The 57,671-nt window shown below is 40.7% G+C and carries 53 protein-coding genes and 3 pseudogenes (1 of these 56 running past the window's edge); 29 read left to right on the top strand and 27 right to left on the bottom strand.

Going from position 1 to position 57,671, the window contains the following annotated elements; translation table 11 throughout:
- Together LZD48_RS16525 and LZD48_RS16520 are read left to right on the top strand one after the other, a co-directional pair.
- Window positions 1-1,288: the 3' portion of an FAD-linked oxidase C-terminal domain-containing protein gene (locus LZD48_RS16525; RefSeq protein ID WP_235763833.1), read on the top strand. The gene continues 50 nt to the left of window position 1, outside the view; the window shows 1,288 of its 1,338 coding nt (coding positions 51-1,338); its start codon lies off the left edge, out of view; it ends in the stop codon at window positions 1,286-1,288.
- Window positions 1,289-1,556: 268 nt separating this feature from the next.
- Window positions 1,557-2,420 (top strand): L-lactate permease, encoded by an 864-nt coding sequence (locus LZD48_RS16520; protein WP_235763822.1) that lies wholly within the window; start codon window positions 1,557-1,559, stop codon window positions 2,418-2,420.
- A 233-nt stretch (window positions 2,421-2,653) separates the two neighbouring features.
- Here LZD48_RS16520 and LZD48_RS16515 read toward each other — a convergent pair whose 3' ends face one another.
- Window positions 2,654-2,830, bottom strand: a complete 177-nt coding sequence (locus tag LZD48_RS16515; protein WP_235763821.1) for a hypothetical protein — start codon at window positions 2,828-2,830, stop codon at window positions 2,654-2,656.
- A 283-nt stretch (window positions 2,831-3,113) separates the two neighbouring features.
- Between LZD48_RS16515 and nhaC the strand changes: the two genes are divergently transcribed.
- Both nhaC and LZD48_RS16505 read left to right on the top strand, forming a co-directional pair.
- The gene (gene nhaC, locus LZD48_RS16510; protein WP_235763820.1) at window positions 3,114-4,529 is read left to right on the top strand and encodes a Na+/H+ antiporter NhaC; all 1,416 of its coding nucleotides are present in this window, start codon (window positions 3,114-3,116) and stop codon (window positions 4,527-4,529) included.
- Window positions 4,526-5,392: an MBL fold metallo-hydrolase gene (locus tag LZD48_RS16505; protein ID WP_235763819.1), complete on the top strand. Its 867-nt coding sequence runs from the start codon at window positions 4,526-4,528 to the stop codon at window positions 5,390-5,392. Before nhaC ends, LZD48_RS16505 begins: the two co-directional genes overlap by 4 nt.
- A 425-nt stretch (window positions 5,393-5,817) precedes the next feature.
- Here LZD48_RS16505 and LZD48_RS16500 read toward each other — a convergent pair whose 3' ends face one another.
- The 6 genes from LZD48_RS16500 to LZD48_RS16475 form a co-directional block, all read right to left on the bottom strand.
- The gene (locus LZD48_RS16500) at window positions 5,818-6,765 is read right to left on the bottom strand and encodes a ferrochelatase (protein ID WP_235763818.1); all 948 of its coding nucleotides are present in this window, start codon (window positions 6,763-6,765) and stop codon (window positions 5,818-5,820) included.
- A gap of 4 nt (window positions 6,766-6,769) precedes the next feature.
- Window positions 6,770-7,777, bottom strand: a complete 1,008-nt coding sequence (locus LZD48_RS16495) for an ABC transporter substrate-binding protein (protein WP_235763817.1) — start codon at window positions 7,775-7,777, stop codon at window positions 6,770-6,772.
- 27 nt (window positions 7,778-7,804) lie between these two features.
- Window positions 7,805-8,566, bottom strand: a complete 762-nt coding sequence (locus tag LZD48_RS16490; protein ID WP_235763816.1) for an ABC transporter ATP-binding protein — start codon at window positions 8,564-8,566, stop codon at window positions 7,805-7,807.
- Window positions 8,563-9,624 carry a FecCD family ABC transporter permease gene (locus LZD48_RS16485; RefSeq protein ID WP_235763815.1) on the bottom strand — a complete coding sequence of 354 codons (1,062 nt, stop codon included), beginning with the start codon at window positions 9,622-9,624 and terminating at the stop codon, window positions 8,563-8,565. Before LZD48_RS16485 ends, LZD48_RS16490 begins: the two co-directional genes overlap by 4 nt.
- Before the next feature lie 197 nt (window positions 9,625-9,821).
- Window positions 9,822-10,379: a DoxX family protein gene (locus tag LZD48_RS16480; protein ID WP_235763814.1), complete on the bottom strand. Its 558-nt coding sequence runs from the start codon at window positions 10,377-10,379 to the stop codon at window positions 9,822-9,824.
- 131 nt (window positions 10,380-10,510) lie between these two features.
- Entirely contained in the window at window positions 10,511-11,212 is a 702-nt protein-coding gene (locus LZD48_RS16475) for a YetF domain-containing protein (protein ID WP_235763813.1), read from the bottom strand.
- 88 nt (window positions 11,213-11,300) lie between these two features.
- Between LZD48_RS16475 and LZD48_RS16470 the strand changes: the two genes are divergently transcribed.
- From LZD48_RS16470 to LZD48_RS16440, 6 genes are all read left to right on the top strand, one after another.
- The gene (locus LZD48_RS16470; protein WP_235763812.1) at window positions 11,301-11,636 is read left to right on the top strand and encodes a DUF4363 family protein; all 336 of its coding nucleotides are present in this window, start codon (window positions 11,301-11,303) and stop codon (window positions 11,634-11,636) included.
- A 604-nt stretch (window positions 11,637-12,240) separates the two neighbouring features.
- Window positions 12,241-13,275 carry an ABC transporter permease gene (locus LZD48_RS16460; protein WP_235763811.1) on the top strand — a complete coding sequence of 345 codons (1,035 nt, stop codon included), beginning with the start codon at window positions 12,241-12,243 and terminating at the stop codon, window positions 13,273-13,275.
- 1 nt (window position 13,276) lies between these two features.
- Window positions 13,277-13,948, top strand: coding sequence for an ABC transporter ATP-binding protein (locus LZD48_RS16455; protein WP_235763810.1), 672 nt, complete (start codon window positions 13,277-13,279; stop codon window positions 13,946-13,948).
- A gap of 105 nt (window positions 13,949-14,053) precedes the next feature.
- Window positions 14,054-14,734: a response regulator transcription factor gene (locus LZD48_RS16450; protein WP_235763809.1), complete on the top strand. Its 681-nt coding sequence runs from the start codon at window positions 14,054-14,056 to the stop codon at window positions 14,732-14,734.
- Window positions 14,731-16,113 carry a sensor histidine kinase gene (locus LZD48_RS16445; RefSeq protein ID WP_235763808.1) on the top strand — a complete coding sequence of 461 codons (1,383 nt, stop codon included), beginning with the start codon at window positions 14,731-14,733 and terminating at the stop codon, window positions 16,111-16,113. Before LZD48_RS16450 ends, LZD48_RS16445 begins: the two co-directional genes overlap by 4 nt.
- 96 nt (window positions 16,114-16,209) lie before the next feature.
- Window positions 16,210-16,602 carry a hypothetical protein gene (locus LZD48_RS16440; protein WP_235763807.1) on the top strand — a complete coding sequence of 131 codons (393 nt, stop codon included), beginning with the start codon at window positions 16,210-16,212 and terminating at the stop codon, window positions 16,600-16,602.
- A gap of 57 nt (window positions 16,603-16,659) precedes the next feature.
- On the opposite strand, the gene LZD48_RS16435 is transcribed toward LZD48_RS16440, so the two are convergent.
- From LZD48_RS16435 to LZD48_RS16410, 6 genes are all read right to left on the bottom strand, one after another.
- On the bottom strand, window positions 16,660-17,727 hold the full coding sequence (locus tag LZD48_RS16435; RefSeq protein ID WP_235763806.1) for an ABC transporter permease: 1,068 nt from the start codon (window positions 17,725-17,727) through the stop codon (window positions 16,660-16,662).
- Window positions 17,724-19,244 (bottom strand): sugar ABC transporter ATP-binding protein, encoded by a 1,521-nt coding sequence (locus LZD48_RS16430; RefSeq protein ID WP_235763805.1) that lies wholly within the window; start codon window positions 19,242-19,244, stop codon window positions 17,724-17,726. The genes LZD48_RS16435 and LZD48_RS16430 overlap by 4 nt, the downstream gene beginning before the upstream one ends.
- An 80-nt stretch (window positions 19,245-19,324) precedes the next feature.
- Window positions 19,325-20,317, bottom strand: coding sequence for an ABC transporter substrate-binding protein (locus LZD48_RS16425; protein ID WP_235763804.1), 993 nt, complete (start codon window positions 20,315-20,317; stop codon window positions 19,325-19,327).
- Window positions 20,318-20,508: 191 nt separating this feature from the next.
- Window positions 20,509-21,495 (bottom strand): Gfo/Idh/MocA family protein, encoded by a 987-nt coding sequence (locus LZD48_RS16420; protein ID WP_235763803.1) that lies wholly within the window; start codon window positions 21,493-21,495, stop codon window positions 20,509-20,511.
- 10 nt (window positions 21,496-21,505) lie between these two features.
- Complete coding sequence (locus LZD48_RS16415; RefSeq protein ID WP_235763802.1) at window positions 21,506-22,309, bottom strand: sugar phosphate isomerase/epimerase family protein; 804 nt, start codon at window positions 22,307-22,309, stop codon at window positions 21,506-21,508.
- Between the two features lie 163 nt (window positions 22,310-22,472).
- On the bottom strand, window positions 22,473-23,456 hold the full coding sequence (locus LZD48_RS16410) for a LacI family DNA-binding transcriptional regulator (protein ID WP_235763801.1): 984 nt from the start codon (window positions 23,454-23,456) through the stop codon (window positions 22,473-22,475).
- Window positions 23,457-23,641: 185 nt separating this feature from the next.
- Here LZD48_RS16410 and LZD48_RS16405 point away from each other — a divergent pair.
- Window positions 23,642-23,914: pseudogene (locus LZD48_RS16405) on the top strand (sugar phosphate isomerase/epimerase); the annotation flags it as partial.
- Window positions 23,915-23,928: 14 nt separating this feature from the next.
- On the opposite strand, the gene LZD48_RS16400 reads toward LZD48_RS16405, so the two are convergent.
- On the bottom strand, window positions 23,929-24,501 hold the full coding sequence (locus LZD48_RS16400) for a Maf family protein (RefSeq protein ID WP_235763800.1): 573 nt from the start codon (window positions 24,499-24,501) through the stop codon (window positions 23,929-23,931).
- Window positions 24,502-24,663: 162 nt separating this feature from the next.
- Here LZD48_RS16400 and LZD48_RS16395 point away from each other — a divergent pair, with 162 nt between their 5' ends.
- The 3 genes from LZD48_RS16395 to rnhA all read left to right on the top strand — a co-directional run bounded on the left by LZD48_RS16395 (window position 24,664) and on the right by rnhA (window position 28,390).
- Entirely contained in the window at window positions 24,664-25,809 is a 1,146-nt protein-coding gene (locus LZD48_RS16395) for an MFS transporter (protein ID WP_235763799.1), read from the top strand.
- A gap of 730 nt (window positions 25,810-26,539) precedes the next feature.
- Entirely contained in the window at window positions 26,540-27,697 is a 1,158-nt protein-coding gene (locus LZD48_RS16390; RefSeq protein ID WP_235763798.1) for an MFS transporter, read from the top strand.
- 39 nt (window positions 27,698-27,736) lie between these two features.
- Complete coding sequence (rnhA, locus tag LZD48_RS16385) at window positions 27,737-28,390, top strand: ribonuclease H (protein ID WP_235763797.1); 654 nt, start codon at window positions 27,737-27,739, stop codon at window positions 28,388-28,390.
- Window positions 28,391-28,451: 61 nt separating this feature from the next.
- Here the strand turns inward: rnhA and LZD48_RS16380 are convergent, their stop codons facing one another.
- On the bottom strand, window positions 28,452-29,492 hold the full coding sequence (locus tag LZD48_RS16380; protein WP_235763796.1) for an aldose epimerase family protein: 1,041 nt from the start codon (window positions 29,490-29,492) through the stop codon (window positions 28,452-28,454).
- A 141-nt stretch (window positions 29,493-29,633) separates the two neighbouring features.
- On the opposite strand from LZD48_RS16380, the gene LZD48_RS16375 reads away from it, so the two are divergent.
- Entirely contained in the window at window positions 29,634-30,329 is a 696-nt protein-coding gene (locus tag LZD48_RS16375; protein WP_305082627.1) for an L-ribulose-5-phosphate 4-epimerase, read from the top strand.
- Between the two features lie 155 nt (window positions 30,330-30,484).
- Window positions 30,485-31,597: a GntR family transcriptional regulator gene (locus LZD48_RS16370; RefSeq protein WP_235763795.1), complete on the top strand. Its 1,113-nt coding sequence runs from the start codon at window positions 30,485-30,487 to the stop codon at window positions 31,595-31,597.
- Between the two features lie 404 nt (window positions 31,598-32,001).
- Here the strand turns inward: LZD48_RS16370 and LZD48_RS16365 are convergent, their stop codons facing one another.
- Together LZD48_RS16365 and LZD48_RS16360 are read right to left on the bottom strand one after the other, a co-directional pair.
- Entirely contained in the window at window positions 32,002-33,597 is a 1,596-nt protein-coding gene (locus tag LZD48_RS16365) for a xylulokinase (RefSeq protein ID WP_235763794.1), read from the bottom strand.
- Window positions 33,598-33,639: 42 nt separating this feature from the next.
- Window positions 33,640-35,028, bottom strand: coding sequence for a sugar porter family MFS transporter (locus LZD48_RS16360; protein ID WP_235763793.1), 1,389 nt, complete (start codon window positions 35,026-35,028; stop codon window positions 33,640-33,642).
- Between the two features lie 508 nt (window positions 35,029-35,536).
- Here LZD48_RS16360 and araA point away from each other — a divergent pair.
- A complete protein-coding gene (gene araA, locus LZD48_RS16355; RefSeq protein WP_235763792.1) occupies window positions 35,537-36,961 on the top strand; it encodes an L-arabinose isomerase in 1,425 nt (474 codons plus the stop codon).
- A 220-nt stretch (window positions 36,962-37,181) separates the two neighbouring features.
- On the opposite strand, the gene LZD48_RS16350 is transcribed toward araA, so the two are convergent.
- A complete protein-coding gene (locus LZD48_RS16350) occupies window positions 37,182-38,435 on the bottom strand; it encodes an amidohydrolase family protein (RefSeq protein ID WP_235763791.1) in 1,254 nt (417 codons plus the stop codon).
- A gap of 61 nt (window positions 38,436-38,496) precedes the next feature.
- On the opposite strand from LZD48_RS16350, the pseudogene LZD48_RS16345 reads away from it, so the two are divergent.
- Both LZD48_RS16345 and LZD48_RS16340 read left to right on the top strand, forming a co-directional pair.
- Window positions 38,497-39,165, top strand: a pseudogene (locus tag LZD48_RS16345) (class I SAM-dependent methyltransferase); the annotation flags it as partial.
- Window positions 39,166-39,474: 309 nt separating this feature from the next.
- Window positions 39,475-40,530: a tartrate dehydrogenase gene (locus LZD48_RS16340; RefSeq protein ID WP_235763790.1), complete on the top strand. Its 1,056-nt coding sequence runs from the start codon at window positions 39,475-39,477 to the stop codon at window positions 40,528-40,530.
- Between the two features lie 75 nt (window positions 40,531-40,605).
- Here LZD48_RS16340 and ytvI read toward each other — a convergent pair whose 3' ends face one another.
- The 4 genes from ytvI to LZD48_RS16320 all read right to left on the bottom strand — a co-directional run bounded on the left by ytvI (window position 40,606) and on the right by LZD48_RS16320 (window position 44,302).
- Window positions 40,606-41,700: a sporulation integral membrane protein YtvI gene (gene ytvI / locus LZD48_RS16335; protein ID WP_235763789.1), complete on the bottom strand. Its 1,095-nt coding sequence runs from the start codon at window positions 41,698-41,700 to the stop codon at window positions 40,606-40,608.
- Between the two features lie 196 nt (window positions 41,701-41,896).
- Entirely contained in the window at window positions 41,897-42,253 is a 357-nt protein-coding gene (locus LZD48_RS16330) for a DUF779 domain-containing protein (protein ID WP_235763788.1), read from the bottom strand.
- Between the two features lie 79 nt (window positions 42,254-42,332).
- Window positions 42,333-43,853: an aldehyde dehydrogenase gene (gene adh, locus LZD48_RS16325; protein ID WP_235763787.1), complete on the bottom strand. Its 1,521-nt coding sequence runs from the start codon at window positions 43,851-43,853 to the stop codon at window positions 42,333-42,335.
- A 95-nt stretch (window positions 43,854-43,948) separates the two neighbouring features.
- Window positions 43,949-44,302 carry a DUF488 domain-containing protein gene (locus tag LZD48_RS16320; protein ID WP_235763786.1) on the bottom strand — a complete coding sequence of 118 codons (354 nt, stop codon included), beginning with the start codon at window positions 44,300-44,302 and terminating at the stop codon, window positions 43,949-43,951.
- Window positions 44,303-44,494: 192 nt separating this feature from the next.
- Here LZD48_RS16320 and LZD48_RS16315 point away from each other — a divergent pair, with 192 nt between their 5' ends.
- Window positions 44,495-45,340 (top strand): patatin-like phospholipase family protein, encoded by an 846-nt coding sequence (locus LZD48_RS16315; RefSeq protein ID WP_235763785.1) that lies wholly within the window; start codon window positions 44,495-44,497, stop codon window positions 45,338-45,340.
- Window positions 45,341-45,399: 59 nt separating this feature from the next.
- On the top strand, window positions 45,400-45,753 hold the full coding sequence (ymzB, locus tag LZD48_RS16310) for a protein YmzB (RefSeq protein WP_235763784.1): 354 nt from the start codon (window positions 45,400-45,402) through the stop codon (window positions 45,751-45,753).
- A gap of 192 nt (window positions 45,754-45,945) precedes the next feature.
- On the opposite strand, the gene LZD48_RS16305 is transcribed toward ymzB, so the two are convergent.
- Entirely contained in the window at window positions 45,946-46,152 is a 207-nt protein-coding gene (locus LZD48_RS16305) for a hypothetical protein (protein ID WP_235763783.1), read from the bottom strand.
- A 140-nt stretch (window positions 46,153-46,292) separates the two neighbouring features.
- Here LZD48_RS16305 and LZD48_RS16300 point away from each other — a divergent pair, with 140 nt between their 5' ends.
- The 6 genes from LZD48_RS16300 to LZD48_RS16275 all read left to right on the top strand — a co-directional run bounded on the left by LZD48_RS16300 (window position 46,293) and on the right by LZD48_RS16275 (window position 50,735).
- Window positions 46,293-46,448 carry a hypothetical protein gene (locus LZD48_RS16300; protein ID WP_235763782.1) on the top strand — a complete coding sequence of 52 codons (156 nt, stop codon included), beginning with the start codon at window positions 46,293-46,295 and terminating at the stop codon, window positions 46,446-46,448.
- A 436-nt stretch (window positions 46,449-46,884) separates the two neighbouring features.
- Window positions 46,885-47,493: an NADPH-dependent FMN reductase gene (locus LZD48_RS16295; RefSeq protein ID WP_235763781.1), complete on the top strand. Its 609-nt coding sequence runs from the start codon at window positions 46,885-46,887 to the stop codon at window positions 47,491-47,493.
- A 14-nt stretch (window positions 47,494-47,507) separates the two neighbouring features.
- Window positions 47,508-48,695, top strand: a complete 1,188-nt coding sequence (locus LZD48_RS16290) for an NAD(P)H-dependent oxidoreductase (RefSeq protein ID WP_235763780.1) — start codon at window positions 47,508-47,510, stop codon at window positions 48,693-48,695.
- A gap of 82 nt (window positions 48,696-48,777) precedes the next feature.
- Window positions 48,778-49,704, top strand: a complete 927-nt coding sequence (locus LZD48_RS16285) for an FAD:protein FMN transferase (RefSeq protein WP_235763779.1) — start codon at window positions 48,778-48,780, stop codon at window positions 49,702-49,704.
- 64 nt (window positions 49,705-49,768) lie between these two features.
- The gene (locus LZD48_RS16280; RefSeq protein ID WP_235763778.1) at window positions 49,769-49,921 is read left to right on the top strand and encodes a small acid-soluble spore protein P; all 153 of its coding nucleotides are present in this window, start codon (window positions 49,769-49,771) and stop codon (window positions 49,919-49,921) included.
- A 160-nt stretch (window positions 49,922-50,081) separates the two neighbouring features.
- Window positions 50,082-50,735 (top strand): reverse transcriptase-like protein, encoded by a 654-nt coding sequence (locus tag LZD48_RS16275; protein WP_235763777.1) that lies wholly within the window; start codon window positions 50,082-50,084, stop codon window positions 50,733-50,735.
- 65 nt (window positions 50,736-50,800) lie between these two features.
- Here the strand turns inward: LZD48_RS16275 and LZD48_RS16270 are convergent, their stop codons facing one another.
- Window positions 50,801-52,483 carry a DUF2207 domain-containing protein gene (locus tag LZD48_RS16270; protein WP_235763776.1) on the bottom strand — a complete coding sequence of 561 codons (1,683 nt, stop codon included), beginning with the start codon at window positions 52,481-52,483 and terminating at the stop codon, window positions 50,801-50,803.
- Window positions 52,484-52,729: 246 nt separating this feature from the next.
- On the opposite strand from LZD48_RS16270, the gene LZD48_RS16265 reads away from it, so the two are divergent.
- Complete coding sequence (locus LZD48_RS16265) at window positions 52,730-54,433, top strand: methyl-accepting chemotaxis protein (protein ID WP_235763775.1); 1,704 nt, start codon at window positions 52,730-52,732, stop codon at window positions 54,431-54,433.
- A gap of 292 nt (window positions 54,434-54,725) precedes the next feature.
- On the opposite strand, the gene LZD48_RS16260 is transcribed toward LZD48_RS16265, so the two are convergent.
- Window positions 54,726-55,214 (bottom strand): pyridoxamine 5'-phosphate oxidase family protein, encoded by a 489-nt coding sequence (locus LZD48_RS16260; RefSeq protein ID WP_235763831.1) that lies wholly within the window; start codon window positions 55,212-55,214, stop codon window positions 54,726-54,728.
- A 177-nt stretch (window positions 55,215-55,391) separates the two neighbouring features.
- Window positions 55,392-55,742: a hypothetical protein gene (locus LZD48_RS16255; protein WP_235763774.1), complete on the bottom strand. Its 351-nt coding sequence runs from the start codon at window positions 55,740-55,742 to the stop codon at window positions 55,392-55,394.
- A 405-nt stretch (window positions 55,743-56,147) separates the two neighbouring features.
- Here LZD48_RS16255 and LZD48_RS16250 point away from each other — a divergent pair, with 405 nt between their 5' ends.
- Entirely contained in the window at window positions 56,148-56,402 is a 255-nt protein-coding gene (locus tag LZD48_RS16250; protein WP_235763773.1) for a hypothetical protein, read from the top strand.
- A 201-nt stretch (window positions 56,403-56,603) separates the two neighbouring features.
- Here the strand turns inward: LZD48_RS16250 and LZD48_RS16245 are convergent.
- Window positions 56,604-57,047 (bottom strand): annotated as a pseudogene (locus LZD48_RS16245) (squalene--hopene cyclase); the annotation flags it as partial.
- Window positions 57,048-57,671: the final 624 nt, after the last annotated feature.

Below are 57,671 nucleotides of genomic sequence, written 5' to 3'. Positions count from 1 at the left end.
CTCCTATGAATGTGACGGTTATACGATGTACAAGGGGATGCCGCGAGCCGTTGTGTTTGTGAAGGATACAGAAGAAGTTTCTGACGTGGTGAGGTGTTTAACTAAAGAAGAGATTCCGTATATTGCAAGGGGAGCAGGAACGGGCTTGAGCGGAGGTGCGACACCGCTGGGCGGGGAAGTGCTCATCAGTTTGGTGAAAATGAAGCGAATGCTCCGTCTGGATCTAGAAAATAGAAAAGCAGTGGTGGAACCAGGTTATATCAATTTGAAGTTGACCCAGTCGATTTCCGATAAAGGTGCGCATTGTTTGAAATACGGGGTGACGACAAACCATATATTAGGGCTGGAGATTGTTCTTCCGAGCGGGGAAATTGTAGAGATCGGCGAAGGAGGAGTTCCTGACCAGCCAGGATATGACCTGTTAGGCTTACTCACTGGATCGGAGGGAACACTCGGGATTGTGACGAAGGTTACGGTGAAAGTTTTAAAAAATCCGGAGGGAAAGAAAACAGCGCTTGCCTACTTTGATGATATAGATGATGCAAGCCAAGCTGTCTCGGATATCATTGCTGCGGGTATTATCCCAGCGGCTTTGGAGATGATGGATGAGATTGCGATTGAAGGAGTGGAATCAGCAGCTTACCCGGTCGGACACCCAAGGGATATTGCTGGATTTCTTCTGATTGAAGTGGACGGGATTGCTGCGGGAATTGATGACCAGATTGAAGAAATACTTGCGGTTTGTAAGCAGAATAATGTCCGTGAAGTAAAAGTCGCTAAAGATGAAGCAGAGCGTAGCTTATGGTGGGCAAACCGCAAAATGGGCTTTGGTGCAATGGGTGCAATGTCCCCAGATTGCCTCGTGCAGGATGGTGTCATTCCGAGAACCCGCTTACCAGAAGTTTTAGCGAAAATCACAGAAATTAGCAGAAAATATGATCTCCGGATTGCAAATATCTTCCATGCAGGGGACGGAAATCTTCATCCGCTTATTTTGTTTGATGCAAGCGTGCCGGGAGAAAGTGAGCGTGCATCGAAAGCAGGTTCAGAATGTTTGAAGGTTTGTGCAGATGTTGGCGGCTCGATTACGGGTGAGCACGGGGTCGGGATTGAAAAATCAGCCGAGATGCGTTTTATTTTCACGGACGAGGAAATCGCAGCACAAACAAATATCCGCAACGTATTTAACCCGGAGGACTTGTTGAATCCAGGTAAACTGTTTCCACAGCCAGGCCGCTGTGTTGAAGTAACGAGGCGAGACCACGAAGAAATGCATCTTGTTCCATAAGTTAATAGAAACCAACTTTAAAGCAACGGGGAAGCAGTGAGGACTGTTGGACGAGGCGGATAGAGCGATAAAGTTTGTCAGATTAAAAGATAGCATGACTTTCAGGATACTTTTCACGAAGATTCGTTGGTATATTCCGATTTAGAGCATCTCGTCTAAAAGGAAAAAGATGATTTGACAACGCTTACAAAGAATGGATTATTATTACCTCTTATGCTCATATAAACAAGTATGCCGCGCCGTGCAGAACTTTGAAAGAGAGGGTTCAATGGCTGCGGTTGTAGCAGGTATGGTTATTCAAAGTACACCAGTATCATTCGGAGCTGTTGGAACACCAATGATTGTTGGGGTCGGTACAGGTGTTGAGCCGCTTACCCAAATAACGAATCTCTCCAGTTTCATCTTTGAAGTTGCTACAAAAGTCGCCACGCTTCATTTTATTGCAGGATTGTTGATCCCATTATTTTTAGTTGGAATCTTAACGAAATTCTTCGGGAAAAATAAATCATTTAGTGAAGGTCTGAAGGTATGGAAGTTTGCTTTATTTGCGGCATTTGCGATGACGATACCGTATATAATCGTTGCATATTTATTAGGGCCTGAATTTCCTGCACTGCTTGGTGGGTTAATTGGACTCGCAATTGTAATTCCGGCTGCCCAAAAAGGTTTCCTCATGCCAAAAGAAGAAGATGTCTGGGACTTTGAAGAAAAAGACCGCTGGGATCCGACCTGGACCGGACGGGTTGAACTGAAAAACAGTGAAATTTATGCAGGTAAAATCAGCATGTGGCGTGCATGGGCTCCATATGTATTAATTGCTGCATTTTTACTCATTTCAAGACTGACAGTAGTTGGAGATTGGCTTAAATCTGCTACAATCGTAGTCCCTAATATTTTTGGAACGGATATTAGTTCCAGTTGGGAAATTCTATTTTCTCCAGGTTTTATCTTTATCCTAGTTGCCGTCATCACTTACGTTATGCACGGGATGAAACCAAGCGATTTTGGCAGGGCATGGAAAGCGTCCGGTAAAACAATCATTGGTCTCGTTATTTGGACCATTGCTATCTATATTATTGCGACAAACAACAAGCGCTTGGATGCGATTGGAGGGAAAAAGAAGAGCGCATAAACAAGAGCTGATTGTTCATGCGCACGTTAGTTAGATTAGATAGACTTTTATAACGCTGCTTATTCCAATGTGCATGACCGGCTTTGGAATAAGCAGCTTTTAATATTTTACATAAAGCTGATGGATGACTTTTTATTATAAACCATGGAAATTTTCTAAGTGCTAGTTGAGGAATAATAGTTGCTGTCCCATTGTTATTTCAGTTTTTAGTGCGAGGTTCTGGATGGTTAACATTATGCTGGATGATTTGTATTTCCAGTTTCTTGTTGATTCAAATCGTATTGTTGTTTAAAAATGACATAATATTCATCTGATCCGAGGCCGCCTTCATTAATCATGTCGGCGATTTCTTGTGAGCGTGTTTCCATTGTCTTATCCACGATAATCTTCTGCTCTTTATGATGAGGCATTTTCAATCCTCCTTTCTTACTTCTATTTTAACAGAATTTTAAATTAATTCCCATTGCAAATCAAAAGATAATCCTCTATTCTGTCCGTGGTTATAATGGTTTGCAATGATAGATTGGTTGACTAATAACGGTAAATTGCTTATCATTTAGTAATATTAATACATCATTGGATAAACGCGTTAATTCACTAAAGTATTTCATGAGTGATTTTTTGGACTGTTATATTCCACATATGTAATGAACAGAAGTAAACTAGCTTATGATGAAACGAACGGAGGGCAACATGAAGAAAAATATAACCTTTACGAAATCACTCGTTCCATTAATTGGTTTGATTGCTGCTGCGGCAGGTTCTATCTTCATATGGGATGCTGGGATGAGTATTCCACTAATTATTGGGGTAATTTTAGCTGCGGCCATTGCCATCACTGCTGGATGGGAATGGAATGAGGTTCAGAAAATGATGGTCGATGGTGTGAGCAGAGCTTTACCCGCAGTGTTTATTTTATTAACAATTGGGATGATCATAGGTTCCTGGATAGCGAGCGGTACGATACCGACGATGATTTATTATGGAATGATGCTGATCAACCCGGCATGGTTTGTTCCGATCACGGCCCTTATAACAGGCATTGTTTCGATCACTTTAGGGACGTCCTTTACGGCAATAGCGACTGTTGGATTAGCTTTTATGGGGATTGGCGAGGTATTAGGTTTTTCACCAGCATTAATCGCTGGTGCAATCGTTTCAGGAGCATATTTCGGTGATAAGCTCTCTCCCTTATCAGACACGACAAACGTTGCTGCGGCTATGGTTGAAACAGATTTATTTAGCCATGTGAAGCATATGCTATGGGATACAATACCAGCATTCTTGCTATCTTTCGTATTATTTTGGTTGTTTGGAAGCTTTGAAGTAACGGCTATTGGCCTGGAAACCAGCTTGATTGACGTCTTTCTCTCGGGATTAAATGATGCTTTTGTGATTCATCCGTTATTACTCTTACTACCAGTTATTACGGTCTTCTTAATGATAAAACGTGTACCAGCTCTACCGACTTTAATGGGAGTAGGTTTCCTCGGAGCTATTATCGCAGGGCTTGTCCAAGGTAGCTCGGTGTCATCTATTGTGCAATTTATGACGAGCGGCTTCGTAAGCGAAACGGGCGTCGAAGCAGTTGATTCTCTATTAAACCGTGGTGGGCTTACATCCATGCTTGAGACGGTTGGCATACTAATTATCGCCACAGCTTTTGGTGGTATTCTGGAAGGAACCGGGTCATTTAAAGTGTTGACCAACAGGATGTTAGAGAAAGTAAGAACAACGGGAACATTAATTGCTTCTACTCTATTAACAACATTTATTGTTGCACTAGCAAGTGGTGCACAATTCTTAGCAGTTATTCTGCCGGCAAGAACTTTTGTCGATAAATATAAAGAAATGAATATTGATACAAAAAATTTATCAAGAACGGTAGAGTCGATGGGAACAGTTGGAATCAATCTTATCCCTTGGAGTGTGCCGGCTGTGTTTGCAACGGGGATTCTTGGAGTAAGTCCGTGGGAGTACATACCGTATGCATTCTTTATATACCTTGTTCCATTGATGAACTTGTTGTTTGGTTTTACAGGGTGGACGATTACAAGAAAAGATTACAATCACGAAAAGTTGCAGCATGAAAGGAAAATTAGTTTATGAGTGAAGTCATTTTAAGTGTGCTAGGTACTGCTCAAGATGGAGGGTTGCCGCATCCGAATTGTTTTTGTGAAAATTGTAGACGAGCTTTAGCAGATTCAAATTTTAAGAGAACAGCAACATCACTAGCAATATTTTTACCAGCGGAACATAAGTGGCATTTAATTGATGCAACACCTGATATGAGAGAACAAATAGCTCGGTTTCAATTGAGATATGGAATGGAGTCACAGCTGATGAGCAGTGTTTTCCTAACTCATGCCCATATTGGACATTATCCTGGTCTCATGTTTTTAGGCAAAGAAACGATCAATTCCCATCGCTTAACCGTAATGGCAGGACCAAAGATGAAAAAGTTGCTTGAATCGGATGCACCATGGAGCCAATTGGTCGCGAATGAAAATATTTCTATCCAGGAATTAAAGGAAAAAGAAGCTGTTTACTTATCAAATGAGACAACAATAACACCAATCCTTGTTCCACATCGTAATGAATTCTCGGAGACTGTTGCTTTTTGGATAGAAGGCCTGAATAAAAAGGTTTTATTTATACCTGATATTGATCGTTGGGACGAATGGGATATTGATATTTATGAGCTAGCGAAGGAAGCGGATATCTGTTTTCTGGATGGAACGTTTCATTCTCCAGAGGATTTGGCACATATCAATCGTGATTTCAGGCAAATCCCACATCCATTAATGACAGAAACAATGGAGAGACTTCGAGATTTAACAGAAGAAACGGAAATATATTTTATCCATTTGAACCATTCCAATCCGGTATTGAATGAGGATGGACTCTTGAGAAGAGAAATGGAAGCAAAGGGTTTTTATATTGCTGATGAGGGGATGGAATTTAGGCTGTAACGGGAAGTGTTCATTAGCCAATTTAAACGTTTATCACGCATTAACGGTCTGTAATACCCCACCTTTAAACATGAAGGAAACTCAAAATGTGAAGGTAGGGGGATAAACAGTCCGTAAATCCCTCCCCCTTTTATAAATTGGCTCTTCCTGAAATTACCTTTATTTTCGCATTTAAATACATATTATAGGAATGAATTTCATCATTACCAAAGTCGGCTTTTCCATCACCATATGTAGTTGGGAACGAACCAACTCAACTACATATGGTGATGGTGAAGCATTAAATACATATTATGAAATTCATTAAAGTATTTATCATTCATTTTTAAACGGTTGTACTGTTAGAAAATTAAACTTTAACAGAGCCATTAAAGTAAAAAATCCTTTCCCCAACAAGAAGGAAAGGATTTTTAAATTTGTATCGACTATTTAAATGAAATGGAAACTGACTTTTCCCCAGTCTCAATCTTCAACTCTGCTGAGAGATGTTCAAATAACGCATCAACAAAATCCGCACTGTCATTCAAATATTCACTTTGCACGGCACTCATTCCCAGCCCCTTCGCTTTATTGATCGCATCCGTTGTAATCTCCTGGATCGCTTCCAGGTTTTCAATAACGGACAGTGCTTCAATAAAGATAATAGCTGGAACTTCTTTTGCATGTAGCTCATCGATTACATCAAGTACATCTGGTCCTAACCAGCGCTGGGGGAGTGGTTTACCGCTTCTGTATGCCAGGTGATAATTTTTAACAGGAAGAGAGTCGGCAACCTTTTTAGCCAAGGTTTCATATTGCGAAATCATTGTTTGATGTGCTTTTGGGACACCGGGCTTGCTATGGACCGTGAACACAATCTCAGCCTGATTCCGTTCCGATTCTGGCAGCCATTCGTAAGCCGTTTTCGCACGGGCGGATAAGACTTCGACAAATTGGTCATGGTCACAGTAGGGTGCCACATGGATGATGTCCGTTTGTTTATTTTTTTCCCGGAATAATTTAGTGAATCGCTTTGCATATGCATTACTTCCGGTAAGGGAATCAAACGGTGTCAGACTGAATGTTGCGATTCGTTTCGGGTTTAGCTTAATACACTCCTCCGCAACGGTTTGAATCGATGGTTCTGTGTGATGGTTGGCTACATAGACCTTCCACGTTTCATCGGATTCTTCCCTTAATTTCTTTACTAATGCCTGGCCAATGCGTGCAGTATTAGCGCCTAGCGGATCGGCCATGCCGTGTGCATCATATGTCCGGATTCCTGCAGCGATATTTTCTTCTGTAGCCGTTCCATGATAAATATCATTGTAAAAGCCGGCGACATCATCAATTGACGTGAGACTTCCATAACTAAATAAAACGAGAATATTCATTGAATCACTCCAATCCATATATCCAATCGACCATAATCTCAAGGCCTTCCAATACTTCCACGTTCGGATTCATCAAGTATTTGACATCAAGCATCTTAACTTGGTCGTTTTTAATTGCTTGAAGGCTGCTCCAGCCTGGATTCTCACTCAATTCAGTGAAATCTTCCTCCCCTCTACCGAAAAAGTCTAACAGGAAAATATAATCAGGATCCATCTTCATCACTTGTTCGATGGAGGCAGGGCTGGAGCCTTCTAAGCCGATTTCATCCACTGCAGGAGTTGCACCGGCTAATTGGATCAAGTCATACGAAATATTTCCTGGTCCCATCATAAATGGTCCGGTTCCTGCTCCGACTTCAGAAAGAACTAAGACGGATGGTGCTTCCTGATCTTCCGGTATGTTGCTTTGAATTGCGTCGAGATCATTTTCCATCTGTTCAACCAGCGCAGTTGCTTTGTCTGTTTCTCCAACAGCTTGGCCGATTACTTCGATGTTTTCCATGAACTCGGCGAGCGTCCCCATTGTATCAAACGTAATAATAGGGAGGTCAATTTCACTTAAAATACTGCTTGCATCTTCTTCTTGCCCATGCATCTTCGTCAGTAAAAGTAAATCTGTTTCATAGGCTAAGACTTCTTCGGGGTCGATATATGCAGCGGTAGAAACGCGATTCGGAATTTCTTCTGCCTTGTCCGTATGTGTAGATAAGTGCTTGTCCTCGGCAGAACTAGAGATGGCGACAACTCTACTTGGATCGACAAGCTCAAGTAAGATTTCCGTAACATCAAGGGATAGCGGTAAAATGCTTTCCGGTTTTTCATTAATCGTTATATCTTCACCATCATGCTCCACCGTAACTGGAAAGTCTTCGGTTTCCGTTTCATTCGTTTCTTCTGTTTCACCAGTATTGTCATCTGCTTCCTCTGTATTCGAACGGTCCGTCGACCCGCAAGCGAACAGAAATAAAGCGAGAAATAAAATACTACTTAACATATAAAGACTTCTTTTCATTGTTTTCCTCCTCGTAAGTTCTGCTATTTAAAGTGGGGTTACATTTAATGCTTGGATTAATTTATCCTGTCGTACTTTTGCGTCGATATGGTATGTCTCTTTTAATCTTTCTTCGGTTAATACTTCATTGGAACGCCCATATGCTTCGACTTGACCATTCCGCAGTAGAAGGAGCTTCTCGCAAAATCGGGCAGCGAGATTTAAGTCATGTAGTACGGTGACGACCGTTTTACCACGAGATGTGAGCGTTTTGAGCAATTTTAAAATATGCATTTGATAATAGATGTCGAGAGCAGATACAGGTTCATCTAGCAAGATAATCGGTGCATCTTGTGCGAGTGCCTTAGCGATGAAGACGAGCTGGCGCTGGCCGCCGGATAAATTTAAAATGGAATTATTCCGAAAGCGCCATGTATTCGTTGCAACCATCACTTCTTTAATAATCTCATCATCTGCTGGGCTCGGTTGTAAGAATTCACGATGAGCATGTCTTCCCATTGAAACAATCTCTTTTACATTAAAATTGAAATCGATATGTGTATCTTGGGGAACATAACTTAAATGCCGGGCCATCTCCTTGTGGGAAAAAGCTTTCTGATCTTTACCGGCAATTTTTATATTTCCATTTTTAGAAGCGATTAAGTGAGCGATTGTTTTTAGTAATGTCGTTTTTCCACTGCCATTTGGACCGATTAGACCGATAAATTCCCCGGCTGTGACATGAAAATGGATGTTTTTTAAAATTGTTTTGTCTCCGAGCGTAACTTGTAAATTCGTAACATCAATCATAGTGACACTCCTTTGTATGCTCTAATAATGAGAAAGACAAATAATGGTGCTCCGATTAGAGCGCTCACGACACCGACTTGTAATGTAATCGGCTGGATGACCATTCGTGAGATCAAGTCAGCGAAAATGAGAAATGCTGCCCCGCCAAGTGCACTTGCCGGTAAGAGGAGCCGGTGATCCGGTCCGACTGCAAGTCTTAGAATATGGGGAACAACAAGCCCGATAAAACCGATAATACCACTAACAGCAACAGCTGCGCCTGTAATCAAGGCTGCAACGGTAAGTACAAGATTACGAGTAACCCGTGTATTGATCCCAGAAGTTTTTGCATGATCTTCACCAAGCAGCATCATATTTAACTGGCTGCCAAATAAAAATAAAATAAAGATACCGAGTGTAATTGGAATGGAGATGATGAGGACGTGTTCCCATGTCCTTGCTTCAAGACCTCCTTGCAGCCAAAAAACGATGCCCCGTAACTCCTGTTCATTTTTTGATGTAGCGACTAGTACGTTCATAACGGCTGAGAAAAAGGAATTGACGCCGATACCGAGTAAAAGTAATACCGCAATACTCCGCTGGTTCGTTGCTCTCCAGACGAGTAAAATGACGAACATCGCAAAAAGGGCACCAATAAATGCGGACAGTGGCAGGAACCACTCATTGATTGCAGACCAGCCAAAGAATATCGCAGAAACCGCACCAAGTGCAGCACCACTGGAGACCCCGATATAACCAGGTTCGACGAGTGGATTGCGAAATAACCCTTGCATGGCAACACCAGCAACTGCTAATGCAGCACCGACGAAGCTCGCGACAAGCACGCGGGGGAGGCGTACTTCCGTAATGACGACCCATTGTTGCTCCGTGAATCCGGCATAATTAGTGAGCTGCAGCTTATGTAAAAAGATCATAATCGTTTCTTTAAACGGAATGGAGATTGGTCCGAGCGACACACCAACGATAAAAGCAACAGCAAGAATAATGGTCATCATTATTAATGTGATCGTTGTTTTAAATACACGACTACGCTTCCATTTAACAGTTAATTTATTCATAAAACACCTTCAATATGTACTCCTCTCGAATGGTAGTTGCCTTTTCTTTTGTTTGAATTACCATTATAGCAAATAGGAGCATATCCTTCTTGTTTTTACTACGAGTGTGCGGAATCATTCATAATTGAAACAGATGCAAAAAGGACAGCGTTTCATCCACTTTAGTAGAAAAAAGCTGTCCGTTTGATTTTTTAAGTTTATTTATTCCTTACTTTCCAAGGTGTCCCTAAAGCCGGTAATGCCCAGCGGTCAAGCCCATACCACCCGGCTACTTTCCAGGCAAGGATTAAGAGGATTGCGATCAAAAGCATGATTGGGTTTGCGCTGACGGTTCCTGCAAGTAAAAATGACATATTCATTAGTGCTCCGAAAAATGCAGCGATACCGGTTAGTAACCCGACAATTAATCCGAGTCCGACCAATACTTCTCCCCAAGCGACCATGTAGGAGAATATCGTAGCGTTCGGAATGACAAAGTTATCCAGAAACCAGACGTACCAGCCAGCTACTCCACCTTCTTCTGCCAGTGCCATAACACCCGCCATATAACCTCTGAGGGCTGTCCCAGCTTCAGCGCCAGTCCAAGCTTCGTTTGTGACCTTGCCGAATCCTGCAGTAAGCCATGAATAACCAAGATAAAGCCGTAATATAAGCCAAATCCAAGCCGATTTCGTATTGGTGAATAACCATCTTGATAACGGATTTTCTTCAATGATGACTTCTGTACCGCGACCATGGTCTTTTAATTGAACCATTTGAATTCCTCCTCATGTCTTGTGAATGTATGAACAAGTTCAAGATTAGCAACATTTATTTGAAAATTAAAATGAAAAAAGAAGCGAAATAAATGTTTTCCTATTACTGGATACCCTGTCTATCGTTTGAATTAAACATGAGTGGAGTTAGAAGGTCCATACAAGTCAATATACAATTGTCCCGTTGAGTCCAGTTGCGCTAAAAATACATCGCTGACGTGTTGAGCACCTTGCTTTTTTATTTCTTCCTGTAACCATTCCACGGTGAAACCTAGTTTTTCCATGCTTCTTTTCATGACTTTCCCGTCCATAATTAAAATGTTCGGCCCGTGCTCCCGGGTGACTGGGATATTTAACATCGATGCAGTTACTGGTTGTTTATCCGTTTTCAACAGGATGCTTAACTTCCCATTCGTTTCCAAAACAGCCATTTCCACCTCGGATACTTTAAACACATTTTTCTCCCTTAATAAAAGCATTAATTCATTAAGGTTCATGAGACTTTTCCGCATATTTTTATCCAAAATCTCACCGTTTTCTATTAGAATGGTTGGCTTTCCGTCGGTCAGGTTGGAGAATGCATTGGATTTCATTCCGAGATAAGAGAGGAGAATAGGAAAGAGTCCCCAAACAAATAAAGACATGAGGCCGTTTAATGCTTTTAGATTCTGGTCGACAGACATCGTTGCAGCGATCGAACCGATTGTTATTCCGACACAGTAATCGAAAAAGGTCAGCTGAGAAATTTGTTTTTTCCCCATTAATCTTGCCATAAGAAATAATAATAAAAATGCTGCAATCGACCGAAGTAATATTAAAACCAATTCCGCCATCTTTTTTCCACCTTTTACATTTATTATTTAGCTTTAGTATGGGGCAAGCTATGCATATCAATTCATTAGAAAAAGGAGAGACTTTCCTTTGGGAAAAATAGTCGGCCTTATTTGTTTATTTATATTGCTAGTCGGTTGTGAAGTTAATATCGGTGGTCAGAATTTTTATGACCAGATTAATGAAATAGAGCAGCAGATGGAAGCACAGGATTGGGAGGAGGTTGTCATAAAGTCGGAGGAACTGAAGCGATTATTTAAAAAAGATAAATGGAAATTACAATTTTTGGGAGATGAAGATGAATATGAAAGCTTATATGAAGCGATCAATAAGCTAATTGCTGCAGGAAAAGGGGAAGATGAGGCGAACATTCGAATGGAATTGTCGATTATTCACACATACATCGAGGATATTTATTCCTTATGATGACGAACGAGGCTTAGGTTTTTCCTAAACCTCGTTTGGTCTTTTTTGTCTAAGAGCGATCCAAGCTGTTTTTAAAGAAGAATAGGTTCCAACAGCGGCAGCTCCGTAAAAGGCGCCTATAAAAAGCCCAGCCCACAAATTGCCTCGGTGACTGATGAATATGGAAATAATAAACCCGATAATGCTTGTTATCGTGGGGAAATAGGTCCTGGGAATCGGAAAAAGTTTAAAGCTTTGGGTTAATATAACAACAATTGGAACAGCAATGACACCATCCCTGGAAATTAGTATGAATCCTCGGGAAATCCAACATGGCCCCTCCTTTTTTAATAATATGCCTTATTCCGTAAAAAATTATTATTTTCAGATGTCTGGCAATCGGGACAACAACTTTGCCCCCATGTCCCAGTGTCCTGGTCTGTTCATTTTCTATTCATCTTTTGGTTGTATTCTTAGGTTAATGAATTTCATAATACGTATTTAATGCTTCGCTATCACCATATGTAGTTGAGTTGGTTCGTTCCCAACTACATATGGTGAAGCTGACTTTGGTAATTATGAAATTCATTCATGTTAATGAGATTTTGAGTTTGGAGGAATGAGGATGAATCTTGCTTGGAAAGAGATGAAGAAGAATAAGGTAAGGTTTTTAATATTGGGTTCGATTGTTTTTCTCGTTAGTTTACTGACATTTATTATATCGGGGCTAGCAAATGGGTTGTCGCAGGATAATGCGGCTCTGATTAAAGATTTGCCGGATGGGCAGTTTTATATGAGTGAAGATGCAGAAGAGACATATAATTTATCAAGAATTGACGCGAGTACACAAGAAGAGTTACTGGAAAAAGAGGAAAATGCTACTGCATTGTCGATTCAGATGGGTTTTCTACATGATGCGGACGACAAACAGCAAAGTGTAGCCTTTGTCACCTCAAGCCCATCGGAAAATTTCCCTGAAGTAGGGAATGGGGAAGTTATCTTGGACCGTTCGCTGGAGGAGAAAGGCATTCGGATTGGGGATACACTGACGAATAATCAATTTAGTGGTGAGTTTACTGTAAAAGGTTTCGTGGATCAAGAGAAATTCAGCCATGCGCCTGTTGCTTTTATCCATATGGAAAATTATCAGGAAATGTACCGGGTAGAGGAAATGCAGCTAGTCTTCGTACCGGACGGGGAAACTGCTGAATCTGTCAGCGGACTGCAAGCTTTTACAAAGGATGAATTTTTAAATACGATTCCAAGCTTCAGTGCGGAGCAGCTGTCATTAAATATGATTGTCTGGTTTCTAGTCGTGATTAGCGGGATGTTGTTTGGCATTTTCTTTTATATGATGAACGTGCAAAAAATTGGTCTGTACGGAATCTTGAAAGCAATAGGTTACAAAACAAGTAGTCTATTTAAAATGATGTGGACACAAATGATCTTCATTACACTGATGGCCCTTGGACTATCGATTGCACTGAGTCAGTTATTTAATCAAATTGCGCCGGAAGGGATGCCTTTTAGCTTACCGGTTGGAACAACAATTCAATTATCGATTATTTTCCTTATTATTGGATTTATTGGTTCCACGTTATCAGGGATCCAAATAAAAAAGGTCAATCCATTACAGGCAATCCAGCAAGGAGGAATTTAACATGGCGATACTGACAATGGATGAAGTAAGAAAAACGTTTACGAATGGTGAAGTGGAAGAAGAGATATTAAAAGGGATTAATCTCTCGCTTCAGGAAGGAGAAGTGACAGCACTGGTCGGGGCATCCGGATCTGGCAAAAGCACCTTGCTCACGATAGCGGCAGGACTGCAGGAAGCATCAGACGGTCAAATAATCGTGGGCGGTGAATATTTAACCGGAATGAATCAGGAACAAATCCGTAAAATCCGGGCGAGTCAATTCGGGTTTGTGTTTCAATTTGCCCATCTTGTTCCATTTCTTACAGCGGAAGAACAACTTCTGCTTATGCTCGAGGTATCCGAGTCGAAATTAACGAAACAGCAGCAGAAAAAAGAAGTGGATCGAATGGTAGACTTAGTAGGAATGAGCCACCGGAAAAATGCATATCCAGCTTCCATGTCAGGCGGAGAGAAGCAGCGGATTGCCATTGCCAGGGCGATGATTCATAAACCTAAAATCCTGTTTGCCGATGAACCGACAGCAAGCTTGGATTCCAAGCGGTCGAAGGATATTATGGGACTGATTCGCGAACTGACGAAAAGTGAGCAGATCACGACCTTGATGGTGACGCATGATGAAGAGATGCTTGAATTTGTAGATCATGTGGTTAAAATGAGTGATGGGATCATCTAATGATCCCCGTTCATTCATATTTTCCATCCAGCCCTTGGTATTGCACAGGGCTGTTTTTTTCTGTACAGTTTGGTTAAAGAAACTATTTATATGGGAGTTAATACAATGACAACTATTTTAATTGTAGATGATGATAAACATATCTTGAATCTTGTTTCCATTCATTTATCAGAACAAGGATATAACGTCTTGGAAGCAAAGGATGGAATCGAAGCATTAGAAATTCTCCATGAAGAGAACTGTCATTTAGCGGTTGTTGACGTGATGATGCCGTTTATGGATGGATATGAACTCACGAAAGAAATTAGGAGACGGTACAATATTCCTGTCATCTTGCTGACAGCTAAAAGCCAAATCGATGATAAGGAGCAAGGATTCCAGGCGGGAACAGATGATTATCTCGTGAAGCCGTTTGAGCCAAAGGAATTGGAATTCCGGATTAAAGCGTTGTTGCGCCTTTATTATAATGAACAGGATGAATTTATCATCCGGTTCGGTGAAACGACGATAAATAAAAGGACATATGAAGTAAAGGCGGGGGACCGAACCATGCTTTTACCTTTAAAAGAGTTTGAACTGCTCTATTTCCTTATGTCACATCCAATGCAGGCATTTACCCGCGAGCACCTCATTGAGCAGATTTGGGGTTTTGATTATGAGGGAGATGATCGCACAGTAGATGTGCATATTAAGCGGCTTAGGAAACGGTTTTCAACATGGACCGATGACTTCCAAATAAAAACAGTCAGAGGAGTTGGCTATTTACTCGAGGCGAAACACACATGAGGACGCTTTATGTCAAGCTGGTTGTTGCTACCATTGGGATTATGATTTTCAGCAGTATTTTAGCTTTTATCCTATCCAATATGTATTATCAGCAAAAATTAAAGCCAGAAAACGATGAAAAAATTACAACAATCGCTGAATCGATTAAATCTTATATTGATGAGTATCCAAATATCAATCTGACCGAGTACTTAGAAAGTATTGCATCTGTCGGTTATCAGATGTACTTAGTTGATGATTTTCGTGAAGGAGATTTTTACGGAGCGGAATTCAGGGATGAGAGCCTTGCGGAACAAACGGTGGAACAAGTTTTAAACGGGGAAGTATATCATGGTATCCTTGAATTTCCCCAAGAAACATTTGTGACTGGCTTTTTTGCAAATGAATTAAAGAATACAATTGGTGTTCCAATCACGCATGACGGGGAAAATTATGCGCTGTTCCTAAGACCGGATATTAAACTGCTTTTCAATGAAATGCATTTTCTTTTTGCCTGGCTGCTTGTGCTGACGATTCTGTTAAGTATTATTTTAGTTGCAATCAGTACGAAATATTTAGTGAAGCCGATATCTGAGTTGACAGCGGCAACGAAATCGCTCGCGGAGGCGAACTTTAATGTGGAAATCGAGACAAAACGGAGTGATGAACTCGGAGTGCTTTCACAAAGCTTTGTTCAAATGGCAAAAAAGTTAGAACAATTGGATGATGTACGGAAGGAATTCATTTCCAATATCTCTCACGATATCCAGTCACCCTTATCTAATATTAAAGGCTATACGAACTTGCTGGAAAACGAATCGATTCGTGACGAAGAGAAGGGTGAGTATATTTCAATCATTAATGGAGAGATAAAACGGCTATCCAGTATGACGGATCAATTATTGCTTCTTGCATCATTGGATCGCAACGATGATCTGGTGAAGCGGAAAACATTCAACCTCGGGGAGCAGTTGAAAGAGTTAGTCCGTAATTATCAGTGGCAGATTAATGAAAAAGGACTCATGCTGGCGTACACATTACCGGATATTGAATGGAACGGGGACCCAGCTTTATTGAATACGGTTTGGGATAACCTGTTATCAAATGCGATTAAATATAATAAGCCGGATGGGAGCATTAACCTATCCATTGAAGAAAAAGATGAAGCGGTTATCGTTACGTTTGAAGATACGGGAATCGGGCTTGAACATACAGAGATAGAGAGGGTTTTTGATCGATTTTACCGGGCTGATACATCGAGGACAAGAACAGTCGAAGGAACGGGACTCGGCTTATCGATTGTGTGGACAATTATTAAATTACATGATGGCTCGATTCAGGTGGACAGCAGAGAAGGAGAAGGCACTGTTTTCACGGTGAAGTTACCTAATGGTAAATAAGTTTAATCCAATTCATTTTCTATTCATATTATTGCTGTAAATTAAAGAGGTAGATGAAAAAAGCACGAATGATGAATGAATTGGAGAGGATTTTCTATGTATAATAAGTATAGTTTATTATTGTTGCGATTAGCAGCTGCTTTCGGTGTAGTTGGAGCGATTCTCGGAGCACATATGGCTGGGGCAGGTTCGTATGCATTCCGCCCGGTCCACGCTCATATTCTAGTCGCTGGCTGGTTAAGTCTTTTTGCTTGGGCAGTATATTATAAGGTATTCAAGCCCTCTACTCCTGTATTGGCGAAAGTCCATGTCTGGTGTGCAATTATTGGATCAGTTGGCCTCTCAATCGGCATGTGGTTATACATGGTGAAGCCGTTTGAATTACCAGAAGCTGTCCTGCTTATTATTTATATTGGTGGCGGAGTAACATTACTGATCAGTTATATTGTGTTTTTCTTTATGACGATTTTTAATAGAATAGAAGGTTAATCGATAAACAGGAAGAGGATTCTTTGACTGCAAGGCAAAGGTCATCTTCCTGTTTTTTCATGAACTCTCACTCTTTCTCTGTAGCAGGACAGCGACAATAACAATGAAGCCTTTAAATGCTTCCCGTAAGAAGGGAGGGACACCAAACAGGTTCAACAAATTATTCATGACAGCGATAATCAACATGCCATATACTGTTCCAAGCACAAAGCCGCGTCCACCAAGCATATGCGTTCCTCCGACGACAGCAGCTGCAATCGCGTCCATTTCCATTCCACGCCCCGCATTGGAAAAATCCATGGAACCAATTCTGGATACTTGGATAATTGCAGCGATGGAAACTAGCAGCCCCATTAGCGCATATACACGTAATTTTACTTTATTGACATTCACCCCGGATAATCGAGCGGCTCTTTCGTTCGATCCGACGGCGATGATTTGTCTGCCGAATGTAGTCCTTTTCGAGACATAATAGAGGATAGCTGCAATAACTGCCCAATAAATGATAGGCATAATCATAAGGTTGCCAAGTTTAAAACTGGCTATTTGTAAAAACTCCGTTGGAACCGTTGTATTATACCCTTGTGTAAAATGCTGGGTTACACTCCGGAAAATCATCATTGCTCCTAATGTTGCGATAAAAGGAGGGACGAGCCCTTTCGTAATGGACACACCAATAAGTGCTCCCAACAAATAACCGAAAGCGAGTACGAGCAGAATCGTAAGAAAAATTGCAGGTGTTCCGGTAATCCCAATCTCGCCTAAGATTCCACTTGCGCCCGTATCAAGTAAATACATGGCAAATGCACCTGTAATGACAAGGGTGGAGCCTACAGATAAGTCGATTCCTCCAGTCATAATGACAAACGTCATCCCTAATGCAACAATCCCGACACCAGCATTATTTCTTAAAATATTGATCCAGTTATTTGTCCAGGCCTGGAACCACTGGCCAATAGAGTCATAATCAAAACCTAGCGTTAAAGTCTGTAGAATAACCATGATAATAAGAGCGATTAAGATACTAAACAATGGATCATTCGCCCATTTATGCTGGAACCATTCTTTAACGTTTCGTTTCTTGTTATTGTTAACAGGAGGTGTCATTTCTGGATTCGGCATCATATTTGCTGTTCACTCCTTTTTAGCTCGGGCTCGCCACCAGTTGCAAGACGCATAATTGTCTGTTCATCCATGTCGTTGCCACTTACTTCCCCTTGAATAACTCCGTGATACATGACAAGTGCTCGGTCACAGACTCGGATGATCTCTTGAGCTTCACTGGAAAGTACAATGATTGCAATATTCTCCTCAGCTAGTTTGATAATGATATCGTATATATCTTCTTTTGCACCGACGTCAACTCCTTGGGTAGGATTATCTAAGATCAATACCCGCGGATTCGTAGCGAGCCATTTTGATAAAACGACCTTTTGCTGATTCCCGCCGGAAAGGCTCATAATACTATCCGTTAACTCTCCCATCTTCAAGCGTAATGTATTGCGTTGCTGCTCAAAGACATCACGGTGCTTGCGCGTATTAATAATCCCGCGTCTCGAAAACATCGACCATGTAGAAATGGATGCATTTTCAAAGATAGTCATATCCTTGAGAATCGCATTTTCCTTTCGATTGCGGGGGAGGTAGGCAATTCCTGCTTTGATAGCTTGATATGTATTCGCTATCTTGATTTCATTGCCATATAAATATAGTTTTCCGGTTCGATACGTATCAGCCCCGAAAATTGCTTGGAAAAGCTCGCTGCGTCCGTCACCAAGAAGTCCAGTAACGCCAATAATTTCCCCAGCATGTACAGTGAAGTTTATATCGCGAAAATGTTCTTCATCTGTTAATCCTTCTACGCGTAAAACTTCTTCACCAATATCATCCGGATCCTTTTCTCTTCTCAGGGATTCGGTCCGTACATCAAATCCAACCATATAACTAGCGAGATCTTTCGTTGTTACCCCGCTAACATTCCCTTCTGAAACTAATAAACCATCACGAAGGACAAGATAGCGGTCACAAATTTGCATAACTTCATTCAGTTTATGGGAGATGAAAATAATCCCGACTTGATGATCCTGCATCGTTTTCATCATGGTAAAAACTCGACTAACCTCTGCGTCTGTTAAGGAAGTGGTCGGTTCATCCATAATAATGATGGAGGAATTAGTCATCATTGCCCGGCAAATTTCAACGATTTGCTTATAGGAAGCATCCAAATCTCTGACCATTTTCCGGGGATCTAAATCCACGTTCATCCGCTCAAAGATCTCCGCCGTTTTACGATACATCTCTTGTAAATCCAAACTTCCGCGTTTGGTTTTCAGTTCGCGTCCGAGAAACATGTTTTCATAGATCGGCAAATCATTGACTAAGTTCAGCTCTTGATGGATGAAAGCAATTCCTGCATCAATCGAATCCGCGGGTTTTTCAAAACCTATTCTTTTTCCGTCGATTAATATAGAACCGGAATCTTTCTGTATGACACCGCCGAGAATATTCATTAAAGTTGATTTCCCAGCTCCATTTTCACCGAGGAGGGCACATATTTCACCACCTTGAATGGAAAAGCTCACATCTTTTAACACATCATTGCTGCCAAAAGATTTTCGTATGTTTTGCATCTCGACTTTCATTATCATCACCTCCGGGCAGGTTGGGGAGGAAGGGTTACAAACAATCTATAACCCTTCAGTTTTTTATGTCCATTGCTTGTTTAATAAGGTGATTCGTCATCAAGGAATTCTTCGTAGTTATCTCTGTCTACAACAGTTGTTGGGATAATCGTTTCTGCTTCTACATCATTTCCTTTTAATAGATCAAGGGCGACGTCGACAGCATCTTTCACCATTGCTGGACTGTAAAGCGCAGATTGAATCCAAATGTCTTCATTATCCGGCATCATATTAAAGTATTCTTGCATGCCGCCACCGCCCGTAACGACCTGGATATCATCTCTTCCGGCTTCACCGATTGCTTGGAGGACACCGATTGAAGTTTCATCATCGAGTGAATACACAGCATCAATCTTATTTAAACTTGTTAAAATATCGGCAAAGTCAGCTAGGCCGTCTTCTCTCGTAAACTGCGTTGCATAGGTGTGGATTGTTAAATCAGGTGCAATTTCTTCAATTGTTTCCATGAATCCGGCTGTCCTTAAATCCGAAACAGACCCGGCAGAAGGTACTTCCAAAACGACAACTTCACCTTCTGTGCCAATTTTATCTGCAATATAATTGGCACCTTGAACACCCATATCATAGTTGTCACCAGCAACCCGGTAGACACCATCCACATCAATGACGATATCGAAGTTTACAATTTCAATCCCCTCATCCATTGCCTGCTGAATCGGGACTTCCATCCCTTCCCATTGCGGGAAAGCGACAATTACTTCTGCTCCCCATGTTTTCAAGTCATCCAATTGTGAAGTCATTTCTGATGCATCATTACTTGTGTGAATCTGATAGTCAATCTCATCCGACAATTCCTCTGCCCGCGCTTCGGCATGATAAGCAACTGCTGCGACCCAGCCGTGGGTTACTGCGGGTGCAAGAATTCCGACTTTATACTTGTCGCCGGAATCTCCATTCTCATTACTTTCATTATCACTTTCTCCTGTAGTACCTGAATCGGTGTCATCAACCCCGCATGCGACAAGAATGGCAGCGAGTAAAAGTAGAGCAATGGATCCTAATATCTTTTTCAATGAAATTACCCCCTTTAATATATGAATGAATTTCATAATTACCAAAGTCGGCTTTCCCATCACCATATGTAGTTGGGAACGAACCAACTCAACTACATATGGTGATGGTGAAGCATTAAATACGTATTATGAAATTCATTAATATGTTCATGAATCGTAAAACCATGGTTGATTCGTGTGACAGTTTAATCTTATCCGAGAGTGATGACTCGACCTGTTCGCAGTGAAGTTTCAATTGCTTGTAGTAGGTGGATAACGTACCGTACATCCTGAAGCGGTATGATTTCGTTGGCATTGTCATTCTCCAGGCAATCGATAAAATAGGCTAATTCATTTTGAAAAGCATCTCCTGCAGCAACTTCTGCGTTTGTCGCTTTTTCATCGTCGTAGAGAATAAGTCTGCTATTATTGATATGCTCAATATTTGCTCCAGCCTCCAACTGAAAATCCACCATCTTTTGGTCCGCTTGCATGCGTAGAGACATCGTAAATGGAAAGTGTGCAGGCATTCGGTGGGAGGCTTCTGCAAACGCCTTCGTTCCATTTTTGAAGGTTAGTGTTGTCATGATATGATCCCATGCCTCATTACAATTTTGTTTACCGACCGCATATACCGACTTTGCTTCACCAAGTAAATGATAAATAAAATCAATGTCGTGAATATGAAGATCGAAAAGAGCCCCACCACTTTTTTCAGGGTGCTTAAACCATTCACTCCATTTCGGCAGCGTTCCTAGTCTTTTGGCATAAACCGTATCGATTGTATGCTGTTCAATCGTCCCACTGAATGCTTTTATCCACTGATATTCGGGCCAAAAGCGGAGGAGATGGCCAACAAATAATCGTACTCCAGCTTTCTCCACTGCATGTATTATTCTGTTGGCAGATTCTACATTTAGGGTGAGTGGCTTTTCACAAATAATATGTTTCTTTGCTTTTGCTGCTTTTAAAATATATCTCTCATGCAAATACGTCGGTACACAAATATCAATAACATCGATATCCTCTCGTCTAAGGAGTGCATCATAATTTGAAAAAATGGCTCCTGTAAATTCGTTTAGACCTTCCTTGTTGCCACTCGTACAAATTGCTGTCACTTCAGCATTTGGAATCTTCTTGTAAGCTTCCAGGTGGGTTTTTCCAATAAAACCGAAACCTGCAAGTCCTATTTTTAACATACTGATTCTCCTACTCTAGTAATCGCTTGAGATAATAAAAGGATCTTTCCACTGCATGATTTACTTCTTCTAATGTTTTTGGATCGTCTGGTGTAAACTCAATTTCGACACTGATTGGCCCGTTGAAATTTCCTGATTCTAAAACGTGAAAAATGCGCTTGAAGTCCAAATGACCATCACCGATTGCGGGGAAGTTCCACTCTTTATTCTTTCCAAGCTTATCTTTTAAATGGATAAACGCCACCCTGTCTATACAAGTTGTCAAATCATCATACGGCAGCACATCTCCGTAAAAAATCACATTTGCAGTGTCATAGTTAATCGTGAAGCGGTTGTTTAACTGTTGGGCTAACTTTTTCAAAGAATTCCCAGTTGCAAAATGAGTGCCATGTGTCTCAATTGCCAGTGTGAGACCTAGTTCCTCGCACTTATGCAAAACCGGTTCAAGGTTTTTTATAAGCAATTTTTCATCATGCGTAATGTCTGTATCTCCGTGGGCTTCACCGGTGGAAGTGATAAGATAGGTGCAATTGAAATACGTTGCAAGCTTCATGCTGTTGAGTAAATTTTCGATACCTGCATCGGTCAATAGATTGCTGTGCGCGCCTATTCCAATACAGGTCATTCCGTAGCTTTCCAGCAATGTTTTCTTTGCTTGGAGTTCTGTATCTGTCATATCGGCTAAAAGGTGGGGAGTGTGATCAACTGCCGCTAGCTCGATTTGTTTGAAGCCGGCTTTACTTGCACCTTTTATTGCTTGTTCCAGTGAAAAACCATGATACGTATTTGAATTGATAGCAAGATTATGGAACATGTCATCCTCCTGAAATGATACATTTTTCGTTCCAATTATGCGTTTATTCGGAAAATTTGAGTTGTGAGAAAGAAGTTTCAAGCGCAATGGAACCGCAGTCAATGATACCCACATTGAATTTCATTAGCAAAACCTCCTTTACTTAAAATGAAAAGAATGACTGCTACCCCATGGTTGATTCACGAATGATCAATTCATGCTCCAACACAATGCTGTCTACTTTTTCATTTTTCATTTTGCTCAATAGCATCTCAACGGCAAGACAACCCATTTGATGCATCGGTTGGGAAACGGTCGTTAAGGTTGGATTAGTCATATTCGAAAAACTAATATTATCAAAACCGACAACTGCAATACTCGGGTGTCCTGGCTCTAAGTTGATTGCTTTTAACGCCCCGATTGCTAATGTATCCGAAACAGCGAACACAGCTGACGGTTTCTCCTCGAGCTGGAGCAGCATTCTCATTGCCTGGACACCTTGTTGGAAATCGAGGTTTTTCGTATGATAAATCCATTCACTTTTTAAAGGCAGATTAAATTCTTTTAAGGCACGTTCATAACCTGAACGGCGTAACCTTGCATACAGAAATTTTTCATCGGAATTGATAAGGGCAACTTTTTCATTGCCAAGACGGATAAGGTGTTTGACGACTTGGTAGGCTGCCAGTTCACTATCTATTGTCACGTAGGGGATGCTGCCGCCTTTTTCATATTCACTGCAGAGAATGACGGGATGTTTTTCAGCTAATTTTTTGAGTTTCTTCATATTGACGGTGGGATCCATGGATATAACGCCATCAGCCAGTTTGTTTTTGACCATATTGAAGTAAATATTTTCCCGCTCAGGCTTTGAATCTGTTTCACATAGAAGGATGTTGTAGTTATTGGCAATGGCTGTTGTTTGAATCCCGTTAATAATTTCCGAATAGAACGGGTTGGAGATACCTGGCAGTAAAACGAGTATTTGCCGGCTCTCTGAGTTTCTTAAATTTCGCCCGAGCATACTTGGCTCATAATTCAATTCATTGATTGCGTGCTCCACCTTACTTCTTGTTTTTGGAGTGACTGAGGTAGCGTTATTTAAAACCCTTGATACCGTCGCAACAGAAACTCCTGCTTTTTTTGCAATTTGTTGTATGTTTGCCACGTTCGTTCTACCTCTATTCTCGGGTATAATATCCTGAATTGAAATCGATTACAATTTATTTTAGTGGCGAATGAGTTGTTTGTCAATACTAAATTACGTTTATTTTCGAAATATATAATCTTTTAGCTTGGCTTTGTTCTTTTTATGTATAATGAATGTAACGGATTACAAAGGGAGGCGTTTCGATGAAGCTAGGTGTTTTTACTGTATTGTTTTCCGCTAAAGGCTTGGAAGAGATGCTTGATTATGTTACGGCTAAAGGTGTTGAAGCGGTGGAACTTGGGACAGGCGGGCATCCCGGTGATGCACATTGTAGGGTTGATGAGCTGCTTGGCAATAAACAAAAACAACAGGAATTTAGGAATAAGATTGAAAGCAGAGGACTAATTGTAAGCGCCTTAAGTTGCCATGAAAATGTTTTGCATCCGCAAAAGAAAATAGCGGAAGCGGCAGATGATTTTTTGTGTGGGTTCTACTCTATAACGATCCCAAAATCTCGTAATTCCCTCACAACCCGGGATAGCGGCAAGCCGACTACCGTATAATAATCGCCGATAATCTGTTTTACAAACATCGCACCTAGACTCTGAATGCCGTATGCACCAGCTTTATCATAAGGATCTTCTGTTGCTACATACGCGTCAATTTCTTCTTCACTAAGTGGCCAAAATTCCACACGCGTGCGTTCCACAAAAACAGTTTTCTTTTGTAAAGAACGAATCATCACACCTGTATACACATCATGGACTTGATCGCTTAAAGTAGAAATCATTTGCTTTGCTTCAGTTTGATTACGGGGCTTTTCAAAAATCGTGTGCTCATAAGAAACGATCGTGTCAGCTGATAAGACGACTGTGTTGGGATGGTGAATTGGGATATTTTCACCTTTCCAAATTGCTAGTTGCTTTACCTTCTCGATTGGGTCTGTTGTAGTGATCTGTGATTCATCAATGTCTGCAGGTTCAACCGTAAAAGGTATCTTTACTTGAAGCAACAGTTCTTGTCTTCTTGGTGATGATGAGGCTAAGATTAGTTTATTTGCCATCACATTCCCTCCTGCATGTATTGGGTATCATTTAATTATATAGGAGTTGACAAGGTTGTAACAATTTATCTGAAATAAGTTTTCTGTTAGCCCCTATCAACTGTATATTTCACCCTATTCAGGTATAATGATGGATAGAAAAATCTGTGAAGAGGTTATAGTATGAGTAGAATTTTATTTATTATTATCGTTGTATCATTCTTGGATACATTTATCCAGTTGCCGATTATTACGCCGTATGCGATGGAATTAGGAGCATCTCATCTTTTGGCCGGGTCAATTGTTGCTATTTATTCGCTGACCAATATGATCGGTAATATTTTCGGCGGGCATTGGATTGACCGGTATGGAAGAAAAAGAATGCTCTTAACAGGGATGCTTTTTGCGGCAGTCATCCTTATCTTTTATCCGCTTGCCCAGTCCGGTTGGCAGCTATTCTTTATTCGCTTCTTCCACGGACTTGCTGGTGGGGTGCTGATCCCGGCAGCTTTTGCGTATGTTGGTGACATCTCGAAGTCAAAAACTCGCGGTAGATCAATGGCATTTACAGGTGCAGCTATCGGGATTGCGGCGATTGCAGGTCCAGCAATTGGCGGTGCGATGGCAGCAAGATCGCAAATTGAATATGTATTCATCTTTGTAGCGGTTTTATTTTTCATCAGTTCGTTTTTAATTTATCAGTTTATTGAGGAGTCCTATGTGTCTACGGAGAAGGGGAAGTTTTCTTTAAGTGAATTCATGCCGCTTCTGAAGCATCCGTTAGTTCTCCAAGCATCACTTGCCGCGTTTGCTTTGATGATCAGTAACGGAACATTGGCATTTGCCTTGCCTTTAAAGGTGAGCGATATGGGACTTACCTCGGAAACAACGGGAATGATGTTAAGCACCTATGGCATTGTGGCACTCATTGTTTTCTTGACGCCTATCAACCGGATATTTGACCGGCTTTCTTCCTTATCGCTTGTCATTACAGGAATCATGATTATTGGTTCTGTGCATATTATGCTGAATATCGTGTCCATTTATTGGTTGAATATGCTACTCATGGTCGTTTATGGCATCGGTTTTGCTTTTGTATTCCCTTCGATGAACAAGATTGTTGCAGAGGCTTCATCTAAAGTGGACCGCGGGAAAGCGTATGGAATCTTTTATGCATTCTTTTCCTTTGGTGCAGTTGCCGGTTCGTTTGTTTCTGGAGCGACTGCAGAGACGTTGGGACTGCCGTTCTTTTCAAGTGCGATTACGATGATGGCGGTTGGAGTGATCTTGCTATTCATTGCGAGGAAATATCCTGTTAAGGGAAAATAATAGTGAAAAGCTAAGCAGGCTGCCTTGGTACAGCCTGCTTTTTTCACTGCGAAAAAAGACATCACACCTGCCATATTTTCTATATTAGCGTATAATGAAAGCGATAGATTTATATAAGAGTTCTCTTAGACAAGATCAGCTTTAGAACCGTGAAACTGTCTCGTATAAGAGTTTTATTAGACGAAATTAGGTCTAAATCTGTGAAATTGTCTCATAAGTGGGGCCTATTAGACAAAATTTGCTCTAGCTCCGTGAAACTGTCTCATAGGAGGAGCCTATCAGACAAAATTTGCTCTAGCTCCGTGAAACTGTCTCATAGGAGGGGCCTATTAGACAAAATTTGCTCTAGCTCCGTGAAACTGTCTCATAGGAGGAGCCTATCAGACAAAATTAGCTCTAGCTCCGTGAAACTGTCTCATAGGAGGGGCCTATCAGACAAAATTAGCTCTAGCTCCGTGAAACTGTCTCATAGGAGGGGCCTATCAGACAAAATTAGCTCTAGCTCCGTGAAACTGTCTCATAGGAGGGGCCTATTAGACAAAATTAGCTCTAGCTCCGTGAAACTGTCTCATAGAAGGGGCCTAGCATAAAAAAAGAAGCTAAATAAGGTGAATTCCATCCTTTAAGGAGAAGAATAAACTAGCATAAATTATACTGTTACAGAAGTGAAGAACTTAAATTCAACATATACAGTGGAAAAGTAAGGTTAATGAATAAAGGTGGTATAAACTTGAAACTAAAAAAAGTGCTGCCAATTCTCTTTATGATCATGTTCCTTGTGATGGTCGGCTTTGGAATCATCATTCCAGTGCTCCCGTTCTATGCGGAGGACCTCGGTGCCTCGCCTACGGAACTTGGATTATTAATGGCAGTATATTCATTCATGCAATTTCTTTTTGCGCCGATGTGGGGGAGGATATCGGACAGGTATGGCAGAAAACCAGTTATTATGGTAGGTATATTTGGCTTATCGCTATCCTTTTTCCTTATGTCTCTATCTACACAAGTATGGATGCTGTTTGTCGCCAGGGTTATCGGCGGGGCATTGTCAGCAGCAAACATGCCGACCGTGATGGCGTACGTTGCAGACATCACAACGGAAGAAGACCGCAGTAAAGGAATGGGGATAATCGGTGCTGCGACAGGATTAGGATTTATTTTCGGTCCTGCAATCGGCGGGGTATTTACAAATATCAATCTGCATGCACCATTTTACATAGCGGGAGCCTTATCGTTTCTGACACTCCTTTTCGTCATGTTTTTCTTAAAAGAGTCCTTGCAATATTCAGAAGCTGGAAAAGCGGGTGCAGACAAGAAACAGCCCTTCCGTAAAGCAATTGCGGGACCGTTTGCGACTCTTTACTTCTTGCAATTTTTCATTACACTATCCCTTGCAGGGCTGGAAGCGACATTTGCTTATTTCGCAGCAGCTAAAGCCGGGCTTGACGCAGTGAAGCTAGGATATATTTTTATGATCATGGGCCTTGCGAGTGCAGCGGTTCAAGGGAATATGGGGAAATTGACGAAAAAGTTTGGCGAAGTGCGGATTATTCAATCGGGGATTATCATTTCAGCGATTGGATTTGCGCTCATCCTATTTACACAGAACTTCATCACCGCAGCTATTTTCCTTGCGATATTCGGAGTGGGGAATGGTGTGATTAGGCCGAGTATTTCGTCTCTCTTAACGAAAAAATCACGTGCGGGTTATGGGAAGACGACCGGTTATTTATCTTCAGTTGATTCTCTTGGAAGAATCATCGGCCCAGTGCTTGGGGGAGTTCTGTACTCGGTTGCAATGGAACTGCCGTATATTTCAGGAATTATTTTATCTGTTGCAGCTTTCGCCTTGTTTAAAGGGGCAGCTCGTGATAGATTAAGTGCTTAGTTAATTGGTGTAAGCACCTAAAAAAGGAGTCGTACAATAATGGCAAAGCAAAAATATTATGTCGTCTGGGAGGGCAGAAATCCTGGTATTTATACGAGCTGGGCAGACTGCCAGAAACAGACGAGCGGTTATAAACAAGCAAAATTCAAATCATATCCTAGTCTTGCGGAAGCAGAGAAGGCATATAAAGCGGGCTGGAAGAATAATTGGGGGAGTGGTGGAAATGCAAGTGCCATGCAGCGCAAGAAGCCGGCGGGAAATCTTTCCGCAAATTCCCCTGAAGAAAAAATTGATTATGACAGTATTTCTGTTGACGTCGGTACCCGTGGAAATCCAGGTCCGATTGAATATCAAGCGGTAGACACGCGTACAGGAGAAGTCGTTTTTTCTTATGGTCCGATTAAAAAGGGAACGAATAACTTAGGAGAATTCCTGGCAATTGTGCATGCCCTCGCATTCTTGCAGAAACAGGGCAGCGAGAAGACAATTTATACCGATTCGGTCAATGCGATGAAATGGGTACGGGAAAAAAAGGTTTCGACAACGTTAAAAAGGGATGCATCAACAGAAGAAATTTGGAATTTGATTGACCGGGCGCTTGAATGGCTTCATACCCATACGTACGAAAATAAAATTAAGAAATGGGATACGAAAAAGTGGGGCGAGATTAAGGCGGATTACGGGAGGAAATAAAATGAGTGACTGGAAGGGCAATTTCTTTTTGCTCCCAGCCACTCTAGTTTATCTATTCAAATCATTCGTCCACAGATAATTCATAAATAATCCGGTATGTCTTTTTGTCACCGGCATCAAGCACAATATTTCCAAAATCCGGATGATGTACCGCACCAGGTAATGTTTGTGGCTCGAGCGCAACAGCCATATGAGGGGAAAGGGCATGTCCATCATTTACAGTTATTTTTGATTCCGTCGCATTTAAAGAATAAAAAACCAGTCCATTTCGATCAGAATGAATGCGGATACATCGTCCGTTATCTAAATTCCTTAATACGGCAACTTCTGAATCCGTCACCTTATAAGGGTCATCAAAGCCAGAAGCACCAGTTTGTTTGACAGATTCCAGTTTTTCTAAAAGATTACTTTCCTTGTTAAAGTCGTAAGCTGTGTCTGAAATAGTTAGTAGTTTACCAGTCGGGATTTGGTTTTCATCAAGCTCTACCGTCTTGCGCGCTCGGATGCTTAATTGATGACCTCCCAGCCCTGCTGTTTTATCATCGTTTAAATTAAAGTAATTATGGGTGGTTGGATTGAATAAAGTCGCAATTTCGGATTGATTCTCACCGGTAAATTCAATTTGTAACTGGTTTCCGGAAATCCAAGTGTACGAAATGGACGCAATGAGCTTAGCTGGGAATCCGTCCGTCTCGGATTGAATCGTTTTTGTAAAAATAATACCATTCCCAAGTGCGGAAACGTCCCACCATAAGCTATGGAATCCATTGTTGCCACCATGTAATGTGTTATTCCCTTCATTTTGTGGCAGTTGAATATGTTCATTATTATACTGGAAAGCTCCATCTTTAATTCTTCCGCCAACTCTGCCGATGGCTTTTCCGAAGAAGTACGTTTGGTCTGTTATAAAATCTTGCGGTTCATTAAAACCAAGTAAAACATTATGAATGTTGCCGTCTTTATCTGGCATCGTTAGGGACGTCAACGTAGCACCGATGTTCAGACAGGAAAAGGCGTAACCATTTCCATTGTCTACGGTGTATTTCTTTAAGGGGATGTCTGTTTGAGCGCTTAATCTTTCATTTGTAATTGTCACCATCATGGGCACCAACTTTCTAGTTTGAGTAAACGGTTACAAAATAATTGTATCAGTTATACGTATGAAAGTCAATTCGCTTTGACTTATACGGACAAGTGGTATAAACTAAAGAGAGTTAATAATTCTGTAAGGGGATGAATGCCGATGTTGGAAAAGTTAAAACAAGAGGTCTATGAAGCGAATATGTTACTGCCGAAATATAATCTTGTCACGTTCACATGGGGAAATGTCAGCGGAATTGATCGGGAAAAGCATCTTGTCGTCATTAAGCCGAGTGGTGTAGCTTATGAGGAATTAATGCCGGAACAAATGGTTGTTCTTGATTTGGACGGGAATGTTGTTGAAGGTGATTTGAATCCATCGAGTGACACAGCAACTCATCTTGTATTATATAAACAATTCCCGGAAATCCAAGGTGTCGTTCATACTCATTCACCATGGGCGGTGACATTTGCGCAAGCCGGCCTAGATGTACCAGCTGCAGGCACGACCCACGCAGATACATTTTATGGCTCGGTTCCGGTTACGAGAAAAATGAAGGAATCAGAAGTAGTTCAGGATTACGAGAAGCAGACAGGCGATGTTATCGTGGAGACTTTTGAAGAAAGACAAATTAATCCGTCTGAAGTACCGGCAGTTCTTGTCAATGATCATGGTCCATTTACATGGGGGAAATCAGCAGAGGATGCGGTTCATAATGCCGTCGTACTGGAGGAAGTATCCAAAATGACGTATCATACATTACAATTGAACCCCCATCAGATCGACATGGATTCCTATTTATTAGATAAACACTATTTAAGAAAACATGGAAAAAATGCTTATTATGGGCAAAAGTAAATGAGATTGAATAAAATGCTGCTGTTTTGAAGCGTGTATCAATTGCTCCTTCAAGGCAGCGTTTTTTCATTATGTTATAATGAGTTTGTCATGATATAAATGAAATTTTTAAAACTTTTACATAAAAGTGATATAGGCTAGAAGGGGACCTCACCATGGTTAAAAAATATGAACGAATAAAAATAGATATAAGTGAGAAGATTTTATCTGGTACGTACCAGATAAGTGATAAATTACCGACGGAATCAGAGTTGATGGAAATATATGAGGTAAGTCGCTTCACGGTGCGCCGGGCCATTGATGAGCTGGAGAAGGATAATTTCGTTTACCGGATTCAAGGTGCTGGTATATTTGTGAATGATTGGAAAAGTAAACCGAAGCAGCAGATTCAAAATAAGACGATCGGACTCATATCAACCCATATAGCGGATTATATTTTCCCGAATATCATCAGCGGCATCGATAATTATATCTCGACATACGGTTACTCGATACTCATTGCAGATACGCAGAACAATCCAGAGAAAGAGCGGAAAAGTTTAACGAATCTGACAGCCAATCAATTATCAGGATTTATTATCGAGCCAACAAAGAGTGCGAGAAATAATCTGAATAAAAATATGTACGATAATATGAAAGCGATGGGTATCCCGATGTTGTCGATCAATGCGACGTATGATAATCTCGATATTCCCTATTTAGTGATGGATGATGTTAGGACAGGGGAGATGGCGACCAATTATTTGATTTCCAAAGGGCATCAGCAGATTGTCGGAATCTTTAAGGTAGATGATAAGCAAGGGATTGACCGGATGAACGGCTTTATTAAGGCTTATCAGGATCACCCGGAAATCTCGAATATGGGTGACATGATGATGTATCAGACAGAGGAAAAAATAAATAACATATTTAAAAAGCTGCATACGATGCTGACACGTTCTAAATATGCTCCAACGGCAATCGTTTGTTATAATGACCAGCTGGCGATTCAAATTATGAATTTTGCAAAAGAGATTGGGTTGAAAATCCCGGAAGATATTTCAATTATTGGCGTGGATGATTACCCGTTTTCCAATTATACGAACCCAAGGCTGACAACGATTCGTCATCCCCAGGAAAAGATGGGATTCGATGCAGGGAAAATGATGATTGAAATGATTAATAAACAGGAAGTCCGTTCGAAAGTTTATGAGCCGGAGTTGATTGAACGGGATTCGGTTCTAGACTTAAAGAGACTTCATGATTCTCTTCAGGAAAAGAAGGGATAATTAAATCCGAATGATGAAACCTTCCTCTAAGAGAGGTTTCATCATTCGGACTTTTTATTTTGTATAGAGAAATGTCGAAATTTTCACCCACTTAGGCAATCGATATTATGGTAAATTTAACATATTAATGAATTTCATAATACGTATTTAATGCTTTTCCATCACCATATGAGTTGAGTTGGTTCGTTCCCAACTATATATGGTGATGGAAAAGCCGACTTTGGTAATTATGAAATTCATTCATATAAAAAAAGTATCTGTAACGAACTTTCTTTAATAAGAATCAGAATTGGCAAGCCAGAAAAGGAAAATGGGAGTAAGGGGACAGAAAAAATGCATCCGATTTTTATAGAGTGACGATGAATAGAAAAGAACCGGGCATATAGTTCGCCCGGTATTCTTATTTATATATGCTCGATTGCAGCTGATTCAACTGGCAGTCCAGCTTTATATTTTGTAATAAACTGCTCGTAACCTTCTACCCCTGCAGGTTCTGGGCTTAAGGTAGAGCTTTGCGGGTCCGTGAATACGTATTGGTCAAGGAAATCTTCTAAACTGATTTCTTTATTTCCTTGCTTCGCGTAAGCTGCTAGTACTGCCATTCCCCAAGCGCCGCCTTCACTTGCTGTTTTCATCACGGTAATCGGGATATTCAGCGCATTGGAAAGAACTTGCTGTGCGATGACAGGTGTTTTAAATAGTCCGCCTTGTGCGATTAGAACATTTGTCTCGATTTTTTCTTCATTAATTAAAATATCCATTCCAATTTTTAGTGGAGCAAATGCTGCATACAACTGCATAAGGAAAAAGTTTGCGAGCGTAAAGGAACTATTGACATCTCTTACGAACAGCGGACGTCCTTCTGGCATCTTCGTAATATTTTCTCCAGATAAATAACTGTAATTGATTAATCCGCCTGCATCCGGTTCTGATCTCGTTGTGGAGTGGAACAGGATTTCGAATAAGCGGCCTTCATCAAGATTGATGCCAAGACGTTCAGCAAATTCTTTAAAGATGCTGGACCAAGCATTAATATCGGAAGAGCAATTATTCGTATGGACCATTGCAACCGGCTCGTTATTTGGTGTCGTCACGAGATCGATGTCTTTATATACTTTCTGCAATGGCTTATCAAGGACAAGCATGGAAAAGGCGGAAGTCCCGACAGAAATATTTCCAGTTCGCTTGCGGACACTATTCGTACTAACCATACCGGTGCCGGCATCCCCCTCAGGAGGGGCCATGATACTGCCGGCTTGAAGGTTTCCGTTTATATCTAGTAATTTGGCGCCTGCTTCCGTCAAAGTGCCGGCCTGGTCACCTGCTTGTAGTACGTTTGGCAGGATGTCAAGGAGGTTCCAGTCATACTGGGCGACATTCTCCAGGTTTTCAAACAACTTTACATGCTTATCAGAATAAGTTCCCGAATCGTCAATCGGGAACATTCCGGAAGCGTCACCTACACCTAACACTTTTTCTCCGGATAATTGCCAATGGACATAACCTGCAAGTGTTGTAATGAAATCAACTTCGCGTACATGCTCTTCTTCATCAAGGATTGCTTGATAAAGATGGGCAATACTCCAGCGCTCCGGAATATTGAATTGGAATCGTTCGGTCAGGTCATGCGCAGCCTGTCCTGTTGTGTTATTCCGCCATGTACGGAAAGGCGTTAGTAATTCATCATTTTTTGAGAAGGGTAAGTAGCCGTGCATCATGGCACTTACCCCAATGGAACGAATACTTGCAAGCTTCGTGTGATACCTGCTCTCTACGTCAGCGGCTACTTGAAGATAACTGCTTTGAATCCCTTTCCAAACATCTTCAAGGGAATAAGTCCACATGCCATTTTCGAATTTGTTTTCCCAAGCATAATTTCCAGCAGCAATCGTATTGAAATCGTCATCAATCAGGACAGCTTTAATTCTAGTAGAACCTAATTCAATCCCGAGATATACATCACCTTGCTGAATCGCTTTGGACGTCTCCGTTAGATTCATAAAAAGTCCCTCCAAATCTATTATTCTGTTTCTCTCTTCATTTTAGGCTGTTTTATTGTTCTTTGCCAAACCTTTCATTTCACCGATTTTCTCAATTTCTTCTAATGTACGGCCGCGAGTTTCCGGTACACGGATACGGATAAAGGCAACACCGAGCAGACAGATGATACCAAAGATGGCGAATACAGCTTCTTGTGCCATCGATGCGGTCATAATCGGGAAAAGCAATCCGACGAGGAATGATCCGATCCAGTTAAAGGATGAAGCTAAGCCGGATGCACGTCCGCGGATGAGCAGCGGGAAGATTTCTCCGACAATTACCCATGTTAAAGGTGCCCATGTAAAGGAATAGAACGCGACATAAATACTCAAGAACACAACAATCATCATCGGATTCGCATCTGGAACAATGGAATTGATGATTGCAGGGAAGATAAAGGAAAGTCCCATTACAGTACCCCCGAGGGTCAGCAATGTCCGGCGTTTAAATTTATCTGCAATAACAAGGAAAACTAAGGAACCTATTACTAGGATGATACCCTGGATAATCGGCCACAGCAATGCAGAGCTTGCTGCTTGTCCAGTAGCTGATTCTACAATTAACGGGATATAATAGAATATCGCGTTCGCACCTTGGAACTGCTGGAATGCTGCTACACCGACACCGGCAATGACTAAATAGCGGTATTTACTATTTAATAAAGCACCCCAAGAAACTTTCTGATCTTCTTTCTTACTGCTTTCTTGAATTTCTTTAATTTCAGCATCGATTGCTTCTTTATTTGGACGAATATAGCTTAAGACCTGACGAGCTTCCCGGATCTTGTTATTTTTAATAAGGAAACGAGGGGACTCCGGTAACTTTAATACACCAAGAAACAGAATGATAGCTGGTACCGCTGCCATCGCAAGCATAGAGCGCCACGCTATTGTGGTCGGCAAACCACTTAGTAAAAAGTCAACAATATAAGACAGTAACATACCGGAAACAATCATAGTCTGGTTTATCCCGGATAATCGCCCGCGTAACTTGGCTGGAGCCATCTCCGACATATAGGCCGGAACAAGTGCAGAAGCTGCACCAACAGCTAGACCAAGAAAGATACGAACGAGAATCAGGAAAATATCGCCATTAGGCGGTGCAATTCCTGACAGGAGTGATCCAATCACAAAGATAACCGCAGAAGCTAGAATCATTTTCCGGCGTCCGAAACGGTCCGAAAGTTGCCCGGCGAGAGCACCACCGAAGATTGCACCTAACATAATCGAAGAAGTAATCCAGCCAATCGTTGCCGCATTCTGCAGTCCCCAATCTTGCTGCAGGAACGGAAGCGCTCCTGTCATAACTCCAATATCATAACCGAATAGTATTCCTCCAAAAGCTCCGAAGAAATAAATAAATTTATGAGAAATCTTTTTTTCTTTTACCATTAAAATCCCCTCCCTAAGTGTAAAGCATTTCTTGTAAATATTTTTTTAAAATAGTAAAGGCTTACAAACCAAAGAGTACTAATAAAGAGAAAAGGAATTATTTATCAGTACAACTATAATGAAATGAAGAATTAATTGCGTATGACTACTGTATCCTCCTCTTTTCTATGGTTACTTTCAGCTGGAAGTAAAGGCTTTCACAAATAGATAATATCATTATTGTCCAGACGAATCAACTATAATATTTTTGTTCGTATAAATAATGAAGTGAAAAATGCTCTGTAATAGCTGGCTTTATTGAGACTGTTGTTAGTTGGAGGGAATTTCTTATTATATTTTTATACGTACAAATTATTTTATTGTTGACTTATACGTATTATTGATATACAATAAAAAATGTAAGCGGTTTACAGAGAGTTTCTATTAAAGTACAGTCCTGTAAAGAGATTCAAACCTTGTGAATGAAGCAGGGGAACTTAAGATACGTAACTTCAAGGAGGTCTTTATTATGTTGGAAATAAATCCATATGAATTTTGGTTCGTTGTAGGAAGTCAGCCTTTATACGGGGAAGAAACATTGAATGCGGTTAAGGAAAACGCGGTAACAATCATAAATGAATTAAATGAAAAGAGTAATTTCCCTTATCCGATTGTATTTAAAACAGTTGCTACGGATTCTGATAGTATCACGGATGTGATGAAGGAAATTAACTATAATGATAAAGTTGCTGGTGTTATTACGTGGATGCATACATTCTCTCCAGCGAAAAACTGGATCAGAGGGACGAAACTGCTGCAAAAGCCATTGCTTCATTTGAACACACAATTAGCAAATAATATTCCGTGGAAAGATATTGATATGGACTATATGAACCTGCACCAAAGTGCACATGGGGACAGAGAGTATGGTTACATTAATGCCCGTCTGAAGAAAAACAATAAAATTGTTGTTGGCCACTGGAAAGATGAAGATGTTCAAAAGGAAATTAAACAGTGGATGGATGTTGCGGTTGCTTATAATGAAAGCTTCAACATCAAAGTTGCCAGATTTGGTGACAATATGCGTAATGTGGCTGTTACGGACGGGGATAAGATTGAAGCGCAAATTCAATTCGGCTGGACGGTCGATTACTTCGGTATTGGTGACTTAGTCGCTGAAATGAATGAAGTGACGGATGAGGCTATTGATGAAGTATATAAAGAGTGTGAAGAGAAATATGAACTTGTTGTTGGCGAAAATGATCCAGCATTTTTCGAAAACCAAGTGAAAGAACAAATCAAAATTGAAATCGCATTGAAGAGATTTTTAGAGCGTGGCGGTTATACTGCATTCACGACGAACTTCGAGGATTTATGGGGCATGAAGCAACTCCCTGGTATGGCTGTACAGCGTCTAAATGAAGCTGGGTATGGTTTTGCCGGTGAAGGTGACTGGAAAACAGCAGCACTTGACCGTTTAATTAAGATTATGGCTCATAACAAGCTGACAGGTTTTATGGAAGATTATACGTACAACTTAGTAAAAGGTGAAGAAGCGATTCTGGGCTCGCATATGCTTGAAGTCGATCCGACATTAGCAAGCTCAAAACCACGTGTGGAGGTTCACCCGCTAGGGATTGGTGATAAGGAAGATCCTGCACGCTTAGTATTCGATGGTGTGGAAGGAGAAGGTGTGAACTTGACAATTTCTGATTTCGGTGATTATTTCCGGATGGTCATGTACGAAGTGGAAGGAAGTATCCCGCAAGAGCCTGCTCCACATCTTCCGGTCGCTCGTCAAATGATGACGATCAAATCCGGATTCCAGCATGGCGTGGAAAAATGGGTTGAATATGGTGGAGGTCATCATACGGTTCTATCCTTTGCGGTTACGGCTAAGCAAATAGAAGATTTAGCGAAAATGTTCGGACTGGAATTTGTGAATATCCGATAGACATAAATAATTATAGAAAACTCCCCTTCAGATGTATGGTAGAAGGGGAGTTTTTTAATATTTTATCGCAGTGTAACTGGCTGTTGGCCCTCCCACTTAGTAATAAAAAGTTTCTTTCATTTCTTGAAGTGGGAGATTCAACATCTAGTAACAGTCCGATTCGTTCAATTAACCACCAGTGTGGGATGAAAGAAAACGTCCACTAAAGGTTAGTTTTACTTTATAGTTCTTTTAAAAAGTCAATTTCAATTTCATTCACTCTCGGAGCACGCTTAAACAGGTATTCACCATTTCTAACAGAAGCAAGCACTTCTGCGCGCTCTCGGATGGCTTCATAAGCATCTGTTGCATCAAGCACGATGAAGTTGGCTGGTTTTCCGGCTTCAATTCCATATTCTTCATTTACCCGCATAATGTTTGCACCGTTATACGTAATCAGGTCAAATGCTTTGTTGATCTCATCAATGTGGGTGTAGTGGGCAAGGTGGATTCCGTTATCCAAAATATTCATCATGTTTCCATTACCTAAAGGGTACCAGTAGTCAGCAATTGAATCCTGAGCAAATGCGACATTATTTCCATTCGCGAGCAATTCTTTCACACGGGTTAAACCGCGGCGTTTCGGATATGTATCCCCGCGTCCTTGAAGATGAGCGTTTTCCGTTGGGCATGAAATGAAATTAATTTTTGATTCTTTAAAAAGACCCATCATTTTATTCGCATAACTATTTTCTACCGAAGCAAAACTTGTCGTGTGGCTTGCGGTTGTGTATTCGCCGTACTCTTTTTCCGTGACAAGGGCATTCAGGACCTCTAGAAAGCGGCTGTTCGGGTCATCATTCTCGTCACAGTGGATGTCGATCATTACATCATATTTAATGGCAAGATCAACAATTCGTCTTAAGGACTCTACCCCATGTTCATAGGATATCTCAAAGTGGGGGATGCCTCCTGCGGCATCTGCACCCATTTCGAGTGCTTTTTCCATTAATTCCTCAGCCCCTTTGTAGCGGAAGAATCCTTCTTGGGGGAAGGCGACAAGCTGTAGGGTTACGATACTTTTTAGTTCTTCGCGAAGTTTGATTAATGCCTTCATTCCTGTGAGGTTCGGATCAGTAATGTCAACGTGCGTTCGGATGAATTGTACTCCTTTGCTTACTTCCTTCTGAATCCCTTTCATGGCACGCTCCCGAACCAATTCTTCAGTCAAAGTTTTCTTATTATCACTCCAGCGCTGAATCCCTTCGAACAACGTACCTGATATGTTTGCATTTCCTTCACCAAGACCGGAGAAAATGTAATCTAAATGGAGATGTGGATCAACATATGGAGGCAGAACAAGACGACCTCCTAAATCGATGACTTCATCTGCGTCACCGAGATCATTGCCGATTACTTTAAATTGATTGTTTTCTACTAAAATTTCATGGGAATCAGGGTTCCCGTAAATCGTTGCATTAATAAACTTCTTCATTAACCATAACTCCTTTACTTTATAACTACTGTTTCTAGTATAACAAAATTGGGACATGGGGTCAGAAAAGTCAGTGCCGCGGAATTGGTTTCCTGCGTCAATTCACGGTTTAAAAATTCTTTGTCTTGCAGCAGGCGGCGGACAACAAGCTCCAATTCTAGCCGCTGCAGGTGCAGATGTAACCGTCATGGATATTTCTAAGAAGCAACTGGAGCAGGATGAAAAGGTTGCAAGACGCGAATGTTTAAACTTAAAAGTGGTGCAAGGAGATATGGCGGATCTTAGTCATTTTAAAAAGGAGTCATTTGATATTGTTGTTCATCCAGTGTCAAATTTATTTATCGAAAATCCACGGCCGGTTTGGCAAGAGATTGCAGGGGTGTTGAAGCAGAGAGGTGTACTCATAGCTGGATTCACTAATCCACTATTATGGATTTTTGATGATGAACAGGAGAAAAAGGGAAATCTTGATGTACGACATCCGATTCCTTCTTCCACACTTGACCATCTAGGGGGAGAGGCGCTTGAAGAGTTTCTAAAGAGAGAGGAAACAATTGAGTTTGCCCATACACTAGAGGATCAAATTCAAGGTCAAATTGATGCCGGGTTTGCTGTTACTGGTTTTTATGAGGATGATTTCGGCGGGGAGCGGATGATAGATAAATATATTAAAACATTTGCTGCTACCCGTGCGGTTAAAATGGATCAAATGGGAATTTTTCCTAAATAATATGCTTAGTCGGACCAAATGGAAACTGGTCCGACTAAGCATATTTAGAATTTATTTCGCATCGTTCTCATACTGTAAGCAGGTTTTCGTTCTTGTGTATTTGTCTCGCCAGGTGTCGGTACAGTGGAGAAAATGAACAGGCAAACGAAAATTGCTAGGTTACCCGTCCATGTCATTTCAAGGTGTGGGAATAATAATTTAAGGGCCTATCCTCCTGTTTTGGGACAGTTGCTCTGACCCTGTGTCGCGCTTTTTGGTATACTAATGAAGAATAGTTGAATAGTAGTTTTACAAGGAGGGGTTTTTATTATGAAAAAGTTCAAAATTGCTTCTATTCCTGGAGACGGGATTGGAAGAGAGGTAGTGCCTGCTGCTACCCGAGTTTTGGATGCGGTTGCAGAACTGCATGGGGGATTGAAGTTTGAGTATGAGGAATTTCCATATAGCTGTGAGTATTATTTGCAACACGGGAAAATGATGCCTGAAGACGGAATCGACCGATTATCGGATTCTGATGCTGTTTTTCTAGGAGCGGTAGGGAACGCGGACCTTGTTCCAGATCATATTTCTTTATGGGGTTTGTTAATAAAAATTCGTCGTGATTTTGAACAGCAAATCAACGTTCGCCCAGCGAAATTGCTCCGTGGTATAAAAACTCCGCTTGTGAGCCCGAAAGATTTTGATTTAGTTATCGTGCGGGAAAATAGTGAAGGTGAGTATAGTGAGGTTGGCGGAAGGATTTACCGTGGGGAAGATGAAATTTCTATTCAAAATAACATATTTTCAAGAAAAGGTATGGAACGGGCGATGCGCTATGCCTTTGAGTTGGCAGACAAAAGAAAAAAGCATGTAACAAGTGCTACGAAATCGAATGGGATTGTTCATACGATGCCGTTTTGGGATGAGGTATTTAAAGATCTAGGGGAGGAATACCCGGAAGTGGAGACAGACTCCCAGCACATTGATGCACTATCAGCATTTTTTGTTACACAGCCGGAAAAATTCGATATCGTTGTCGCGAGTAATCTTTTTGGGGATATTTTATCGGATATCGGTGCCGCTATTATGGGAAGTGTTGGTATTGCGCCAACAGCGAACATTAATGTGGAGGGAAAATATCCATCGATGTTCGAACCGGTGCATGGGTCAGCACCTAATATTGCAGGAAAAGGGAAAGCTAATCCAATTGGTCAAATCTGGACGGCAAAAATGATGCTTGATCACTTCGGGGAAGATGAACTGGGCACGCTTGTGTTGGAGTCTATTGAAAACACCGTGAGTGCTGGAATTACGACAGCAGATATAGGTGGAAAGCATTCGACAGAAGAAGTGACAGATGAAATCTTAAGACGATTGAAGAAATGAGACTGAGGGTCAGAGCAACTGTCCCGCCACTAATTGGGACAAATGCTCTGACCCCTTGTCCCAAAGACGGACAGGTTAGTTTCCTGTTCGTCCTGGTTTTGAGGTTAATTCAAATAGTCCTGCTTCTTTGGCTGTAATGAATGCGATATAGACAAATGGTCCGAAGATTAGGCCAAGCACGCCTGCTAGCACATAACCAAAATACATAGAAAGCACGGTTGGCAGGGCAGCGAGACCAATGGAATCTCCTAGCACTTTCGGTTCGATTATTCGGCGCAATACAAGGAGCACGATTGTAAGAATAATCAACTGAACTCCCATAAATGTATTTCCGAGAATAAAAGCAAGCAGTGCCCATGGAACAAGCACCAACGCGGGCCCGACGTACAATGGAATAATATCGACTATCCAAATGATGAAAGACATGATCAGGGCAGGGCCTGGCGCAATAAACTTAAGACTGATATAACATAAAATAAATACCCCGATACTTAAAACGAGCTGTGCTTTCCAATACCCGAAAAAGACTTCTCCCATGCGCTTCGAAATGAATTGCAATTTAGCGGCGAGGTCAGAACGGAACCAGCTCCAGAAGATTTTTTTTACTCTTGGTAATTCCAAACTGAATAAAAACAAAGCAATCAAGAAAAATAATGATACAAAAATTAAATTTGGAATTGCCGCTACAATAGTTTGTACAATAGAACCAAATCCTGTGATAATGGATGTCGTAATACTTAATGCTGTCTGCATGAAATCAGAAGATAACGCTTCGAGCTCCTCGATAATTACATCTGCCATTGGAACTTCTTGGAGAAATTCATAGAACTTTTCAATATTGTTTTCTATAAAATGCTGAATTTCGATGGCGTAGCGCGGAATTTGAAATGCCCATCCATAAAGAATGTCAAAAATGACGACAACTGTAATATAGATGATGAAGCCGCTAATGACAAGAAAGGATAGAAAGGTAATCAAAACAGGTAAGATTCTTTTCTCCCACTTGAATTTGCGCATCATCAGCCGAACGAATGGTTCAAAAATGAGCGCGAGCAGCAGTGCTAGCAAGATGGGGAAGATTTGCGAGAAATAGAAATATGTAAGAAAACCCCCAATAACAATAAGTATTCCAATGATTATTCGTTTCATAATTACATTTGACGTGCTCATTTATAAGCAGCTCACCTTTCAAGTCCAAAAGTAGAATAATAGATTGCGATAAAATTTCGTTAAATGATATATCTATTATAACAGGTTAGAAGAGGAAATACCCCATTAAATTGCTAGGGAATTTAGGGGGAGATGGGACAAAGGGGTCAGAGCAACTGTCCCACTGGGACAAATGCTCTGACCCCACGTCCCGCTGTCACAACTCCAATTTTTCTCGTTCTTTTGTTGTAAATATCCGGGATCTTGTTAAAAATCGTTTGCCTTCTGGACCTTCCAAGGAAAACATACCACCTCTGCCATCGACTACATCAATGATAAGCTGAGTATGTTTCCAGTACTCATATTGATCTTTGGACATGTAAAAAGGTGTGTCTCCAATTTTACCAAGTAATATATCCGATTCACCGGTGCGGAATTCATCCCGCGGGTAGCACATTGGTGAGCTTCCGTCACAGCAGCCCCCGGATTGGTGAAACATGAGTGGGCCGTGGATCGTTTTCAACTTTTCGATTAATTGAAGTGTACTTTCCGTTGCAACTACACGTTGTACCATCAAAAGATCCCTCCTTCTTTCAATCTATGTAGAAGGGAAGCTAATCAATACATATGATTAGCTTCCCGACAAAGGAAAGTTAGAATAAACCTGCAGGACCTTCACTATAGCTGATCAGTAAGTTTTTCGTTTGCTGATAATGAGCGAGCATCGTCTGGTGATTTTCCCGTCCGATTCCAGACTTTTTATACCCGCCAAACGCCGCATGAGCGGGATATTGATGGTACGTATTCGTCCATACTCTTCCGGCTTGAATCTCCCGGCCAAAGCGGTAAGCCGTATTAATGTTTCGCGTCCAGACACCAGCACCAAGACCATAGAGTGTATCATTCGCAATTTCCAGTGCTTCTTCCTTATCCTTAAATGTTGTGACAGAAAGAACCGGGCCGAAAATTTCCTCCTGGAAAATGCGCATTTTATTATGTCCCTTAAAGATAGTTGGTTCTACATAGTAACCGTTGGAGAGCTCTCCGCCCAGTTTATTTACATTGCCTCCGATTAACACTTCCGCGCCTTCTTGTTTTCCGATATCAAGATAGGAGGTGATTTTCTCTAGTTGTTCCGTTGAGGCCTGTGCACCCATCATCGTTGTCGTATCGAGCGGGTGGCCGATTTTAATTTCTTTGACACGTGCGAGTGCCCGTTCCATAAATTCATCATAAATGGACTCATGAATCAAGGCCCGAGAAGGACACGTACACACTTCACCTTGATTTAAAGCAAACATCGTCAAGCCTTCCACCGCTTTATCGAGAAAACCATCATCTTCGTCCATAACATCTTCAAAAAAGATATTCGGTGACTTTCCTCCAAGTTCCAATGTTACCGGGATAATATTTTCAGATGCATATTGCATAATTAAGCGGCCGGTTGTTGTTTCCCCAGTGAAAGCAACTTTATCAATCCCCGGATTTGTCGCAATTGGCTTACCAGCTTCGACCCCGAATCCATTCACGACATTTAATACACCTGGAGGAAGCAAGTCATGAATCAACTCCAGCAATACGTGAATCGATGCTGGTGTTTGTTCAGCTGGTTTTAAAACGACACAGTTACCGGTAGCGAGCGCTGGTGCAAGTTTCCAAGTCGCCATTAACAGCGGAAAATTCCATGGAATAATTTGTCCGACAACACCGAGCGGCTCGTGGAAGTGATAGGCAACTGTGTCTTGATCGATTTGGCTGATGCCGCCTTCTTGCGCTCGGATAACACCGGCAAAATAGCGGAAGTGATCGACGGCTAATGGCAAGTCAGCGGCAAGTGGTTCTCGGATCGCTTTTCCGTTGTCCCAGGTTTCCGCAACGGCGAGCATTTCCATATTGTCCTCAATCCGATTGGCAATTTCATTTAAAATGTTTGCCCGCTCCGTAACCGAAGTTTTCCCCCAGGCTTCCTTTGCTTCACTCGCTGCATCGACAGCTAACTGGATATCTTCTTTTGTTGAACGAGCGATTTCACAGAATGCTTTACCAGTTACCGGACTGACATTTTCAAAATATAACCCCTTGACTGGTGGACGATATTCTCCTCCAATGAAGTTATCGTAACGGTCCTTAAATGTGATCACTGCACCTTCTGTATTTGGGTTTTTATACCTCATGTTAAAATTCCTCTCCTTTAATAATTTTTGCCATGTTGACTATAAGGTTGTCCTAATAAAACATATGCAAATAGGAGAGGGAAAATGACTTGCTTCTAATCTTCTAGTTTTTCTTTTAATATGACTGCTTGGTTTTCTTCTTTATTTTTTGCTGCGAAGAGGAGGGTGATTTGTTTTGTATCGTCTGCTATTTTCTTTAATTCATCCAGTGCTTCTTTTTGTTCTCCGGATTGTAATTCTTTTAAATATTTTTCTTTAAATTGTTTAAAGCTCCGTTCATCCTCATGAAATGATTTCCGTAATTCATCTGTCGGGCCAATTTCTTTCAGCCAGTGGTCGAGATTTGCCTTTTCTTTTGATACACCTCTTGGCCAGAGGCGATCAACGAGAATGCGTACCCCGTCTGCTTTTGCGGACTCATCATAAATTCGTTTCAGTTTAATCTTCAAGAAAATCCTTCCTTTCCAATATCTAATGTACGCAGGTATGCAAGAAAGAAATCTTCTTACCTGTTTTAAATTGAAAAAATTCCCAAACTCTAGGCAGGCCTGTTAAAATGATATTATTTAATTGTAGTATCCGGAGCATAATATAAATGGAAAAAGCCTACAAAATTCACAATAAAGTTGAGGGAAGAGACGATGGTTAATGCAGGATTAATCCTTGAAGGTGGCGGTATGCGCGGATTATATACGGCAGGAGTGCTGGAATATTTTATGGAGCGGGATTTATACCCACCCTACGTTATCGGTGTTTCGGCGGGAGCTTGTATGGCCGCATCTTATCTTTCAAGGCAAAAAGGTCGAAACAAAAAAGTGAATCTCGGTTTTATTGAGGATAAACGTTATCTTTCCTTTAGAAATTTTATCAAGAAACGGGAACTTTTTGGAATGGATTTTATTTTTGATGAAATTCCAAATAAATTAGTTCCATTTGATATGGATGCGTTTAAGCAGAATACAGAGGAATTCGTCATTGTAACCACCGATTGTGACACAGGGGAGCCGGTCTATTTTAATAAAACGGACCAGGGGACAGATCTCGTGAAATTACTCCGTGCCTCAAGTTCTTTGCCATTTGTAGCGTCGAGTGTGGAATATAAAAGCCGGCATTTATTAGACGGCGGGATTAGTGATCCCATTCCGATAAAAAAATCAGAGCAAGATGGCTTTGAAAAGAATGTAATTATCCTTACAAAGCCAGAGGGTTATTTCAAACGGCCAAGAAAAATGTACTCTATTATTAAGTATAAGCAGCATCCGAAAATAAATGATTTATTAAGGGAACGGTATAAGCATTATAATGAGACACTTGAATATGTCGCTAAACAGGAACAGCTAGGAAATGCGTTTGTGATGCGACCAAGTTTGGAATTGCCGGTAGGGAGGGCGGAACGGAAGAAGGAACGAGTGGAAGAGCTTTATGAGTTAGGTTGGAACGATGCTAAAGAGCAATTTGAGGCACTGCAGCGCTTTCTTAGCAATTGAAAACACTCTTTGTATGTTTTTCCGAAGAGAGGGAAAACGTAATAAAAAGGAGTGATACAATGAAGCAGCGGCGCTTAAGCATTGAAGAGTTTAATGAATTATTACAGCAATGGAATGACCAACAGATAAAGATTGTGAAGCAGGAAATGGATGATATAAAAGAAACACTTCTTGTTTTAAGAGGAGTTTCTTTCACGAAGGGACAGAGTATTGATGATTATATATCCCGTTACGCCTTGCAATTAAACGGAAGTGGTCTCATCGAAACAACGATGAACAATTATGAATCCTTGCCAGCTGAAACATTTGAAATCCCTCTTGAAGAGGAAGCAACGTACGAATTTGATGGGGCTCGCTTTACGATCAGCACCTCCCGCGGAGTTTATACGATAGAACAGAATCAATTTGTTTAGGAGAAAATAAGTAGTTTAGAATTTTTTATTGAAAAGGATGCTAAACTGAATGAATTTCATAATTACCAAAGTCGGCTTTTCCATCACCATATGTAGTTGGGAACGAACCAACTCAACTACATATGGTGATGGTGATGCATTAAATACGTATTATGAAATTCATTAAACTACTTTATTTTTTGGAAGGAATTCTTATTCAAATGGAATCGCAAAGCTTCTTTTCTTTGGATGTTTGGCAACGAGCAAGTGGCATTTTCTTGCATTGTCTTTCGTATACCAATGATCGTTTAAATATCTTTGCAACTCTTCTGTCGTTCTAACCTTTTCGTCTTTCAGTTCATTTAAAAGCATTTTTATATGCTCCTCTTTCAACTCAAGACCATTGATTTCTATCTTCATTCTGGAAAACTCCTTTTTCATTCTAATCTCTATGTCCGCATTATACCAAAAGATAGGAAAATCCGATAACTTTCACCTGAAATAAATAATAAAAAGGAAGGATATACTAAGTCTGAAATCGTATAGAGGAGGCTTACAACATGTCGGAAGAAAATAAGAACAGGAATAAGGATAAAGGCAAACAACGAAATGTAAGAAAATACGATACAAGGCCAAAGCAAGACGTGGAAATAGCAGAGGATACAGAATTTCTCAACTTGGATCAAAAGAGGAATAAAAGGAAAAGAGGCAGTTAATCTGTTGAGCGGGACAGGAGGTCGAGAGCATTTTTTCACTGGGACAAATGCTCTCGACCTCCTGTCCCGAATTTTTAAATTGTTACAACGTGGTGAAGTATATTGCATTTCTAATGTGAATGGGGTATATTTAAATTGTGATAGTTAGTGAATTATTTCACAAGAGAGAAATGTGGGAGGACAAATCGATTGATGACGTGTTAATGATTGTAAGAATGGTATGTTTAGTCGATTAAATGATGGCTAAAAAAGCTACTCTCACATTAAATCGTTCGAATAGGAATTTTCGAGAAGCGAAATATCATGTTTATCGTAGCTAGACGCAGGGTAATTATCTTTATGTATTAAATTTTAAGATACATCATGATATCGCGAATTTTCGGAAAAAAACACTCGAATGATGGTGATGTACAAAACATGAGAAGGGAGCAATAAAATGATGAATCTACTAGCAATTGTTGGAACGAACTCCGACCAATCTACGAATCGTAAATTATTGCAATTCATACAAAAACATTTTGCAGAAAAGGCGAACATTGAACTTTATGAAATTAAAGATATTCCTGCATTCAATAAGCCAGTTGACAAAACAGCACCAGCTGAAGTGCAGGATCTTTCAGACAAAATTCGAGAAGCAGACGGGGTGATTATAAGTTCCCCAGAATATAACCATTCTGTCCCGGCTATTTTAAAAAGTACATTGGAATGGTTGTCCTATACAACCCAGCCATTAATTGACAAGCCGGTTATGCTCACTGGTGCTTCGTATGGAAGGCTTGGTTCTTCAAGAGCGCAGGCACATTTGAGGCAAATTCTAGATGCCCCGGAATTGAAAGCACGTATTATGCCGAGTTCTGAGTTTTTAGTTGGATTCTCTCTGCAGGCTTATGATGAAGATGGCAAGCTTAGTGATCCGAAGAAAATAGAAGAATTAGAAGGAATATTTAATGAGTTTATCCATTTTGTTGATATTACAAACCAATTAGTCTCAGCAAATCCTTCCCAGCAGAAAACACAAAGCTTTTCTTGGGAAAAAAATGAATAGGGAGGTAAATATAGATGAAAATAGTAGGAATTGTCGGGTCGAATGCAGCGTTTTCTTATAACCGTTTATTATTAAAATTTATCGCTAAAAAGTTTGGAAATTTGATTGATGTGGAAGTGCTGGATATTGATAAAGTTCCGATGTTTAACCAATCAAATGATCAAACGAACAGTGAAGCCATTCAACATCTAAACAAAAAAATTGTTGCAGCGGACGGTGTCATCATTGCGACACCTGAATATAACCATTCCATCCCTTCAGCATTACAAAGTGCTCTAGAATGGTTGTCCTTTAAAATCCATCCGCTCGACGGGAAACCAGTTATGATTGTTGGAGCTTCTTATGACGTGCAAGGTTCATCACGCTCTCAGCTTCATTTACGTCAAATCTTAGATGCACCGGGTGTAAATGCGGTCGTCATGCCAGGTAATGAGTTCCTGTTAGGTGAAGTGCATAAAGCGTTTGATGAAGAAGAAAATCTGAAAGATGCGAACACTGTCCAATTTCTCGAAGGTTGTATCAAGAAGTTCATTCGCTTCATTAATGTAGTGAGAATTGTAGATGCACCAGACGGAATGAAGGACGTATCGAGTACAGAGGACTTATATGCTACTGGGAAAATCGATACAACAATCGAAGGCATTGATATGGAAGCTGAAGATTGGGTAGAACAGGCGGCTGTTGCAACCGGAGCAGTTGAAGGTGACGCGTACGTGAAATTGGATCGTGGAATTTTAACCGTCAATCAATTGAATTACTTCTTAAATTCCATGCCGGCTGAACTAACATACGCGGATAGTAATAACCAATTCCTGTATTATAACCGAATGTATGAAGCAGAAGACATGCTTGCTTCCCGTACACCGGCACAAGTGGGTAATCCGCTCGCACAGTGTCACCCGGAAAATGCTTTTAGCAGTGTTGCCTGGGTCATTCAGCAATTACGAAGTGGTAAAGAAGATACGGTTCGCGCTCATGTACCAACACACGGACCGGACAAGTTTGTTGTTCACAGCTATCAAGCAATCCGGGATGATGAAGGAAATTATCTAGGAATTAATGAATATGTCCAAGATATCAAACCAATTATCGACTGGTACTTGAAACAGACTGGACAACAACTGACCGGTGGAGATGTTGATGCGGTATCTGGAGCTACAGAGAAAGTGGATACAGTCTCAGGAGCAACCGCTCAAGGTTAAAAATCGTAAAGGAAAGACAGAAAAAGAGGTCTTTATGGCCTCTTTTTTTCGAATTTTTACGTGGAAGGATAGGTTTTGTCGAATGAAAAGTCGTGAGATACGCATGATGGGCACGGTTATTGAATTGTCCGTTCAGCATAAATTTGCAGATTTCATCTTAGATGAATTGGAAATTCGCCTTAAGGAATTTAATAAACGTTTCAGTGCCCATGACCCAGAATCAGAATTAATGCGCATTAATAAAAATGCTGGAAGGAAGCCAGTGAAGGTGCATTCTGATTTATACAAATTAATTAAAATCGGAAAAGAACATAGTACACCTGCGGACAGTTCGTTAAATATTGCAATCGGCCCGCTCGTTGAAGCATGGCGAATTGGCTTCGGCGGTACAGAAGTTCCAGCAGATAAAGACATTCAAGGCTTACTCCCTTTAACAGATCCGAGTAACATCATCCTGAATGATGCAAAGCAAACCGTGCTTTTAAAAGAACCTGGCATGTTTATCGATCTTGGGGCTTTAGCGAAAGGATATATCGCGGATCTTTTAATTCCTGATTTAGAAGCGATGGAAGTGAGTGCGGCTATTATTAATCTAGGCGGAAATGTTCTCACTTACGGACCTGCACCGACTCAGACAGACGGATATTTTCGCATTGGGATCCAGCATCCATTCAAAGAGCGCGGCAATCATATTGCAATTGTCAAAGCTTTCAACCAATCCGTTGTTACCTCGGGCATCTACGAAAGGAAATTAACGTTAAATAATGAAACGTATCACCATATTTTAGACAGGCATACAGGTTATCCAATTGAAACTGAAATTGCTGGCTTGACGGTTGTCTCCAACCAATCCGTCGATGGTGAAATTTGGACAGGCCGTTTATTTGGCAAGTCAGCAGAAGAAACAATTGCAGCTTTAGAAAGGATAAAAGATGTCGCGGCAATCGTTGTCACAAAAAACGGGGAACTTCATTATTCAAAATCTCTAAAGCCGCATTTGATTATTTAACTGCTTCAGGAATAAATCCCTTCCTTCCGTCAAAAGCTAACCTATCAGGAAGGAGGGCACAATGATGGCATCAAGACCAAAAGGGCCAAAGCAAAAGAAAAATCCAGATCTACCACAAAGCCCAGAGCAGCCTTACGGAGAACCTCTATCCGGTTCGAAAAAAACGAAACAAGCGAATCATTCTAGACAAAATCATAATCCGCATCATGGGTTGTAATACGGGTTATAAGTTGAAGGTTAGTTTAGGATAAAGGAATAGGTGCTTTTTAATTGCTTGAAAGGGAAGCGTTTAATCGCCTGAACGGAGAGATATTTACTCCATCCAGGCGATTAACCAATTATATCATCAAGAAAATAGACAAGGGGAGGGGTTCATGATGCAAGTGAGAATTGAATTAACTTATCGAACGAAAAACGGGGTTGAAGCAGTCTTCAGTTCGGATGAAATGCAGGCTGGTCTGGCTCTTGTTATTGCTGAAGATTTGGAGAAGACAGGGAGAATGAGGCAATTAACTTTTATTGACAATCTAGATAACCATTGGACATTCAAACAACTGAAGAAATTTATGGAAAAAGTTAAAACAGAACCTCATGATATCGTCGTTTATTTTGATGGTGGATTTGACCGGAATACACGAGAAGCTGGATTAGGTTGCGTGATTTACTATAAACAAGATGAAAAGTTACATCGAATCAGAAGGAATGCTTTAGTAGAAGGTTTTATTAGTAATAATGAAGCCGAGTATGCGGCGCTTCATCTTGGATTGAAGGAACTCGAACTATTAGGTGTCCGTCATTTGCCAATTACGTTTATCGGTGATTCCCTTGTCGTCGTTAACCAGCTTAATGATGAATGGCCATGCTATGAAGCGGAACTGGCAAAGTGGATGGACCGGATTGAAGCGAAGACCCGGCAACTCGGCATCACGCCAACCTACGAAAATGTTTCACGGAAAAAGAATCGTGAGGCTGATCAATTGGCGACGCAAGCTCTACAAGGTGTTGAAATTACGAGCCATACGGAACAATAAATAAAAAAAGAAAAAGGGACAAGCATCCCTTTTTCATTAAGCCAGATTATACATATATTCCATTTTTAAAATGCGCCAGATCCACCGCCGCCACCGCCAACTCCTGTACCCGTGCTGGATGAAGAGGTGACCGACTGGGCGGCAACGGTTGTAGCTGAACCAAAATTTGTGTTCGCAGCTGATGAAAGTGTCAGTAATAATAATAAGTTAGTCGTTGAATCAGGTTGCCCAGCAGCACTATTTTCAATAAAATATTTATTTTTCTGTTGCAGTTCTTTATCCTTCAGTCCTGAAGAGAAAATGAGTGCACGCTCTTTATCATCCTTTGGCAGGGTGTACCAATTATTGGATTGCAATTCATTAAAGTCTTCCTTGAATTGCTGCCATTGCCGTCTGATAAGTCGCCCTTTCACTGTTTGGGTTTGAAAGACAATGGCAATTAATAGAAGTCCGCCCATTATAATCAAATCAATAATGAGCCAGAGATACAATTCATGAACGCCGAATAATATCAGAAAAGGGATTAATAAGAGACTCGTTAATCCTATCGTCCAGCGCAGCTTTTTATGTTTATTCAGCAGCTGATGAGTGTTTATTTCCTCTTTTAATAATCTCTGATATTCTGTTAAAGCTTTATAAAACGTTTCTTGATTGGCTGTCTTTTTCGTATATGCTTCCAGCTGATCAAAAGAAAAAGTGCGACTTTCCCCAATCTTTTTAAATAAAAGATCAATAAGCAGTATTTCATGCTGCAAGTCCGTATTTTCATGAACTAGATAATACGTTCCATCTTTCCTGGATTCAATATTTCCTTTCCTTACTAAATCCATCATTGCGGCTGTTAGCATATCCCCATGGTCTGCAACTTGATTACGGAAATAAAAAATTGTCGCCGGCATACTGAGTATTTCTTTTGGAACGATAGAAACGGCATGGTATTGATGTTCTGTTTCAAGCTTCGTCATTTGTCCTTTTCTCCAGCCATAAAACAATACGAGGACAAGAAGTAAGCCGAATATCGCTGTTACAAAAGGAGCGAGATTTCTAAGTGTTTCTTGGCGCGCGAGAAAAGCTGCTTCTTTGTCGGCAAGTTCTTGTTCTTCCCGAATCATTTCCTCCCGAATGGTTCCGTCATGGCTCGGTGCAGCAGAAAATAAAGCATGATCATAGCCTACACGTATATCACCTTTTTTCCCGCTATCGACAAGCCCCATTTTAAATACAACTGTTCCATCACTTTCGATTTTTTCCGTTTTATATGCTTCATCAAACCCATATGCAATCACATCTGATGTCACTTCAGGCGGATGAATCGTTACAGTGAGATTCTCATAATCACTCTCGTTGCTTGTATCAAAAAATGGCCAGTAAAATTGTGCCATATCTTCATAAACTTCGACACCATCTTGGATTAAATAAGAAAGTTCAATCGTAACCATCTCGTCTTTCCCACTGCGAAAAACCTTATATGTTTCATCTTCTAATTCAACCTCTAGACTAGTCCCATCCTCACGTGCTGTAAAATCCGTAATGGAAGTTCCCTCTTTCGAAATCAGGCTGCGGGTAATTCCATTAAATTCTCCATCAAACTCATACGTATGGGATTCGGTCACCTCAACATTTCCATCATCTAAAAGGTAAGCATCAATTGTTGTTTCATTGATTGTAAAGTCGACCGCCAGCGCTTGCAGCGGAAATAGTAAAACTCCAATTAAGAAGAACAGAAAAAGAGTAACTGATTTTTTCATGTAAATCCCTCACTTTCTTATACGTAATACGAAAGAACACCCAAAAAGGATTCACTGGGACATGGGGGTCAGTGAGCATTTGTCCCAGTTATTATGCTGCTTATCGCGATAATAAGTAATATGAATATTTGTTGCAAAGTACGATTTAACGATAATAGATTAACATTTTCGGTGTATTGTACGATATAGGATAAGGAGGCCTATTTATTTCTCTTACATGATAAAAATGATGATCGGAGTGCTTGAATGAAAATGATTACGGGATTATTTAACTTTAAAAAACTGAAAACGAAGGTGTTATTTGGCTTTTCTATTATGATGGTATTGGTTGTCCTTTTAAGTGGATTCACCATTTACTCGATTAATTCAGTCAATAACGACTTGGATATTGTATTGGATAAGGAACTGGAATTAATGATTGTTGATGAAGGGTTGGCAAAAAATATGTTGGACCGGACAAGATTGATTCAAGGCTATATTATGTTCGGTAATGAGGCGTATAAAGAAGCATTTGAAGCGGGACTGGAAGAGAGTATTGCATTAGAAAATCGTGCGTCCGAGCTAAGTGGTTCAGCGGAATTAGAATCATTACTCGAAAGAAAAATCGAGTGGGGTTATTTAACCGATGAGATAATTGAAGCTTATGAATCGGGAAATGTAGATGAAGCAGGAGTTATTTTAGAAACATCGCTTGAGCCGCTTGGAAGAGAATTAATTGATGGGTTTGGAAATCTGGCAGGTACTACCGAGCAGAGAATTCAAGCGATTGGTGAAGAAATACAACAAAATGTAAATACACTTATGACGTTTGGTATTGTTATTTCTTTGGCGGTGATTGTTCTAGGTATTACAATCGCAATGATCACTGCTCGGCTGATTACAAATCCGATTCAAACTGTAATGAAACGGATGCAACTAATAGCTTCCGGTCATTTGAATAATGAGCGGTTGAATGTAAATATGCGAGATGAGATTGGACAGTTGGTGTCGGCAACAAATGATATGAATGAAAGCATGCGGGATATTATGGTGAAAATTACGGACGTCTCTCATGCGGTGTCAGCACATAGTGAAGAACTTACGCAATCTGCTTTTGAGGTGCGTTCAGGAACAGAGCAAATCACAAGTACAATGGAAGAATTGGCTTCAGGAGCGGAAACACAAGCCTATCAATCAGGTGATTTATCCAGTATGATGTCTAACTTTACAGGGCAGATTGAAGATGTAAATCGTAACGCAGTGCATGTCGAGGAAGAATCGAATCAAGTGTTAGAAATGACGAATGAAGGGTCAGTCTTAATGGATTTATCAACGAATCAGATGGAAAGTATTGATGCGATGGTACAAGCTACCGTGCAAAAAGTGGAAGGGTTAGATGAACAAACACAAGAAATTTCCAAGTTGGTCACCGTCATCCAAGATATTGCAGCGCAGACGAATTTATTGGCTTTAAATGCTGCAATCGAGGCTGCAAGAGCTGGTGAAAATGGACGTGGATTTGCAGTAGTCGCTGATGAAGTCGGCAAGCTCGCTGAGCAGGTAGGAAGTTCCGTAACCGATATCTCAGGGATTGTTCATCATATACAAACCGAATTTAGTGAAGTGACAAATGAATTGAATCATGGATATGAAGAAGTGAAGCAAGGAACCGTTCAAATTCAAAATACGGGAGAGAAATTTACACAGATTCGTGAATCTGTGACGGATATGGTGGGGAATATGCAGAAGATCTCCGCTAATGTGTCAGAATTTGCAACGAGCAGCCAGAAAATGAATTCCTCCATACAAGAAATTGCAGCTGTCTCCGAAGAATCAGCTGCAGGGATTGAACAAACATCTGCCTCATCAGAGCAAACAAGCAGTTCCATGGAAGAAGTAGCCAACAGCGCATCAGAACTAGCCCGATTAGCAGAAGACCTAAATGAACTAGTAAATCAATTCCAAGTTTAGCGGTCTTATAGAGCGGGACATGGGGTCAGTAAATGTCCCACTCTATCCAACTTTACGACTTTAAGAAACACATTAAACCTAGTATAACTGAAGTTCATAAAAAACAGATTGCCCAAAACTTGGAAATCTGTTTTTTTATCACGCATTAACAGTCTGTAATACCCCTCTCGCTTCTCCACATAAGGGGAAACTAAATGTGAAGGTGGGGATAAGCAGTCCGTAAATTCCTGATTCTGTTCAACTAACAATCAGCGGGGAAGTAAGAACCCCCACTGAATATCGTTTCACTTTATCATTTATCCAGTTCAATCGTTTCATTTACATGCGCCGCTTCAGAATTTTTTCCCGTCATCCGTTTATAAAGAAATGCAATTTTTTTCGTAAAATTACCGGTCTCCCAATATTCTGCTGCTTCAGCTTTTACCTTTATCAAAACAATGTCCGGATTATCATAAGAGGTTTGCAAAATTTTCTCATATACTTTACTCCATAATTCCTTTTTCTTGTCTAAATCCTCCACAATTTCAGCTCTTCCACGGACGGAGACATAGGATTTGCCAGCGTAGGCAACATTTACTTCTTGATCCTGTAAAATTTCTTTATACTTATCCGTTTCTTTTTTAGTGAAAAACCATAAATCTCCATCAAACTCTATCTTCTGCGTTTTCATCGGGCGTGAAATAAGTCCCTCTTCTGTCATTGTAGTCAGCATAGCAGTATCGACGTCTTTGATTAATTCTCTCAACGTCTTGATTTCTTCTTGGTTAATCATATTGGAAATTGGAATCACCTCATTAATGTTTATACGGGTATATTTCCCATTTCTTCAATTCCTAATCAATCCGTTATGCAAAGATTACATTGCTATAGAAAATCAAAAAGACTGTCTGCATTTCCGCAGACAGTCATTCTATATCCTACAATGTAGGGGAGGATGTTTCGTTTACATATTGAAATATTATTGTTCTTCTGTATCGGATTGCTCTTCCGTATCAGCTGCAGGGTCCTCGAACCCTGTATCTTCTTCCGTATCTGCCGCTGGATCCTCAATTCCTGTATCTTCATCTGTTTCAGTGTTTGGATCCTCAGCATCACCTGGGATGGAGCCAGGTTCTGAACCACTAGCAGGTTCATCTTCTTCCATTTCTGAGTCCATTCCAGGATCTGTTTCCCCTGTATCTGGAGTTGTTTCAGTCTCAGGTGGGTTTTCCATAATTTCCTCTTGATCTTCCGTTTCTCCTGAGCAAGCAGCTAAAGTCACTGCGACCCCAATAGAGAGTACACCTGTAAGAACTTGTTTGATTTTCATAAATAGACCTCCTCATAATTTGTATCTCATGTATAGAATACCTGAAAGTTGTAACAAAACTGTGGAATACAGTTAACAAAGAGTTATCACTATGATGTCAGAGGCAAATCATGATGAGAGGCAATAAACACCAGCATAGTAATCTTTTTAGAAAAGCAGCAAGCATTTGTTAATAAATCATTCATCTTTTTGTAAAATACGGAAGGTCTAACAACTAATTTGTAAGAAAAAATGAAGTGGTTTCATGAAAAACTCCTTTAAACGAGAAAACGAGCATTAACAGGAAGTCCATTACGTGTGAATCGAACGAAAATCTGACTGAAAGACTAATGAGAGAAGGGTCGAATCGTACACTTCTCAAATCTCCATAGACAAGCTATAATAAAAGCAAGGAGGTGAGAACGGATGGAAGAAAAAGTAGTCTTGCAAGAAATTTTAAATGCATTAAATGAACATTCGAAGCAGATCAACGAAAAAATGGATAAGCGCTTTCTGGAAGTCGATGAACGTTTCAATGAAGTAAATGAAAAAATCGATAATCTAACCAAAAAAGTCGATGGGATTCAGATTAACCTTCAAGAAACACAAGAAACAGCTGAATTTGCCGCAAGTAAAGTCATTCAACATGAGAAAAAACTTCGCCATACTAACACACAATAACAGGTCCCTCACCTTACATTCAATATTTCCATGATCCCGGAACCACCAAAACCCCTTGGCAACTCCATTAAGGTCGCCAAGGGCTTAAATCGCATTGTCTAGTTCATAATCATCGGCCATTCCCGTTCGCCGCACTTATAAAAACTTATTCCGGTAATGACTCAACACTAGTAAAGGAAAAATATATTGGTAGCTATGTTAATGAATATAAAACCCACCTGCCATTCCTTGCTCTTTTGGATATTTTAACGTCCAGTCCAATACGTCAGTTTGATCCAGTAAAAATTTTACCCTTTTTGTATTTCGGGTGTATCGTCGCCCGAAGCAGCAATAAGCGCATCCACAGCCCAGGCCGTGTCGGTTATTGTACTCACGCTTAATGGAGTATAGGTTTGATGGATATCGCTATAGCAAGACTCTCCCCATCCTCCATCTTCATTTTGAATATTTTTAGGAAGCAGTTGTATCATCTAGATCGGGATGCATCGTGTTCTGATCAGCAAATCCCCATCCGCCCGGGCTGCTGGAAGGATTGTGAATCACCCATTCGCCGTAACGAATATGCTGCCGGGAAAGTAAGTATTGGTTTGCTTGCTGAACCATGGAATCTTCCCTAGAAACACCAGCCTGCTGCAATGCATAGCTGAAAAACTGAAGAAAGAATTCGGTTTGGAATTCTTGAATGAGAAAAAATTGGTATAGCTGAAGGATTTAATAAAGGAATCGAGATGATAAGAAAACTTTGTCCCGCATGGCGAGATAATGTAAATTTACTGCCATGCTGGGCAACGAGGAAGCTGACATTGTCACGGCTGGAAATGGTGTGGACGACTTGAAGCCAATGAGCGGGTCATACTTATCTCCATATTAATTATGACAGTAATAATAAATGTAATTATTTATAGACAGTTAAAAATAATGTTGCTTTCGTAGTTTATACATGTTATATTAATCTTCCGCCACAAAAACTAGAGAAAATCCAAATAAAAAAGTGGTTGACTTTAAGTTTAATAGTGTGGTATATTATTTCTTGTCGCTTTTAACGGAGTGGCAACGTGAAAAAATAATAAAAAAAGTTATTGACTTGATAGTTTTTGTTTGATATACTATAAAAGTTACCTCGCGAAGAGGATGCAAGAACGTTTGCTCTTTGAAAACTGAACAAAACAACCAGTATGAAAAAGAGGTAAGAAGTAAAACGTTGGATTGATCTAACGAAAGCTTTTTATCCCTGAATCAATTTTTGAAGCTAAGAATAGATGACGGTGT

This window comes from Oceanobacillus alkalisoli (assembly GCF_021556485.1).
GTDB lineage: Bacteria > Bacillota > Bacilli > Bacillales > Amphibacillaceae > Oceanobacillus > Oceanobacillus alkalisoli.
Note: the sequence above shows the minus strand (reverse complement) of the source record. Positions and strands in the feature narration are given on the sequence as shown.

Excerpts from the sequence above, each read along its gene's own strand:
- LZD48_RS16520 (WP_235763822.1), top strand. The coding sequence starts at position 1,557 with ATGGCTGCGGTTGTAGCAGGTATGGTTATTCAAAGTACACCAGTATCA.
- LZD48_RS16515 (WP_235763821.1), bottom strand. The coding sequence starts at position 2,830 with ATGCCTCATCATAAAGAGCAGAAGATTATCGTGGATAAGACAATGGAA.
- nhaC (WP_235763820.1), top strand. The coding sequence starts at position 3,114 with ATGAAGAAAAATATAACCTTTACGAAATCACTCGTTCCATTAATTGGT.
- LZD48_RS16505 (WP_235763819.1), top strand. The coding sequence starts at position 4,526 with ATGAGTGAAGTCATTTTAAGTGTGCTAGGTACTGCTCAAGATGGAGGG.
- LZD48_RS16500 (WP_235763818.1), bottom strand. The coding sequence starts at position 6,765 with ATGAATATTCTCGTTTTATTTAGTTATGGAAGTCTCACGTCAATTGAT.
- LZD48_RS16495 (WP_235763817.1), bottom strand. The coding sequence starts at position 7,777 with ATGAAAAGAAGTCTTTATATGTTAAGTAGTATTTTATTTCTCGCTTTA.
- LZD48_RS16490 (WP_235763816.1), bottom strand. The coding sequence starts at position 8,566 with ATGATTGATGTTACGAATTTACAAGTTACGCTCGGAGACAAAACAATT.
- LZD48_RS16485 (WP_235763815.1), bottom strand. The coding sequence starts at position 9,624 with ATGAATAAATTAACTGTTAAATGGAAGCGTAGTCGTGTATTTAAAACA.
- LZD48_RS16480 (WP_235763814.1), bottom strand. The coding sequence starts at position 10,379 with ATGGTTCAATTAAAAGACCATGGTCGCGGTACAGAAGTCATCATTGAA.
- LZD48_RS16475 (WP_235763813.1), bottom strand. The coding sequence starts at position 11,212 with ATGGCGGAATTGGTTTTAATATTACTTCGGTCGATTGCAGCATTTTTA.
- LZD48_RS16460 (WP_235763811.1), top strand. The coding sequence starts at position 12,241 with ATGAATCTTGCTTGGAAAGAGATGAAGAAGAATAAGGTAAGGTTTTTA.
- LZD48_RS16455 (WP_235763810.1), top strand. The coding sequence starts at position 13,277 with ATGGCGATACTGACAATGGATGAAGTAAGAAAAACGTTTACGAATGGT.
- LZD48_RS16450 (WP_235763809.1), top strand. The coding sequence starts at position 14,054 with ATGACAACTATTTTAATTGTAGATGATGATAAACATATCTTGAATCTT.
- LZD48_RS16445 (WP_235763808.1), top strand. The coding sequence starts at position 14,731 with ATGAGGACGCTTTATGTCAAGCTGGTTGTTGCTACCATTGGGATTATG.
- LZD48_RS16440 (WP_235763807.1), top strand. The coding sequence starts at position 16,210 with ATGTATAATAAGTATAGTTTATTATTGTTGCGATTAGCAGCTGCTTTC.
- LZD48_RS16435 (WP_235763806.1), bottom strand. The coding sequence starts at position 17,727 with ATGATGCCGAATCCAGAAATGACACCTCCTGTTAACAATAACAAGAAA.
- LZD48_RS16430 (WP_235763805.1), bottom strand. The coding sequence starts at position 19,244 with ATGAAAGTCGAGATGCAAAACATACGAAAATCTTTTGGCAGCAATGAT.
- LZD48_RS16420 (WP_235763803.1), bottom strand. The coding sequence starts at position 21,495 with ATGTTAAAAATAGGACTTGCAGGTTTCGGTTTTATTGGAAAAACCCAC.
- LZD48_RS16415 (WP_235763802.1), bottom strand. The coding sequence starts at position 22,309 with ATGTTCCATAATCTTGCTATCAATTCAAATACGTATCATGGTTTTTCA.
- LZD48_RS16400 (WP_235763800.1), bottom strand. The coding sequence starts at position 24,501 with ATGGCAAATAAACTAATCTTAGCCTCATCATCACCAAGAAGACAAGAA.
- LZD48_RS16395 (WP_235763799.1), top strand. The coding sequence starts at position 24,664 with ATGAGTAGAATTTTATTTATTATTATCGTTGTATCATTCTTGGATACA.
- rnhA (WP_235763797.1), top strand. The coding sequence starts at position 27,737 with ATGGCAAAGCAAAAATATTATGTCGTCTGGGAGGGCAGAAATCCTGGT.
- LZD48_RS16380 (WP_235763796.1), bottom strand. The coding sequence starts at position 29,492 with ATGATGGTGACAATTACAAATGAAAGATTAAGCGCTCAAACAGACATC.
- LZD48_RS16375 (WP_305082627.1), top strand. The coding sequence starts at position 29,634 with ATGTTGGAAAAGTTAAAACAAGAGGTCTATGAAGCGAATATGTTACTG.
- LZD48_RS16370 (WP_235763795.1), top strand. The coding sequence starts at position 30,485 with ATGGTTAAAAAATATGAACGAATAAAAATAGATATAAGTGAGAAGATT.
- LZD48_RS16365 (WP_235763794.1), bottom strand. The coding sequence starts at position 33,597 with ATGAATCTAACGGAGACGTCCAAAGCGATTCAGCAAGGTGATGTATAT.
- LZD48_RS16360 (WP_235763793.1), bottom strand. The coding sequence starts at position 35,028 with ATGGTAAAAGAAAAAAAGATTTCTCATAAATTTATTTATTTCTTCGGA.
- araA (WP_235763792.1), top strand. The coding sequence starts at position 35,537 with ATGTTGGAAATAAATCCATATGAATTTTGGTTCGTTGTAGGAAGTCAG.
- LZD48_RS16350 (WP_235763791.1), bottom strand. The coding sequence starts at position 38,435 with ATGAAGAAGTTTATTAATGCAACGATTTACGGGAACCCTGATTCCCAT.
- LZD48_RS16340 (WP_235763790.1), top strand. The coding sequence starts at position 39,475 with ATGAAAAAGTTCAAAATTGCTTCTATTCCTGGAGACGGGATTGGAAGA.
- ytvI (WP_235763789.1), bottom strand. The coding sequence starts at position 41,700 with ATGAGCACGTCAAATGTAATTATGAAACGAATAATCATTGGAATACTT.
- LZD48_RS16330 (WP_235763788.1), bottom strand. The coding sequence starts at position 42,253 with ATGGTACAACGTGTAGTTGCAACGGAAAGTACACTTCAATTAATCGAA.
- adh (WP_235763787.1), bottom strand. The coding sequence starts at position 43,853 with ATGAGGTATAAAAACCCAAATACAGAAGGTGCAGTGATCACATTTAAG.
- LZD48_RS16315 (WP_235763785.1), top strand. The coding sequence starts at position 44,495 with ATGGTTAATGCAGGATTAATCCTTGAAGGTGGCGGTATGCGCGGATTA.
- ymzB (WP_235763784.1), top strand. The coding sequence starts at position 45,400 with ATGAAGCAGCGGCGCTTAAGCATTGAAGAGTTTAATGAATTATTACAG.
- LZD48_RS16305 (WP_235763783.1), bottom strand. The coding sequence starts at position 46,152 with ATGAAGATAGAAATCAATGGTCTTGAGTTGAAAGAGGAGCATATAAAA.
- LZD48_RS16300 (WP_235763782.1), top strand. The coding sequence starts at position 46,293 with ATGTCGGAAGAAAATAAGAACAGGAATAAGGATAAAGGCAAACAACGA.
- LZD48_RS16295 (WP_235763781.1), top strand. The coding sequence starts at position 46,885 with ATGATGAATCTACTAGCAATTGTTGGAACGAACTCCGACCAATCTACG.
- LZD48_RS16290 (WP_235763780.1), top strand. The coding sequence starts at position 47,508 with ATGAAAATAGTAGGAATTGTCGGGTCGAATGCAGCGTTTTCTTATAAC.
- LZD48_RS16285 (WP_235763779.1), top strand. The coding sequence starts at position 48,778 with ATGAAAAGTCGTGAGATACGCATGATGGGCACGGTTATTGAATTGTCC.
- LZD48_RS16280 (WP_235763778.1), top strand. The coding sequence starts at position 49,769 with ATGGCATCAAGACCAAAAGGGCCAAAGCAAAAGAAAAATCCAGATCTA.
- LZD48_RS16275 (WP_235763777.1), top strand. The coding sequence starts at position 50,082 with ATGCAAGTGAGAATTGAATTAACTTATCGAACGAAAAACGGGGTTGAA.
- LZD48_RS16270 (WP_235763776.1), bottom strand. The coding sequence starts at position 52,483 with ATGAAAAAATCAGTTACTCTTTTTCTGTTCTTCTTAATTGGAGTTTTA.
- LZD48_RS16265 (WP_235763775.1), top strand. The coding sequence starts at position 52,730 with ATGAAAATGATTACGGGATTATTTAACTTTAAAAAACTGAAAACGAAG.
- LZD48_RS16255 (WP_235763774.1), bottom strand. The coding sequence starts at position 55,742 with ATGAAAATCAAACAAGTTCTTACAGGTGTACTCTCTATTGGGGTCGCA.
- LZD48_RS16250 (WP_235763773.1), top strand. The coding sequence starts at position 56,148 with ATGGAAGAAAAAGTAGTCTTGCAAGAAATTTTAAATGCATTAAATGAA.